Annotated in this window: 42 protein-coding genes and 1 pseudogene (2 of these 43 running past the window's edge); 25 read left to right on the top strand and 18 right to left on the bottom strand. The window is 57.3% G+C overall.

Features of this window, described 5'->3' with window-relative positions:
- The 8 genes from M5G11_RS04025 to M5G11_RS03990 all read left to right on the top strand — a co-directional run.
- A protein-coding gene (locus M5G11_RS04025; protein WP_273909520.1) for a 2Fe-2S iron-sulfur cluster-binding protein crosses the window boundary here: on the top strand, positions 1 to 364 show its final stretch. It extends 695 nt beyond the left edge of the window; the window shows 364 of its 1,059 coding nt (coding positions 696-1,059); the start codon falls outside the window, past its left edge; it ends in the stop codon at positions 362 to 364.
- 32 nt (positions 365 to 396) lie between these two features.
- A complete protein-coding gene (locus tag M5G11_RS04020; RefSeq protein ID WP_273909521.1) occupies positions 397 to 1,611 on the top strand; it encodes an MFS transporter in 1,215 nt (404 codons plus the stop codon).
- 55 nt (positions 1,612 to 1,666) lie between these two features.
- The gene (locus tag M5G11_RS04015) at positions 1,667 to 2,875 is read left to right on the top strand and encodes an iron-containing redox enzyme family protein (protein ID WP_273909522.1); all 1,209 of its coding nucleotides are present in this window, start codon (positions 1,667 to 1,669) and stop codon (positions 2,873 to 2,875) included.
- A 70-nt stretch (positions 2,876 to 2,945) separates the two neighbouring features.
- Positions 2,946 to 4,520 (top strand): AMP-binding protein, encoded by a 1,575-nt coding sequence (locus tag M5G11_RS04010; RefSeq protein ID WP_273909523.1) that lies wholly within the window; start codon positions 2,946 to 2,948, stop codon positions 4,518 to 4,520.
- Positions 4,514 to 6,037 (top strand): anthranilate synthase component I family protein, encoded by a 1,524-nt coding sequence (locus tag M5G11_RS04005; RefSeq protein ID WP_273909524.1) that lies wholly within the window; start codon positions 4,514 to 4,516, stop codon positions 6,035 to 6,037. The genes M5G11_RS04010 and M5G11_RS04005 overlap by 7 nt, the downstream gene beginning before the upstream one ends.
- The gene (locus M5G11_RS04000; protein ID WP_273909525.1) at positions 6,018 to 6,614 is read left to right on the top strand and encodes an anthranilate synthase component II; all 597 of its coding nucleotides are present in this window, start codon (positions 6,018 to 6,020) and stop codon (positions 6,612 to 6,614) included. The genes M5G11_RS04005 and M5G11_RS04000 overlap by 20 nt, the downstream gene beginning before the upstream one ends.
- Before the next feature lie 26 nt (positions 6,615 to 6,640).
- Positions 6,641 to 7,075: an acyl-CoA thioesterase gene (locus tag M5G11_RS03995; protein WP_273909526.1), complete on the top strand. Its 435-nt coding sequence runs from the start codon at positions 6,641 to 6,643 to the stop codon at positions 7,073 to 7,075.
- The gene (locus M5G11_RS03990) at positions 7,072 to 7,467 is read left to right on the top strand and encodes a RidA family protein (RefSeq protein WP_273909527.1); all 396 of its coding nucleotides are present in this window, start codon (positions 7,072 to 7,074) and stop codon (positions 7,465 to 7,467) included. The genes M5G11_RS03995 and M5G11_RS03990 overlap by 4 nt, the downstream gene beginning before the upstream one ends.
- Here the strand turns inward: M5G11_RS03990 and pdxR are convergent.
- The gene (pdxR, locus tag M5G11_RS03985; protein WP_273909528.1) at positions 7,448 to 8,857 is read right to left on the bottom strand and encodes a MocR-like pyridoxine biosynthesis transcription factor PdxR; all 1,410 of its coding nucleotides are present in this window, start codon (positions 8,855 to 8,857) and stop codon (positions 7,448 to 7,450) included. The genes M5G11_RS03990 and pdxR overlap by 20 nt on opposite strands.
- Before the next feature lie 667 nt (positions 8,858 to 9,524).
- Here pdxR and M5G11_RS03980 point away from each other — a divergent pair.
- Both M5G11_RS03980 and M5G11_RS03975 read left to right on the top strand, forming a co-directional pair.
- Entirely contained in the window at positions 9,525 to 11,252 is a 1,728-nt protein-coding gene (locus M5G11_RS03980; protein WP_010562353.1) for an ATP-dependent nuclease, read from the top strand.
- Entirely contained in the window at positions 11,242 to 12,669 is a 1,428-nt protein-coding gene (locus M5G11_RS03975) for a UvrD-helicase domain-containing protein (RefSeq protein ID WP_273909529.1), read from the top strand. The genes M5G11_RS03980 and M5G11_RS03975 overlap by 11 nt, the downstream gene beginning before the upstream one ends.
- Here the strand turns inward: M5G11_RS03975 and M5G11_RS03970 are convergent.
- Complete coding sequence (locus M5G11_RS03970) at positions 12,588 to 12,878, bottom strand: helicase-related protein (RefSeq protein ID WP_258170888.1); 291 nt, start codon at positions 12,876 to 12,878, stop codon at positions 12,588 to 12,590. The two genes, M5G11_RS03975 and M5G11_RS03970, sit on opposite strands and share 82 nt — an antisense overlap.
- Between M5G11_RS03970 and M5G11_RS03965 the strand changes: the two are divergent.
- The 11 genes and pseudogenes from M5G11_RS03965 to M5G11_RS03915 form a co-directional block, all read left to right on the top strand.
- Positions 12,864 to 12,962 (top strand): annotated as a pseudogene (locus tag M5G11_RS03965) (AlpA family transcriptional regulator); the annotation flags it as partial. The gene M5G11_RS03970 and the pseudogene M5G11_RS03965 sit on opposite strands and share 15 nt — an antisense overlap.
- A gap of 337 nt (positions 12,963 to 13,299) precedes the next feature.
- On the top strand, positions 13,300 to 14,247 hold the full coding sequence (locus M5G11_RS03960) for a YagK/YfjJ domain-containing protein (protein ID WP_010562355.1): 948 nt from the start codon (positions 13,300 to 13,302) through the stop codon (positions 14,245 to 14,247).
- Positions 14,248 to 14,408: 161 nt separating this feature from the next.
- Positions 14,409 to 16,334 carry a type I restriction-modification system subunit M gene (locus M5G11_RS03955; protein WP_273909530.1) on the top strand — a complete coding sequence of 642 codons (1,926 nt, stop codon included), beginning with the start codon at positions 14,409 to 14,411 and terminating at the stop codon, positions 16,332 to 16,334.
- Positions 16,331 to 17,665 carry a restriction endonuclease subunit S gene (locus M5G11_RS03950; protein WP_236202538.1) on the top strand — a complete coding sequence of 445 codons (1,335 nt, stop codon included), beginning with the start codon at positions 16,331 to 16,333 and terminating at the stop codon, positions 17,663 to 17,665. Before M5G11_RS03955 ends, M5G11_RS03950 begins: the two co-directional genes overlap by 4 nt.
- Positions 17,662 to 18,609, top strand: a complete 948-nt coding sequence (locus M5G11_RS03945; RefSeq protein WP_010562358.1) for a GIY-YIG nuclease family protein — start codon at positions 17,662 to 17,664, stop codon at positions 18,607 to 18,609. Before M5G11_RS03950 ends, M5G11_RS03945 begins: the two co-directional genes overlap by 4 nt.
- A gap of 70 nt (positions 18,610 to 18,679) precedes the next feature.
- On the top strand, positions 18,680 to 20,146 hold the full coding sequence (locus M5G11_RS03940; protein WP_010562359.1) for an ATP-binding protein: 1,467 nt from the start codon (positions 18,680 to 18,682) through the stop codon (positions 20,144 to 20,146).
- Between the two features lie 229 nt (positions 20,147 to 20,375).
- Positions 20,376 to 23,564: a type I restriction endonuclease subunit R gene (locus M5G11_RS03935; RefSeq protein WP_273909531.1), complete on the top strand. Its 3,189-nt coding sequence runs from the start codon at positions 20,376 to 20,378 to the stop codon at positions 23,562 to 23,564.
- 68 nt (positions 23,565 to 23,632) lie between these two features.
- A complete protein-coding gene (locus M5G11_RS03930; RefSeq protein ID WP_273909532.1) occupies positions 23,633 to 26,932 on the top strand; it encodes an STY4851/ECs_5259 family protein in 3,300 nt (1,099 codons plus the stop codon).
- A gap of 9 nt (positions 26,933 to 26,941) precedes the next feature.
- The gene (locus M5G11_RS03925; protein ID WP_273909533.1) at positions 26,942 to 33,223 is read left to right on the top strand and encodes a DEAD/DEAH box helicase; all 6,282 of its coding nucleotides are present in this window, start codon (positions 26,942 to 26,944) and stop codon (positions 33,221 to 33,223) included.
- Between the two features lie 437 nt (positions 33,224 to 33,660).
- Positions 33,661 to 38,697 (top strand): AAA domain-containing protein, encoded by a 5,037-nt coding sequence (locus M5G11_RS03920; RefSeq protein WP_273909534.1) that lies wholly within the window; start codon positions 33,661 to 33,663, stop codon positions 38,695 to 38,697.
- Positions 38,697 to 40,136, top strand: a complete 1,440-nt coding sequence (locus M5G11_RS03915) for a hypothetical protein (protein ID WP_010562364.1) — start codon at positions 38,697 to 38,699, stop codon at positions 40,134 to 40,136. The genes M5G11_RS03920 and M5G11_RS03915 overlap by 1 nt, the downstream gene beginning before the upstream one ends.
- 372 nt (positions 40,137 to 40,508) lie before the next feature.
- Here the strand turns inward: M5G11_RS03915 and M5G11_RS03910 are convergent, their stop codons facing one another.
- Together M5G11_RS03910 and M5G11_RS03905 are read right to left on the bottom strand one after the other, a co-directional pair.
- A complete protein-coding gene (locus M5G11_RS03910; protein ID WP_273909535.1) occupies positions 40,509 to 41,300 on the bottom strand; it encodes a hypothetical protein in 792 nt (263 codons plus the stop codon).
- A gap of 112 nt (positions 41,301 to 41,412) precedes the next feature.
- Complete coding sequence (locus M5G11_RS03905) at positions 41,413 to 41,766, bottom strand: hypothetical protein (RefSeq protein WP_273909536.1); 354 nt, start codon at positions 41,764 to 41,766, stop codon at positions 41,413 to 41,415.
- A 139-nt stretch (positions 41,767 to 41,905) separates the two neighbouring features.
- On the opposite strand from M5G11_RS03905, the gene M5G11_RS03900 reads away from it, so the two are divergent.
- On the top strand, positions 41,906 to 42,253 hold the full coding sequence (locus tag M5G11_RS03900; protein WP_273909537.1) for a helix-turn-helix domain-containing protein: 348 nt from the start codon (positions 41,906 to 41,908) through the stop codon (positions 42,251 to 42,253).
- Positions 42,254 to 42,626: 373 nt separating this feature from the next.
- On the opposite strand, the gene M5G11_RS03895 is transcribed toward M5G11_RS03900, so the two are convergent.
- From M5G11_RS03895 to M5G11_RS03875, 5 genes are all read right to left on the bottom strand, one after another.
- Positions 42,627 to 42,833, bottom strand: coding sequence for a hypothetical protein (locus M5G11_RS03895; RefSeq protein WP_273909538.1), 207 nt, complete (start codon positions 42,831 to 42,833; stop codon positions 42,627 to 42,629).
- Between the two features lie 42 nt (positions 42,834 to 42,875).
- Positions 42,876 to 43,772, bottom strand: a complete 897-nt coding sequence (locus M5G11_RS03890) for a recombination directionality factor (RefSeq protein ID WP_273909539.1) — start codon at positions 43,770 to 43,772, stop codon at positions 42,876 to 42,878.
- 80 nt (positions 43,773 to 43,852) lie between these two features.
- Positions 43,853 to 44,857 (bottom strand): YqaJ viral recombinase family nuclease, encoded by a 1,005-nt coding sequence (locus M5G11_RS03885; RefSeq protein WP_010562427.1) that lies wholly within the window; start codon positions 44,855 to 44,857, stop codon positions 43,853 to 43,855.
- A gap of 73 nt (positions 44,858 to 44,930) precedes the next feature.
- Entirely contained in the window at positions 44,931 to 45,899 is a 969-nt protein-coding gene (locus tag M5G11_RS03880) for a DUF932 domain-containing protein (protein WP_273909540.1), read from the bottom strand.
- Positions 45,900 to 45,991: 92 nt separating this feature from the next.
- Entirely contained in the window at positions 45,992 to 46,321 is a 330-nt protein-coding gene (locus tag M5G11_RS03875; protein WP_081480315.1) for a hypothetical protein, read from the bottom strand.
- A gap of 476 nt (positions 46,322 to 46,797) precedes the next feature.
- Here M5G11_RS03875 and M5G11_RS03870 point away from each other — a divergent pair, with 476 nt between their 5' ends.
- Positions 46,798 to 47,079, top strand: a complete 282-nt coding sequence (locus M5G11_RS03870) for a helix-turn-helix transcriptional regulator (protein WP_081480316.1) — start codon at positions 46,798 to 46,800, stop codon at positions 47,077 to 47,079.
- The gene (locus M5G11_RS03865) at positions 47,072 to 48,502 is read left to right on the top strand and encodes a YfjI family protein (RefSeq protein WP_081480317.1); all 1,431 of its coding nucleotides are present in this window, start codon (positions 47,072 to 47,074) and stop codon (positions 48,500 to 48,502) included. Before M5G11_RS03870 ends, M5G11_RS03865 begins: the two co-directional genes overlap by 8 nt.
- 106 nt (positions 48,503 to 48,608) lie before the next feature.
- Here the strand turns inward: M5G11_RS03865 and M5G11_RS03860 are convergent, their stop codons facing one another.
- The 3 genes from M5G11_RS03860 to M5G11_RS03850 form a co-directional block, all read right to left on the bottom strand.
- Positions 48,609 to 49,349 (bottom strand): hypothetical protein, encoded by a 741-nt coding sequence (locus M5G11_RS03860; protein WP_130926023.1) that lies wholly within the window; start codon positions 49,347 to 49,349, stop codon positions 48,609 to 48,611.
- 29 nt (positions 49,350 to 49,378) lie between these two features.
- Positions 49,379 to 50,575, bottom strand: a complete 1,197-nt coding sequence (locus tag M5G11_RS03855; protein ID WP_042946344.1) for a tyrosine-type recombinase/integrase — start codon at positions 50,573 to 50,575, stop codon at positions 49,379 to 49,381.
- Between the two features lie 392 nt (positions 50,576 to 50,967).
- Entirely contained in the window at positions 50,968 to 51,678 is a 711-nt protein-coding gene (locus M5G11_RS03850) for a LexA family transcriptional regulator (RefSeq protein WP_273909541.1), read from the bottom strand.
- 575 nt (positions 51,679 to 52,253) lie between these two features.
- On the opposite strand from M5G11_RS03850, the gene M5G11_RS03845 reads away from it, so the two are divergent.
- Positions 52,254 to 52,568, top strand: coding sequence for a hypothetical protein (locus M5G11_RS03845; protein ID WP_273909542.1), 315 nt, complete (start codon positions 52,254 to 52,256; stop codon positions 52,566 to 52,568).
- A 54-nt stretch (positions 52,569 to 52,622) separates the two neighbouring features.
- On the opposite strand, the gene ppa is transcribed toward M5G11_RS03845, so the two are convergent.
- The 6 genes from ppa to M5G11_RS03815 form a co-directional block, all read right to left on the bottom strand.
- The gene (gene ppa / locus M5G11_RS03840) at positions 52,623 to 53,150 is read right to left on the bottom strand and encodes an inorganic diphosphatase (RefSeq protein WP_273909543.1); all 528 of its coding nucleotides are present in this window, start codon (positions 53,148 to 53,150) and stop codon (positions 52,623 to 52,625) included.
- A gap of 91 nt (positions 53,151 to 53,241) precedes the next feature.
- Positions 53,242 to 54,057, bottom strand: coding sequence for a M90 family metallopeptidase (locus tag M5G11_RS03835; RefSeq protein ID WP_273909544.1), 816 nt, complete (start codon positions 54,055 to 54,057; stop codon positions 53,242 to 53,244).
- A 9-nt stretch (positions 54,058 to 54,066) separates the two neighbouring features.
- Positions 54,067 to 54,717 carry a DedA family protein gene (locus tag M5G11_RS03830; RefSeq protein WP_273909545.1) on the bottom strand — a complete coding sequence of 217 codons (651 nt, stop codon included), beginning with the start codon at positions 54,715 to 54,717 and terminating at the stop codon, positions 54,067 to 54,069.
- A gap of 223 nt (positions 54,718 to 54,940) precedes the next feature.
- Positions 54,941 to 55,399 carry a GNAT family N-acetyltransferase gene (locus M5G11_RS03825; protein ID WP_273909546.1) on the bottom strand — a complete coding sequence of 153 codons (459 nt, stop codon included), beginning with the start codon at positions 55,397 to 55,399 and terminating at the stop codon, positions 54,941 to 54,943.
- A gap of 111 nt (positions 55,400 to 55,510) precedes the next feature.
- Positions 55,511 to 56,329: an ethanolamine ammonia-lyase subunit EutC gene (gene eutC / locus M5G11_RS03820; protein ID WP_273909547.1), complete on the bottom strand. Its 819-nt coding sequence runs from the start codon at positions 56,327 to 56,329 to the stop codon at positions 55,511 to 55,513.
- 9 nt (positions 56,330 to 56,338) lie between these two features.
- Positions 56,339 to 57,671 carry the 3' portion of an ethanolamine ammonia-lyase subunit EutB gene (locus tag M5G11_RS03815; RefSeq protein WP_273909548.1) on the bottom strand. It continues 62 nt past the right edge of the window, so the window shows 1,333 of its 1,395 coding nt (coding positions 63-1,395); its start codon lies beyond the right edge, outside the window; its stop codon occupies positions 56,339 to 56,341.

The following is a 57,671-nucleotide window of genomic DNA, read 5'->3' as shown; positions in this document are numbered from 1 at the left end:
TGGCTTGCCCGCCAGCCGCATCCGCCGGGAGCAGTTTGTCGCCGACCCGGCGATTCGCCAGCGCGCCGCGAGCGCAGTGGTCAGCCCGGGGGTCGCGCTTACCGTGCGCCTTGAAGGCGCAACCCGGCGCCTGCGCCTGCCGCCGAGCGACGACAGCCTGCTCGATCGCATGCTCAAGTCGGGGCTGGCCCCGCGTTACTCCTGCAAGTCCGGCGTGTGTGCCACCTGTCGTTGCCGGGTGCTGGAGGGGCAGGTGGACATGCCGTCGCCGCACCCTCTGGATGCCAGCGAAGTCGCCCAGGGCTTCGTGCTCGCGTGCCTGAGCAAAGCCCTGAGCCCCAGCCTGACGCTGGCATTCGATTAAACGTCGCTGTCTATCCTGAGGAACTGCGTTCGATGAACTCCACCACACCGCTGCCACGCCACGTGCTGGCCTTGTATTGCCTGGCGACGGGGTTTTCCGTCGCACCGGTGGTTTATCACCAGTCAATGGCGGCCCTGATTGCGGCGTCCTTCGGCTTGCCGGTGGATGCGCTCTGGAGCCTGTCTTTGGCCACCCAGTGTGGTTATGGCGCAGCGCTTGTGCTGTGCCTGCCATTGGGTGACCTGTACTCGGCGCGCCTGCTGATTCCCGGGGTACTGCTGTTGCTGGGCGTCACGCTGCTGGCGCTTGCCGTCACCCCGGTACTGCCGGTGTTCATTGTGCTGTGCGCTGTGGCCGGGCTGTTGTCGGTGGGCGGTCAACTGCTGATCGCCCAGTGTGCCAAGACCTGCCTGCCGGCCGAGCGGCCGGCGGTGATCGGCAGCCTGCTGTCCTCGCTGTTTGCCGGGTTGCTGTTGGCCCGGGTCCTGGCGGGGTGGGGCGGCGAATTCATCGGCTGGCGCAGGGTGTACCTGAGTGTCGGCGTCCTCACCCTGCTGCTGGGTGTGCTGGTCCGGCCTTACCTGCGCGAAGCACTGCCTGCGGCGCCGATCGGCTACCGGGTGATGCTCCGCCGCCAATATCAGCTGTGGCAGGAACACGCCCAGTTGCGTCGGCTGGCGGTGATCGCGGCGTGCTTCTTTGCCGCCTCCAGTGGCCTCTGGGCCAACCTGGGTTCGCTGGCCCACACCACGTTGCAGTGGAGCGCGGGGCAAACCGGCTTGTTGGCATTCACGGCGCTGGCCGGCCTGGGCTCACCGAAGCTGGCCATCTATCTGCAACGGCAGATGCCCTGGCAGGCGGCGGTGCTGCTGATGGGCGCGGCGCTGGTCAGCGTGTCGCTGGTGGGGGCCGCTGTCGGCGGCGCAGTGCTGATGATCATTGTCTTCCTGGTCACCTGCGACATCGCCGTGCGCTCGGTACAGGCGCTCACCCAGTCGCGGGTGCTGGCCATCGACCCCTCGGCGGCGTCCCGCCTCAACAGCCTGTACATGACGGTGTTCTTCTTCGGCGCGGGCATGGGCTCGTGGCTGGGCGGGGTGGCCGCGCAGCACCTTGGCTGGCTGGGCTTGTACCTCTTCGCCGGCGTCTGCGCGCTGGCTGGCCTCGGCGTGCTGGGCGTCAGCACCCGCCGCGAATCCGGCCGTTCGGTGTTTGCGCAGCCGCGTCGTCCTTTCGATTCACCCTAGCTTCAACACCCTACCCAACGCACATCCGTGCAGTCGATTTTCAAGGAGAAATGACGTGGAAGCTCTCGCCACCCCGAACATGGAACTACAGCCCTTGGTCACCATCAGCCTGATCTGGACCGAGTGGCTGGCCGCGCAGGACCTCGACCAACTGTCGCAGCACCCACTGCTGCTGGCCCTGGAGCGCAACGAGGCCAACCTCGCCACGCTCAAGACATTGCTGGTGCAGCACGGCCACTACTCACGTCATTTCACCCGCTACCTGTGTGCCCTGATGGGCCACCTGCAAGACGCGGACGATGTGCTGGCGCTGATGGAAAACATGCGCGAAGAAATGGGCGTGGACGGGCAGGACTGCATCACCCACGCCGACATGTTCCAGCGCACCTTGCGCGTGCTCGGTGTGTCGCCTGCCGATGAGCCGGCATTGCCGCAAACCGCAGCGATGGTGCGGACCATGCTCGGCCACTGCCAGAACACGGATGCGCTGGTGGGCCTGGCCGCGATGTGCCTGGGGGCCGAGGCCATCGTGCCGCTGATCTATCGCCCGATACTGCAAGCGCTGGAGCACAAGGGCTACGGCGAGGACGCCACCGAGTTCTTCAAGCTGCACATCGAGGAAGATGAAGACCACGCACTGACCATGCTGGCGATCATGGAGCGCCTGACCCAGGGCGATGAACAGCGCCGCGCGTTGGCCATTGACGTCGGCCGTGATGTGATCAATCGCCGCGTCGAGATGTTCGATGCCATCTGGCAGCAATCGCAGGCCCTTGCCACTGCCGAATCATCACGCGGCGACGACTCAGGCCGCTTCAGCTCAGCGGACTTCGGACGCGTCCCCAGCCGTTTGCAGGCGCGCTTGCCAGAGCGGCTCAGCCACAGCCAGGTGATGCAGGCCAGCCACGACGCCAGCGCAACCTTCTGCGCGCAGCGCAAGCACAAGGTGCACATCGTTGACCTGCCCAGCTTCGCCATCAGCATGACGGTGGGGCGGCTGGACGCGGCGGAGTCGACCCGGCTGCACCGGCACAACTACGAGACGCTGATCTACGTCATGCAGGGTGAAGGCTACTCGCGCATCGGCGACCGCCAGGTGCCATGGCGGGCGGGCGATGCGCTGTATGTGCCGGTCTGGGCCGAGCACCAGCACGTCAATACCGGCACAGGGGAATGTGTGTACCTGGCGTGCGAGAACGCGCCGATGTTGCAGAACCTGGGCGGTATCGCCCTGCGCGAAGAACTCGGCCCGATTCACGGCTGAGCCACGGCTTGCCGCTGCCTTGTGCGTGCGGCAGGCACGCCTTCGAAACCACACAAGACCGAGATCAACCATGCTGATTTCTACCGAGCCTACGGCAGCCGCAGACCGCGCCCTTGCTGAGTACCCTGCACGGGTCAACCTGGCCGAACGGCTTGTCGCCAGCCGCCGTGACAGCCAGCGCACAAGCTTTCGCGGGCCGGGCTTCCAGCTGACCTTTCAACAGCTGGACCGCTTGGTCCGCCGCCAGGCAGCAGGCCTGTGCCGGCAGGGTGTCGCTCGCGACGAGCGGATCCTCATTGCCCTGGACGATGGCCCGGAGCTGGCCGTGATGTTCTTCGCGGCCTTGGCCATGGGCGCGTTGCCTGTGGTGCTCAACCCCAGGCTGGATGCCGCCGCCATCGCGCATCTATTGGCAGACGCGCGCCCGGCGTTGTGCATTGTGCAGCCGGCACAGGCTGAGCTGTGGGCAGCGGCCCCAGGCGTAAATACCCTGGACGCCGGGGCCTGCATGGGCTGGCTGGAAGCGTCGCACCCGGACGATCTCTGGTGCGAGTTCACGGAAAAGCCCGCACAGGCGCCGGTGTTGATCCAGTACACCTCCGGCAGTACCGGGCAGCCCAAAGGGGTGATCCACAGCGCCCGGTCATTGCTGGCCTGCTGCGAGGATTTTGCCGTCGGCCAACTCGGGCTCAACGAGCACGACGTGGTGTATTCGGTGCCCAAGGCGTTCTTTGGCTATGGGATGGGCAACAGCCTGTTCTTCCCGCTGTACGTCGGCGCCTGCGCGGTGATGGATGGGGCCTGGCCCTCTGCCGAGCGTGTACGCGCCGTTTTGCGTGAGCATCGCCCCACCGTGCTGTTCGCGGTGCCGGCGGTGTACGGCATGCTCCTGGAAGACGCGGTCGAGCCCCAGGCGCTCAACCTGCGGCTGGCGTTCTCAGCTGGCGCGCCGCTGCCGGCCAATCTCATCCGGCGCTGGCAACAACGCTACCGGCCAAACCTGCATGACGGCATCGGCTCTACCGAGCTTTGCCATATCTTCGCCACCAGCTACCCGGACGCGCTGCAGCCCGGCAAGGTCGGGCGCATGCTGCCTGGCTGGCATGCGCGCATCGTCGACGCTGCGGGCAACGATGTCGCCACGGGGGAGAGTGGCGTGTTGCTGGTCAAGGCACCGAGCATGGCTGTCGGCTATTGGGAGCGGCCGGAGCAACAGGCCGCCCGCTTCAAGGCGGGCTGGTATTGCACCGGCGACCTGTTCAGCCAGGACCCGCAAGGCCTGCTGACCTTCCACGGCCGAGAGGATGACCGCTTCAAGGTGTTCGGTCGCTGGGTGGCCCCGGTGGAAATCGAGAACCTGTTGATCAGCTTGATGCCGGATTTGCGTGATTGCTATCTGGTGGCCGGCTGTACCGATGAGGAGTGCCGCCCGGTGCTGTTCGTTCGCGCGAACGGTGCGGCGGACGACCTGGTGCAACAGGTCGAGACCCTGATGCACGCCCATCTGGAAAGCTACAAACGCCCGGTACACATCGCCGTGCCGAGCGAGATCCCCTTGAACCGCAATGGCAAGCCAGACCGCAAGGCCCTGGCGCGTCTGGCTGATCAATTGCTGCGTGGCGCAGCGGAGGTGCGAGCATGCTGAGCGCGGAGGAATTCTTTGCCTATGGCGAAGCTGGATACACCCACGTCCCGCTGTGGCAGAGCCTGCCCTTGCCGGCAGGTGTCGAGGCCGTTTCGCTGTATCAGGTACTGGCCAACCGTGGGCAGGACTACCTGTTTGAAACCGGCCACTGGCACGAGGGCGTGTTCACCCAGGCCTACTCGGTGATCGGCCTGCCGTGCCGGCAGCGGGTGGAGCTTGATGAGGGGAGCTTGCAACTGTTCCGTGACGGTCAGCTGACCATCCGGATCAACTGCGACGACCCGTTGGCCGAACTGGCCAGCCTGCAAAAGGATTTTCGAATTCCCAGTTGCCCCGGCCTGCCGGTGTTCAGCGGTGGCTTCTTTGGCTACTTCGGTTTTGAAACGACCCGGCTGATCGAGCCGCGTCTGCGCCGGGTGCCGCGCAAGCCTTCGGGGTTCGACCTTCCGGATGTACTGCAACTGATCAGCACCGACCTGGTCGTGCTGGACCATCACGCGCAGCTGGCGTATTGCATCGTGCACGAAAGCCCCAGGGCACTGGGGGATTACCTGCGCGGGCAAGACCGGCTCAATCAGTTGGTCGCCCGCCTGCGCCCGCTGCTGGTTAAAGCGGCGCCTGTCAGCCGCCAAGCCGACGCCATGGCGCCGGTCGCCGAATCGGCATTCCCGCAGCCCGCGTTTCTGCAGGCGGTGGCGCGCATCAAGGAGTACATCGTCGCGGGTGATGTGATGCAGGTGGTGCTGTCGCAGCGCATGAGCCTGCCTTTCGAGGAAGACGCCGTCGCGTTGTACCGTGCCCTCGCGGAACTGGGGCAGACACCCTATCGCTACCTGTTGAACCTGGGCGATTGCCAGGTGGTCGGTGCCTCGCCGGAAATGCTCTTCCGCCAGGACGGCCAATGCGTGACCACCCGGCCCATGGCCGGCACCCGTCGGCGCGGCGGTGTCGCGGCGCAAGACCATCAGCTCAGGGAAGAGCTGCTCGCCGACCCGAAGGAAATCGCCGAGCACATGATGCTTGTCGACCTGTCGCGCAACGACCTGGGACGGCTGGCGAACATTGGCAGCGTGCAGGTGACCCAGTTGCTCAACGTGGAGTTCTTCTCCCACGTCATGCACATCGTCTCCACCGTTACCGGGCAGACGCCTGAGCACATCAGCGGCTTGCAGCTGCTCAAGAGCCTGTTCCCTGCGGGCACCTTGAGTGGTGCGTCGAAGGTGCGTGCGCTCGAGATCATCGCCGAGCTGGAGCCCCATTCTCGCGGCGTGTATGGCGGTGCCATCGGCTACCTGGACTGGAACGGCCGCGCGGACCTGGCCATCGCCATTCGCACCGCGCTGCTGCGTGATGCAACGCTGTACGTGCAGGCTGGCGCCGGCGTGGTGCAGGACTCGGTGGCCGAGCGCGAGTGGCAGGAGACCATCGAAAAAAGCCAGATGATCCGGGTGGCTGCCGGCCGCTACAAAACTGCCGTACAGCCGCAGGAGGTGGCGTATGCACTTAGTGATCGATAACTACGATTCGTTCACCTACAACATCGTGCAGTACCTGGGCATGCTCGGTGCCGAGGTCCAGGTGCAGCGCAACGATGAAATCACCCTGGCGCAGATCGAGGCGCTGGCGCCTGAGTCGCTGATCATCTCGCCCGGCCCTTGCTCCCCCGCCGAGGCGGGTATTTCCCTGAGTGCCATTCGCCATTTTGCCGGGCGCTTGCCCATCCTGGGCATCTGCCTGGGGCACCAGAGCATTACCGCCGCGTTCGGCGGCGAAGTGCGCAGGGCCAGGGAGGTGCTGCATGGCAAGGTCTCGCGTATTCGTCACGACGGCCGCGACCTGTTCAACGGCCTGCCGGATGGCTTGCAGGTAGCGCGTTACCACTCGTTGGTGGCGGGTGATTTGCCCAGCCCGCTGCTGGCCACTGCGCATGCCTTGGATGAGCACGGGGAGCCTGGGGAAATCATGGCCTTGCGGCACGCCACGTTGCCGATCTATGGCGTGCAGTTCCATCCCGAGTCGTTGATGACGCCACAAGGCCTGGCGATGTTGGGCAACTACCTGCAGTTGGTCGAACGGGGCCGCGCAGCGGCCTGACCCTGGACAGATACAAGGAGCACAGCGTGCACAACCCGCATTTCAGCAAGACTTACCCGGTGCGTTTTCAGCACTGCGACCCGGCAGGCATTGTCTACTTCCCGCAGTACCTGGTGATGACCAACTGGTTGGTCGAGGACTGGTTCACCGAAGGTTTGGGCATTGATTTTTCAGACATGATCGGCAGGCGCCAACTGGGCTTGCCGATGGTCAAGTTGACTTGTGAATTCACCGCGCCTTCGCGCCACGGCGACCAACTGACGCTGGCGCTGCGTATAGCGCGGCTGGGCGAGCGGTCGCTGACGGTGGACATTGAAGGGCACGTCGACGGCCTCCTGCGCATGCGCAGCCAGCAGATCATGGTGCAGACGTCATTGCTGGACGGCCGCTCCACCGCGATGCCGGCCGATGTTCGCAGCGCGTTGCAGGGCCTGCTGGATAAAACCGGAGCGCCAGCATGAACATACTGCAACCCAGCGGTTGGGAGCGCCCGCGTGGCTACGCCAACGGCATCGCAGCGCGTGGCGCGCTGGTGTTTACCTCCGGGCAGTTTGGCTGGGACAGCCACAGCCAGCTGGTCAGCGAGCGGTATGCCGAGCAGGCGATCCAGGCCATTCGCAATATTGTTGCGGTCTTGGCTGAAGCGGGCGCCAAGCCTGAGCATCTGGTGCGCCTGACCTGGTACGTGAGTGATCGGCAGGCGTACTTCGAGCAGGCCCGCGAAGTAGGGCAGGCCTACAAGGCGTTGGTCGGCCATTATCCGCCGATGAGTGCGTTCGAGGTGCGCAGCCTGATGGTGGAGGGCGCCAAGGTGCAGATCGAGGCGACGGCGGTTATTCCTGACCTGGCTTAGCGTCCAGGCTTAGCCGCAGCCGGTGGGCGAGGCTTGCGGCCTGTTCGCTGGTCGCGATGTTCGCGAAGCCTAGCAGCAGCCCGGCGCCGCAGTCGTGTTCGAGGCTGCGCGCCGACAGTGCGGCGATGCCGAAATGCTGGTCGCGGGCGCGTTGCGCCAACAGCTGGTCGTCCTCATCCGGGCTAAGCCGGGCCAACAGGTGCAGGCCTGTGGCGGGGGCCTTGAAGGTGAGGCGGCTGCCGAATTCGGCGAGCAGGCTGTTGATCACCATCTCCCGGCGCTGCACGTAGACGGCGCGCATTTTGCGCAGGTGCCGCGCGAAGTAGCCGCCTTGCATGAACGCGGCGATCACACCTTGGCTGAGCATGGGGCAGCCATCGTTGAGTTTGTAGCAGGACTCATTGAACAGCGGCACCAGGCTTTTCGGCACCACCAGATAGCCTAGGCGCAGTGATGGGCTGAGCACTTTGCTGAACGTGCCGAGGTAGAGCACGTTGTCGTGCGTGGCCAAGCTGGACAGGGCCGGTTGTGGGCGCCCGTCGTAGCAGTACTCGCTGTCATAGTCATCTTCGATGATGTAGGCCTTGTTGTGGTTGGCCCATTCCAGTAGTTCAAGACGTCGCTTGAGAGAGAGCGACACGCCCAGCGGGCTTTGATGCGCGGGCGTGACCAGCGCAAAGCGTGCGTGCGGGGCGCGGGCTTTGCCGTCTTCTACGCGAATGCCTTGCTCGTCGACGCGCACGGGTACGAGGCTGGCGCCGAGTTGGTTCAGCAGGTGGCGAGCGGGTGGGAAGCAGGGGTCTTCTATCCACACTTGGTCCTGGTGTTGAAACATTGTGCGGCCTACCAGGTTCAGGGCGCCTTGGTAGCCGGCGGTGATGAACACCTGCTCGGGCGAGCAGTCGACGCCCCGCGAGAGTTGCAGGTACGCCGAAATGCTTTCGCGCAGCGGGGCGTAGCCTGCTGGCGCGGGGTAGCTGAGCATTTTGCTTTGCAGCCGCATCTGGCGGGAGCTGAGGGTTGACCACAGTTTTTGCGGGAACAGGTCGAGCGCCGGCAGGCCCAGTTGGTAGGGCAGGAGCGGGCTTTGCGTTGATTGATCGTGGGGGGTGTGGGTTTTGTGGGGGGGCGTTTTGCTGGGGGGGTGTTTTTTGAGGTGTTTGGTGATTTTTGCCGTGCTTGAAACGAAGGTCCCGGCTTGCCCACGGGCCTCCAGGTAGCCATCGCTGATCAACATGCCATAGGCGATTTCTACGGTGTTTTTGGAAAACCGTAGCTCGCTTGCCAGCGACCGGATAGAAGGCACCCGCTGGCCGCTGCGCAGCGTCTCCTGGGAGATGGAGCGCACTATTCGGGAGTAGACCTGACGATAGAGGCTTTGTCGTTCCATGATTTGCCGAGGTTGGGGTGGGTGGGGTTTGTACGGGGTTTTCTATGGATATTGCATACAATGTTGTGCGCTATTTGTACTTTGTTTTTGTGTTGGTATGCAATGTGGAAGAGTGGTTCTGAACCCTAGTACGGGTTGTATCACGCGAGGCGGGAGCGTTAAAAATGCGTTGGCTTGGATTTTCGCGAGAACCAAAAGGCTGGCTAGTGGGTGGCTTTTTATGTTTGTTAAGTTATTAATTTGTATAGTATTTTTATTTTTTATTTTGTTTGTCCCCTCATCTGTCCCCCCATGCCTGCGACGCGTGACATTGAATGCTCAAGCTTTGGCTCGTGGTCGCAAACGGACATAGGCTTCTCTCGGTCAGATGAGCCTGGATGCAGCTTCAATGATCTCTGCCATACGCTTTAGGCAAAAATCGGCCAAGAGCACCGTTCAAGGGTAGTTGCTTAAACGGCTGCTTGGGTTTTTTCAAGTTCCAGCCCAGGATGATAGTGGTGGTCAAAAAAACAGTCACCACTTGATTGAAGTACCCTGCACCTTGATGAAGAGGCGGCATACTATCGACTATGGCTATGGCTATGGCTATGGCTATGGCTATGGCTATGGCTCTGGCTCTGGCTCTGTCGCTAGAGCACTGACCGCCGTTAACCTTTGAGGAGTCACTGTGGCACGCATTCGCCGACTGAAAATCAGCAACTTCAGGTCTATCCAAGCGCTGGATTGGGTGCCTTCCCCCGGCATTAACTGCCTCATAGGCCCTGGCGACAGCGGAAAATCCACCATCCTCGACGCGATTGACCTCTGCCTTGGCGCTCGCCGAAGCAGCTCATTCGGCGATATGGATTTCTTCGCTCTGAACGTCGAAGTGCCCATCACCATCAGCGTGACGCTTGGCGATCTCCCTACATCGCTGATGGACATTGACCTGTACGGCGACTTCCTGCGTGGATTCAATCCCGAAACGGGAGCGGTCGAAGATGAACCGCGGGTGGGTATTGAGACTGTCATCACATTGCTTCTGCAGGTTGGTGCCGATTTGGAGCCTTCTTGGACGCTTTTCTCTGAGCGCGCGGAACTGCAGCAGCTTGAGCGCACCCTTCCCTGGAAAGAGCGAGCGGCAATAGCTCCCGCCCGCATTGGTAGCTTTGCGAGTTCGAACCTGTCATGGAGTCGTGGTTCGGTGCTCAATCGACTTACTGATGAACGAGCGGAGCTTGGTGCCGAACTAGCGCGCGCCGCCAGGCAGGCAAGAGCGAACTTTGGCAATCAAGCGGCCTCACATCTAATCCAGACGCTTGAGGTCGTGCAGCAGACAGCGCAGCATCTCGGCGTTTCGGTCGGGGCGATGCCACTGGCACTCCTTGATGCACACTCTGTGTCGATTGGCGAGGGGGCCATCGCGTTGCACAGCGAGACAGGCATTCCGCTACGCTCCCTTGGTACGGGTTCGTCACGCCTGCTAGTGGCTGGGCTTCAGAGGGCTGCGGCCAGCGCCGCGCCAATTGCTCTAGTCGATGAGGTGGAATATGGACTCGAACCTCATCGGCTAATGCGTTTCCTAGATTCTCTCGGCGCGAAGGACGCTGTAGCTCCGCTGCAGGTCTTCATGACGACGCATTCGCCGGTCGCGCTTCGCGAGCTGTCCGGCAGCCAGCTGTTCGTTGTTCGATCAGGGCCTGAACGCCACAGCGTTATGACGGCAGGGGGAGCCAATGAAGTACAGAGCACTCTTCGGACCGACCCGGAGGCGTTCCTCGCCAAATCCATCATCGTCTGCGAGGGGGCTAGTGAGGTAGGTTTCGCGCGTGGCCTTGACCAATGGTGGGTCAGCCTTGGGGCCACCTCGTTTCTGGCTCATGGAGGTGCTTACGTGAACGCTGGCGGGGGAAGTCCTGATAATAGCCTTATCCGCGGAACCGCACTTCGGAACCTAGGCTATCGCGTGTTGGTTTTTGTGGACGCCGACAAGCCGTCTACCGCAGGACTTGCGGAAGCATTCTTGGCCGCAGGTGGGCAAATTCTTACCTGGCGTCCGGGTCTTACTTTGGAGGATGAGATCTTCCGCCATCTCAGTGACCAAGCACTTGATGCCCTTCTGGCGAAAGCCGAAGCGATAGTGGGTGTCGAACTGATGAACGAGCATATTCAGACTAGGTCCCAAGGGCGCGTGACGCTGAACGACATCCAGGGTGAAAGACTCGTGGATGGCTACTCACCCGCGAAGCGAGAGCTACTGGGTACCGCATCCCGTATCCGCAACAGCGGGTGGTTCAAGTCGTTGACAACCTACCAGGAAGTCGCGAGGGACATCGTTGGCCCGTCTCTGCAGACGGCCGAAGCGGGCTTCATGGCCGTCACGAACCAGCTCTGGACGTTCACAAGTGCCCCTTGAAATCGACATCTTCGCCATCGAGCGTGGCTCAATAACAGCCCCCGCAGGTTGTGGGAAGACGCAGCTGATTGCTGACACGCTCATCGCGCATACGCAGAGCAAGCCCATCCTTGTCCTAACGCACACGAACGCTGGTGTTGCGGCTTTGCGCGCACGCCTGAGACGTGCAGGCGTTCCTAGCTCCGCGTATCGGGTCTCCACCATCGACGGGTTCTCGATGCGTCTCATCGCCAGGTTCCCGGCGCGAAGCGGCCACAACCCGCAAATCTTGGAGCTCCATCAGCCCAACGCGGACTACCCTGCAATTCGAGAGGCCGCCGGGCAGTTGTTGCACGCTGGCCACCTTGCCCAGCCTCTCCGTGCCAGCTACGCACGGTTGCTTGTCGACGAGTACCAAGACTGCAATGTCGTCCAGCATGCCATCGTGTCAGGTTTGGCCCAGGTGCTTCCGACCTGCGTGCTTGGTGACCCCATGCAAGCCATCTTCGGTTTCCGTGGCAATCGACTGGTGCATTGGGCGAACGAAGTTCAGCCCCAATTCCCGGCGGCGGGTGAACTGAGGATTCCGTGGCGCTGGCGACTGGCCGGTGCTGAAAACCTTGGGCAGTGGTTACTCGCCATCCGGCAACAACTTCAGGCTGGCCAGCCGGTGGACCTACGCACGGCTCCGGCAGAAGTACGTTGGGCTCAGCTGAACGCTGGAACCGAAGTCCAGCAGCGCCTAGTGGCCGCGAGAACTGAGGCCCCCAACGCTCAGGGCAGCGTCCTCATCATCGGGGACGCTATGAACGTGCAAGGCCGCCATCAGCTCACGAGCCAGACACCAGGGGCCATGGCCGTCGAAGCTGTCGACCTACGAGATCTAGTCAACTTCGCAAGGCAGTTCGACCTGCAAGGCGTCAATCCTCTGGCTCAGCTCGCCGAATTCGCTTCAAGCGTGATGACCGGGGTTGGTGCCGCAAACCTACGAACGCGTGTCGAGTCTCTTCGTGGAGGACGGGCCCGAACGCCTCCGACCCCGGCTGAGGCCGAGGCCGTTGCATTCGTCGCGGAGCCAACGCTTGACAGAGCGCATCGTGTGCTCAATGCCCTCGCTGACCAGCCTGACTCACGCGTGTTCCGACCAGAAGTCCTGCACTGCTGTCGCTCTGCCATGCAAGCAGTGGCAGGAGGGGCATCCGACTTTCTGACTGCAGCGATTCAAGCTCGCGAACGCAATCGACATCTTGGTCGACCGATTGCACGACGTTCGGTTGGCAGCACTTTACTTCTCAAGGGCCTGGAGGCGGACGTCTCGGTGGTTCTGTATCCTGAGTTGATGACAGCCCAAAACCTTTATGTCGCCCTCACACGGGGCGCAAGGCAAGTAGTTGTGTGCTCTCCCACGGCCATACTCACGCCGGTGCGAAACGGCTGAGTTGTCTCGTGATCAGGGCGTAATTGGCAGGAGACTGGTATGCGTTGCTTAAGCTTGGTCGGGTTCCATGGATGGTCAACGTTGATTAGCACGCCCAGCGTCTGCAGGTGCAGTCCCTCACAGGCTGCATCGGTGGCGACCATTAGCCGAAGCTTACGATCTGGCACGATGCGCTTGAGGGTTTCACGGTCGATGAACGCGAGGTGCACGACTGGATACTGGCAAGAATTGAAGAGCGCGGCCTAGCAGAGAGCTCTTCAGCCCGATCTGGTCGTCTGAATGTGGCCAGCTAAAAATTAATCACTGCGCCATGACCGGCCTGTAGCTGGTCATGGCGTTTATGCCGCTTTGGGAAAGCCTGTCTTCTCAGCTAACTCCCCCAAAAGGTGGTTTGGAAAATCTCTTGGTAGGCTTGGGAATGTTGCTCCTCATCTCCCCGTCTGGCCGTGAGGAGCCATCTGAGACGGTGCTGCTTCTAGTTATATAGTTATTAACTATCGATACATAAAATTCAATAGGCAGTATGATCCAGCTACACAGCACCTACTGCTCAGACTAGCGATACGTCTTCGGTTAAAAAGTACACAGAGCACGTACCTGATATGCGAACAACCAATCAGGTACACCACCATGACCAAGCGCAACACCTACACCTACCTTTCCCAGTCCGACATCGCCATTCAGATTGAACGACTCGTCCAGGCCATCGAGCAGCATGACAGCCCAGCCTTTCGGTTCAGGCAAACCCGCACAGGTTATGAGCGAGTTGAGGAGACCAGACTCTCCAGATACTTCACTCACATCCGGCAGATGATGGATCTGTTCGATGACCGAGTTGAATACCGCTACAGCGAGCACCTGCGAGCGTTTTGGGAAGCATGCCAGGACATTGGACTGGAGCGTCATCCTGATGGTCCTGTCTGCTTGAATGAAAGGGGTACGGCTTGGCTCGACCACCACCACAGCATGAACGTCTTGGTTGCTCGGATCCGTCAGTTGACTCGTGAGCGATGGTATCTCCGCAGGAAGGATGACCTCCGCCTCCAGGCTAAGAAGCAGGAGGGAAGCGTCACCGATTACGTTGATGCTGTGCTTGATCGTTACTCTCGCACCACAATAGTCAGGGTCAATCTGTACTACCTCTCGGAAGCGCAGGCAAGGTTACGTGTCGAGCATGTATTCGACGACCTGGATCGGCTGATTGCTGAGCGTGAGCGCAATCCGATCTTCGACCTTGAGACTGGTTACATCTGCAGTGTTGAACAGGGTGAAGACCGGGGATACCACATCCATGCGGCTTTCTTCTTCAACGGTAATGAAGTGCGCGGAGACATCTATAAAGCCAAGCAGATTGGTGAGCTGTGGGAGCGGATTACGCGGGGGCAGGGCTACTTCAATAGCTGCAATCACGACAAGGAAAAGTACGGAGACAAGTGTGGTATCGGCATGATCCTGCGGAGCGATCGAACGATTCGGCGCAATGTTCATAAAACGGTGCGTTACCTGGTCAAGGACGCTCAGCAATTACGGTTGAAGCCGCTCCGTGGCAAGTGCCTGCGCAAAGGATTGCGACGGTAGCTATCTACCTGAAATCTTTACAAGTCGCAGCCCTCGTGCTGGTTCTCAGCTCCCTGACCGGTTAAGGTTCTGCCATCAGCAACACCACCACCGCAAGGAGGCTCCGGGGCGATCATCGCCTGACAAACCTCCCTGCGTTCACCCGTTTAAAGGATTCCTGCGTGAACCAGCAACAGCAAAATCTCGCCGATTTCATCTGGAACGTGGCCGATGTGCTACGTGGCGATTTCAGGCAGTCCGAGTTCGGTCGCATCATCCTGCCTTTTACTGTGCTGCGTCGTCTGGAGTGCGTGCTGGAACCTACCCGCGACAAGGTGCGCAGCCAGTTTCTGGCAATGCACGCCAGCGGCGTGGATATGGATTTGATTCTGCCTACCACCGCCGGGGCTACCTTCTATAACGTCTCGCAGTTTGCTTTGGAAAGCGTCGGCTCCACCAGCACCCGCGCCAATCTGGAAAATTACATCGCCAAATTTTCGGCCAATGCCCATCAGGTATTTCAGCACTTCAATTTTGCTGATTGGCTTAGCCGACTGGAAACCGCCAACCTGCTGTACCTATTGACGCAGAAGTTCGCTAGCATCGATTTGCATCCCAGCGTTATCAGCAACCACGAAATGGGTCTGGTGTTCGAGCATCTGATCCGAAAGTTCGCTGAGTCCGCCAACGACACCGCCGGAGAGTTCTTCACCCCGCGTGACGTGGTGCGTCTTGCAACTACGTTGATCTTCGCACCCGACCATCAGGCGCTGAATGGCGAAGGCGTGGTGCGCACCGTGTATGACTGCGCTGCTGGTACGGGCGGCTTCCTCTCCTCAGCCATCGAGCAGGTGGCTGAGTGGAACCCCAATGCCCGCCTGGTGCCTTACGCTCAGGAATTGAACCCGGAAACCTACGCCATCTCGGTGGCGGACAAGTTGATTCAGGGTTATGACACCAAGAACATCAAGCTAGGTAACACCCTTTCCAGCGACCTGTTGCCCCATGAGCAGTTCGACTACTGCCTGGCTAACCCGCCGTTCGGCGTGAAGTGGGAGAAGGTGCAGAAGCAGGTGCAGGACGAGCAGGCCAGTCTTGGTTTCGCCGGGCGCTTCGGTGCCGGCCTGCCACGAGTGGGCGATGGCTCACTGCTGTTCCTTATGCACCTACTGTCCAAGCGCAAGCCGGCAGAGCAGGGTGGCACACGGATCGGTATCGTCTTGTCCGGCTCTCCGCTGTTCAATGGCGGTGCGGGCTCCGGCGAATCGGAGATCCGTCGCTGGATTCTGGAGAATGACTGGCTGGAGGCGATCATCGCCCTGCCCAACGACCTGTTCTACAACACAGGCATCGGCACCTATATCTGGGTGCTGTCCAACCATAAGGAAGCCGCGCGCAAAGGCCAGGTGCAACTGATCGACGCCACCGCCATGCACGCGCCCATGCGTAAAAGCCTGGGCAGCAAGCGTAAGTTTCTCGCTGAGGAGCAGATCGCAGAAATTGCCAAGCTGCATGAGGCCGGTAAGAACGGTTCGAACAGCAAGGTGTTTGCCACCACCGACTTCGGCTACCGGCGCATCACCGTCGAGCGCCCGCTGCGCCTGCGCTTCTCGGTCACGCCGGACAAGCTCGCCGCTTACCAGGCCACCAAGGGTGCCGATCAGGTTGAAGAGTTCGCTAACGTTTCCGGCAGCTTCGATAACTTGCCGGCCTTCCTCAACGCCGCTGGCATCAAGAAACTCAGCAAAGGCGCGCTGAAAGCCGCATTGGCCTGCTTCGGCGAGCGTGCTGCCGAAGCCCAACCGGTACTGGACGACAAAGGCAATATGCAGGCGGACAGCGACCTACGCGAGTTCGAGAACGTGCCGCTCAACCAGTCCATCGACGAATACTTCGCCCGTGAAGTGCTGCCGCACGTGTCGGATGCCTGGATCGATACCGGCAAGCTTGATGCGAAGGACGGCCAGGTCGGCATCGTCGGCTACGAGATCAACTTCAACCGCTACTTCTACGTCTACCAGCCACCGCGTGCGCTGGCTGAGATCGATGCCGACTTGAAGGCAGTGGAGACGGAGATTGCCGCGCTGCTGGGTGAGGTGACGGCGTGAGTCATTACAAGCCGTACCCGGTGTACAAGGATTCCGGGGTGGAGTGGTTGGGGCAGGTGCCGGGGCATTGGGCTGTCTCGCCACTCAAGTACGTCGTGACTTTCCGTAGCGGAGGCACTCCCAGCAAAGACAAGCAGGAATTTTGGGATGGCGATATCCCTTGGGCCTCGGCCAAAGACCTCAAAAAGGAACAGCTTGAGGACACGCAAGATCATCTGACAGAGCTGGCGGTTACATCTGGTGCTGCATCTCTGGTTCCTGCAGGAAGCGTTTTGGTTGTGGTCAGGGGAATGATTCTGGCGCGGATATTTCCGGTGGCTGAAGCCATGGTGCCGATGGCAATCAATCAAGATTTGAAGGCTCTGCATGCGTCGTCGAAGCTGGATGGGAGATTTCTGGCTCATTTGCTCAGAGGCTTGGCAGATGAGTCGCTGTGCCGTCTTGAGGAGGCCGGGCATGGAACAAAGGCTCTCCGTATGGAGGCATGGACATCCATGCAGCTCACAATTCCACCCAGCGAGGAGCAATGCGCAATTCTTTCCCACCTCGATCGCGAAACCGTCCGCATCGACGCGTTGGTGGAGAAGAAAGCCCGCTTTATCGAACTGCTGCGCGAAAAGCGCCAGGCGCTGATCACCCATGCCGTCACGAAGGGTCTCGATCCGAATGTGAAGATGAAAGACTCCGGCGTAGAGTGGCTGGGAGAGGTGCCTGAGCATTGGGCCGTCTGCAAGCTGAGTTTCCGATACTCAGTTGAGCTAGGGAAAATGCTCGACGAGAAAAAGCTCACCAAGACTAGCCTGGTTCCTTACCTTAGAAATCAGGATGTGCAATGGGGGGCCATCAATATCCAAAATCTTCCTGAAATGGATATTCATCCGGCGGAGATTGAACGTTATACCGTCATGGATGGGGATTTGATGGTCTGCGAAGGTGGGGATGTAGGGCGTGCAGCTATCTGGAGGGGTGAAAGCTCTGTTTTCGGCTACCAGAAAGCTCTACATCGTTTGCGTCCGCGCTTACAAAACACGGATACGGCAGAATTTTTCTTCTTTTCACTTCTTACCGCAAAAAAGCGCGGGGTTTTTGAGGAATCGGATTCCAAGGCAACTATTGCGCATCTGCCAGCTGAGAAGTTTCGCCAATACCGGTTTGCTTTTCCGCCAAAGCGTGAGCAGCGAGAAATTGCAGATCATGTTCGCATTGAGTCCGATAGCCTTGATGTTTTGCTAACTAAAACCGCGCGCAGCATTGCTCTACTCAAAGAACGCCGCTCCGCCCTAATCACGGCCGCCGTCACCGGCCAAATCGACCTGCGGGAGGCCACATGAACCCAGGCCGCAGCATCCGTTTGTTTCTGGTGGACGGTACGCCCAATGGACTTCTTACTGCCGAGATCATGAACTGGACCGGCCATGTTCTCACCGGCCCGCGCAGCAAGCTGGCCGAGCTGGTGCAGCGTCCCGAGTGCGGGCGAACCGGCGTGTATTTTCTGGTCGGCCCCGACCCGGATAACAATCTGCGCTCCAAGGTGTATATCGGCGAGTCGGATGACGTGGCCAAGCGCCTCAAACAGCACAACCGCCCGGAGGCCTCCGAGGGTACGGCGGGCGGCAAAGACTTCTGGGAAAAGGTTTGTCTGGTCACCAGCAAGGACCAGAACTTGACCAAGACCCATGTGAAGTATCTGGAAAGCCTGCTGATCAGCATCGCTAACCAAGTCGGCCGCTGCGAGCTGCTTAATGGCACTGCGCATGATTATGGCAGTCTGCCGGAGTCCGACCGCGCTGATATGGCCTTCTTCCTAGAGCAGATCCGTACCGTGCTGCCGGTGCTGGGCTTCGACTTTCTGCGTGAGCTGACCAAGCCTTCCGCTGCCGTCAGTACCAGCCCGGCCATTCCAGTCAGCCACTCGCCGCGCTTCAATCTGGAGGTGCCGCGTTACAGCATCAGCGCGCAAGGGCAGGAAATCGACGGCGAGTTCTTTGTGCTCAAGGGCTCTAAGGCCCGCGCCGAGTGGGTGGGTACCGAGCGTGGCTACCAGGGATTATTCAAGCAACTGGTCGGCGAAGGCGTCATGGTCGCACAAGGCAGCAATAACCTGGTGTTTAGCGACGACTATGCCTTCAGCAGCCCCAGCGCTGCCGCCGCCGTGGTGTGTGGCCGTTCCGCCAATGGGCGCACCTCCTGGGTGGTTGAGGGCACGGGGCAAACCTACGCAGCCTGGCAGGATCAGCAGTTAAACAGCGTTACCCCCGAACCGGAGGCAGAATGAGCAAGCCAGACACTTTTCTGTGCAGCTCAGCGAGTCAGTTGTCGGGCACCCATAATTTTAGGAGGGCGTCATGACCTTGGAACGTAATGCCGATTACCTGATCAGCTTGGTCAGGGAGCTGTGTAAGCTCCCGGCCGAAACCCCGTGGCTGGAGTTCAAACACAACAACGCCGATCCACAGGAAATTGGTGAGTACCTAGCTGCTTTATCCAATGCGGCAGCTCTGGACGGCAAGAGCAATGCCTATCTGGTCTGGGGTGTGAGTGACAAGACCCATGAGATTGTCGGTACTACTTTCAAACCGCACAGCGCGAAGAAAGGTAACGAGGAGCTCGAAAGCTGGCTGCTGCGACTGCTGAGTCCTCGGCTGCATTTTCGTTTTCATGCCTTCGAAGTCGACGGCAAACCTTTGGTTTTGTTGGAAATCCCCAGCGCACACAGTAAGCCGACGACCTTTGAGGGGCGTGAGCTAATCCGGATTGGCTCGAACAAGAAACCGTTGAAAGACTTCCCTGAACAAGAGCGTGCGCTCTGGCGAGTATTCGACCGAACCCCCTTCGAGGAGCTGTCGGCGGCAAGCAATCTGGATGCTTCTGAGGCTTTGGCCTTACTTGATTACCCTGCTTATTTCCAATTGCTGGGGCTTCCACTGCCTACGGATCAGAGCGGTATTCTCAGCCGTCTGCAAGAAGATGGCATGCTGCGTTGTGATGCGGCCAAGCGCTGGGAGATCACCAACCTCGGCGCGATTTTGTTTGCCCGTGAGTTGCAGAAATTCAAAGGGCTAGCGCGCAAGGCGGTGCGGCTGATTGTTTATGAAGGCAAGGGGCGTCTGAAAACCGTACGTGAGCAGCAGGGGCACAAGGGCTATGCCAGCGGTTTCGAGGGGTTGATTGATTTTCTCAGTGCACTGCTACCTCGAAATGAGGTAATTGGAAAGGCCCTGCGCAAGGATGTGCCGATGTACCCGGACTTGGCAGTGCGTGAGCTGATTGCCAATGCCCTGATCCATCAGGATTTCTCTGTGTCGGGTGCAGGCCCTATGGTGGAGATTTTTGATGACCGCCTTGAGATCACCAATCCCGGTGAGCCTTTGGTCGATGTTGATCGTTTTCTCGATAGTCCGCCTCGCTCACGCAATGAGGCGCTGGCCTCTTTTATGCGACGCGTCGGCATCTGTGAAGAACGGGGTAGCGGCGTGGACAAGGTGGTTTCCGATACGGAACTCTATCAATTACCACCGCCGCGCTGGGAGCGCCCTGATGGCTCTCTACGGGTCGTACTGTTCGCTCACCGAGCACTCAAGGACATGGACAAGCAGGAGCGGGTATATGCCTGCTATCTGCATGCTTGCCTGCGTTATGTGCTGCGTGACCCGATGACTAATACGACGCTGCGTGAACGCTTTGGAATCGATGCCAAAAACAGTGCGATGGCATCGCGGATTATTCGGGACGCAAAAGAGGTACAGGTTATCAAGCCCTATGAAGAGGGACAGTCCAACAAAAACTCACGCTATCTGCCCTACTGGGCTTGAGTGGCGTTGTATTTGACGGGTATTTGATTCGTCGTCTGTTGGGCGGCATATTTTCAAGGCTAAAGCCTCTAAATCATTACGCTTGCGGCGTTAGCCTGATGTTTTTTGTATTTGATGGGTATTTGACTGGTGGCTCAGCTTGTCGGCACCGAGCATTAGACGAACTCAAGACCAACTTTAGACAAACTGCCTCTCTCAGATAGGGGCGGGCCAGACGAAGGATCGCCCCATGAGCCACATCCACCACGAATGCGAACTCGAACGCCATATCGTCGAGCAACTGGCTGCTGCTGGTTGGTTGGTCGGCAAGTCCGCCGACTATGACGCGGCGCGGGCGCTGTTCCCTGATGATGTGCTCGGTTGGCTGGAGGAAAGCCAGCCGCAGGCCATGGCCAAGTTGCATGCCATGAACGGTACTGGCACTCGCGATGTGGTGCTGGATCGGCTGGTTAAACAACTGGAAAACAAGGTCGATGGCGGAACGGTGAATGTGCTGCGTTACGGCTTCGCCGTGGCCGGTGGCGGCACCTTAGCCATGAGCCAGGGGTTACCGGAGGATGATCGCAACGAGACGGTGATTCAGCGCTATGCGAGCAACCGCCTGCGCGTGGTACCGCAGCTGCGTTTCTCGTTGGACAAGACCGACGAGATCGACCTGGCCTTCTTTATCAATGGTATTCCCGTGGCTACGGTGGAGCTTAAGACCGACTTCACCCAGTCGGTGCAGGCTGCCATGCAGCAGTACCGGATGGACCGCAAGCCGGAGCGCAAGAGTGGCGGGTTTGAACCGCTGCTGACCTTCAAGCGTGGTGCAGTGGTGCACTTCGCCATGAGCGACAGCGATATCCGCATGACCACCAAACTGGCCGGGGATTCGACTTTCTTTCTGCCGTTTAACCGGGGAAACGATGGCGCGGCGGGTAATCCACCCGGCGACAATGACAGCTACCCGGTGAGCTACCTTTGGAAGCGGGTGCTGCAGAAGGATAATTGGCTGCACATCTTCCATCGCTACGTGCTTCAGGAGCGCAAGGAAGCCCAGGATTTGAACGGCAAGACCTACTTCAAGGAAGGTTTGATTTTCCCGCGCTTCCATCAGTGGGAAGGCGTAACCAAGATGATCGACGCGGTGCGCATCGAGGGTGCCGGGCAGCCTTATCTGATCCAACACAGCGCTGGCTCGGGCAAGACCAATACCATTGCCTGGACGGCGCATTCGTTGATCCGCGTGCGTCGCCCGGATGGCGAGCCGTATTTCCATAGCGTGATCGTGGTCACTGACCGCCAGGTGCTGGATCAGCAGTTGCAGGATGCCATCCAGCAGATCGAGCACCAGGCAGGGGTGGTGTGCGCCATCGACCGTCAGCAATCCAGCCTCCCCAAGAGCCAGCAGTTGGCCAAGGCAATGCTAGACGGCGTGCCGATCATCGTCTGTACCCTGCAGACTTTTCCCTATGCACAGAAGGCCATTCTAGGTGAAACCAGCCTGCGTGACCGTCGTTTCGCCATCATTATCGACGAGGCGCACAGCTCCACTGGCGGCAGTACCGCCGATGACCTGCGCTATGTGCTGACCGGGCAGAGTGAGGACGAGTGGGACAAACTGAGCAAAGAGGAGCGTTTATCGGTATGGCAGTCATCGCGTAGCCGACCGGGCAATGCCAGCTACTTTGCCTTTACCGCCACGCCCAAGCATTCGACTCTAAGTTTGTTTGGCCGCCCGCGAAATGCGGCGCAGCCGGTGAACCAGGAAAATCCTCCGGCACCGTTTCACCTTTACACCATGCAGCAGGCCATCGAGGAAGGCTTTATCCTTGATGTGCTGAAGAACTACACCGGCTATAACGTGGCGTTCAAAATCGGCAGCGAGTTTGTCGACGACAAACGTGTGGACGAGAAGAGTGCCCGGCGCAAGCTGGCCAAGTGGCTGTCACTGAATCCGGTGAACGTGGGGCAGAAGGTCGAGCTGATCGTCGAGCACTTCCGCAAGAACGTTGCACACTTGCTCGGTGGTCAGGCCAAGGCCATGGTGGTGACCAGCTCGCGTGCCGCTGCGGTGAAGTACCACTTGGCGCTGCTGGACTACTGCCAGCGCAAGGGCTACGACAACGTGCAGGCGATGGTGGCGTTCTCCGGTGAGGTGCCCAATAGCGATGTGCAGGAAACCGGCCTGCCTGCGGATCACCAGTTCAGCGAGACCAACTTAAACCCCGGCCTCAATGGCCGCGATATGCGAAAGGTGTTCGACACCCCGGATTACCGGGTGATGATCGTTGCCAACAAGTACCAGACCGGCTTCGACCAACCCAAGCTGGTGGCAATGTACCTGGACAAAAAAATCTCGGGTGTGGAGGCAGTGCAGACGCTGTCGCGGTTGAATCGAACCTTCCCCGGCAAGGACAAGACCTACGTCATCGACTTTGCTAACGAGGCAGAAGAGATCCTGGCAGCGTTCAAGACCTTCTACCGTGATGCTCAAGTGGCAGATATTCAGGACCCGAACATTGTCTACGACATCAAGCAGCGCTTGGATGGCATGTTCATCTATGAAGCCGCTGAGGTCGAGGCGTTTGGCGAAGCCATCGTGAATCGCAATGTCACTCACCAGAAGCTTTATTCGCTGACTCAATCAGCCACCGACCGTTTCAACGGCAAGCTAAAGACCCTCAACGATGGCATCGACCAGTGGGAAAAGGCCTGGGAGGCCGCTCACGACAACGGTGACGAAAAGGGGATGGAGTACTCCGACGTACAACGGGCGGAGTACTGCATGGGTCGTGATGAATTGATGATCTTCAGCGAGAGCCTGACCAAGTTCGTCCGCACCTATGAGTACATTGCTCAACTGGTGGAGTTCGGCGACCCTGCGCTGGAAGCTTTCGCCAGCTACGCTCGGCTGCTGCGTAAACGCTTGAAGGGCGTCAGCGCCGAACAGGTGGATCTGGATGATCTCAAACTCAGCCACTACAAGATCAAAAAAGGAGAGGGGCTGGCAGGGCTTTCAGCCGTGGGTGAGGCACCTGAGCTATATGGCATCACCGATAACGGCTTGCGCGACGCCCGCGACCGGGAGAAAAAATACCTCACCGAGCTGATCGAAAAGCTCAATAACGCTTTCGGCAAAGACATCACCGATACAGATCAAGTGGCATTCGCGGTGCATGTGTCCGAAAAGCTGCGTGGCGATACCGTGGTCATGGCTCAGGTGCAGAACAACACCATGGACCAGGCGATGAAGGCTGACCTGCCGAGCAAAGCCATCCAGGCCATTGCCAGTGCAATGAGCAGTCACACTAGCATGGCGACCAAGCTGCTGAGCGACGAATCCACGCGAGATGTGTTCCTGACGGTCGTGTATGAGCTGCTGAAGAAGGATGCGGGAATAGAGTTGTTGAGCTCGACTAGAACGAGCATTTAACCAAAAAAGTTATGGCAGGACCTGGCATGCAGTCTGCGTAGAGCCAGAGAACATAAAAGGAGTTTTCGATGGAATTGAACGCACCTGCCACCACTGCTGCTAAGGCATGGCTAAGTGAACTCCTGTTCATCCGGACTATGTTTAAAGGTCCTGACGGTAAGCCACTCTACAGCTATCACGTTACTGAGTCTGAGTATCGGTCACTAATTGAAATGTTGAGCAGCTACTTTAGAAGAGGCTCAGTACAAAACTACTCAACTCACCTGGCTGCTTGCTTTTGCCTGTTTGTCAGTGAGCAGTATCGGCGCGACTACAACAGCTCATGGTCATGGTCGGGGCCGGAAACATTACTTGGGATCTCCTTGTCCCCGCAGCAGCATGCCAGCCTGACAAGTAGCGGGCTGGCGTACTGGAGTAGACCGATACGCTTTCGTGAGAATAGTCGCGACTGGCTCGGCTCTCTATTTGCCGAAGGCGGCCTTCCTTGGCCACTGGTGCAAAGTGAGTCGCACGGATTTGGACGGGCTGTGCGCAGGGGGATCAAGCACTTCTATCGCACTGAAGGTAACCGCAGAACAACAGCGGATTTGATGGCGGACTTCGAAAATGAGCTACCGCTCATCTTCCGCAACTTGGAAACGCGACGGCTGCTGGCGGGCATCGTTGATCAGCTCATGTATCTGGTCGAGCACTACCCCTTGAAGGATCAACAGGATCCAGCCAACTACCTAGATAAGGTCGCACCAGGCTGGACGGATGCCTTCCCAATTCCGCTGGATGAAAGCAACTCCCGCACGCTGCTCAATGATTGGCTACGCGATGCAGGACAGAAACGTCAGGAGCGCAAGGAGGCCTTAGAGAAGGCCAGGGTCTTCACTTGCGAGCATTTTCTGTATGGCACATTGCCTCAGTGGTTGATCCGCACCGAATTGATCCTGCCTCAGGAGGCAACATTCGTAGTCGATCCGACGAGTCTGGGCAGTACCCGCCTTGAGTTGGCTTATTACGAAGGTGAAAGGCTCTTGGCCAGAGGTCCCGCCGTTTACGGCCAGCTCACTGAACAAGGCTTCAAGGTCCGCTTCTCCAACCCTCAGGTCACACTCGAACGTCGCAGACTTGACGAGCCGCTGAGCCTTCGGTTGCTGGATAACGGGCGAATGGTTCATTGCCAGTTCTTCGATGGTAGTGCCCTCGACTACCACGACATACCCTTGATTTTCGAGAATCGCTCCGAACGCTGGCAACTGGTCGCTTCGTCCAGTTGCTCGCTGTCATCCGGATTGGTTCGACTCCGAGTCCCCCCGGGCTTTGCCACCAATTGCGAAGGTGGCGCTGCAAATTTTCTGCTCGAGGATCAGGAGAACGGCCTCTGGCTGGAGGCAAACGTCAACCTATCTCTGGTAAGGGGGGATGACCACTATCAGGTCGAGCTGAATCAGGCAGACAACGATGACGCTAAACCAACTCTCACGGGTATATTTGCACTTTACGAAAGCTCTCCTGCGATGGTCTACCTTGGCTGGCCCAACCTAGAACTGCCTGAAGGCTACCCTCATGCCAGAGAGGACTTGCTTGAGTTCGTCAATGGCGAGCTACTGGACCGTCAACGTAGCAGCCGTTGTGGCTCAGCTCGTTATACCTTACGCACCCGCTCGGGCAAGACACTATTGCAGCGCCGTTTCGGTGTCCTACCCAGAGATTTCAATCTTTCGCTATTCCCGGGAGTACGAGAACAGCCTGCACGTCTCCAGATCAAAGGGGTTGCACAACTAGATTTACACGTCGTCAGCAATGCTCTGGTAGTGGAACGGGACGAAAATTCACTTTACATGCGCCACCAAGGTGAGGCCCCCCCTTCGACCTTTGTTCTCGAATTAGGCCAAGGACTGCCGTCTCTCCAGCTTCACCTGCCCTATCCTTACCAGGGGGCACGCCTGCTGGATCAATATGGCAATCCGTCGCGAGCCAGGGAGTTGATATTGGCCGATCTGATGGGCCATCGCATTTCACTGACCTCAGGTCTTACCCAGGGACAGAACTTCCATATGCAGCTGGAGCTGATATGCGCGGAACAGCCGCATCCGCAGCGGACATACAGCATCCGGGTTGGCTCAGCACCTGTAATGCTCAACCTGTTCAGCTACTTAGGCGACATGCAGAACATGTTGGGGGCAGTGGATGAACAGGATGCCTACATCAGATTTTCTCTGGAAACCGAACAACCGCTGCTGAAGCTCGATATACGCCGCTATGGTGGCCAGCTGCAGTGGGAGGGACGGCATGCCTTCTACGTGAGTGGCGTTTCTAATACCTCCGTACTGGATGGCGTGCAGGCTGAAGCCATGCTCCTATCCGACCCCAAGCGTACCCCGTTGCAATTGACCGAGAGGACCAGCGAAGCCGTTGGCATCGGCAGCTTTGAGATACCGCAAGCCATGCAGCCCCGTGGACCGTGGCTGATCTACCCGGCAGAATCCTCAAGCATTCGCTTTCGCCCGGCTTTATACGTGGTACCTGTCAATGGCTTGGATACCGCCGCTGAAATATGCTCACTGCACCGTGCTGCAGAGGTTTTTCACCCTGAGCACAATCCGCATGCCATCGACCAACAGATTGCAGCCATGGCGTACGATTTCAACCACAGCGGCTGGCAGTACTTGGCTGACTTGAAGCAGAACTACCGCCACCTGCCACTCTCTTCCTTCGAAACCTGGAAGGCTCTTTCGCGCAATCAAGAGGCGTTGAGTTTCTCGGTGTTTCGCCTTGAGATGGATGAGTCGTTCTGCGCACGCATCCGCGATGAACTCTCCGTCATCTGGGAAACCATCCCGCTTCCACTGTGGGCACAGGCCTATCGACTGTTCCAAGACTATATGCGACTGACCGGACTTCCTGACGCACTGGTCAATACTCTCGTCTCGAAGCGCGCCGAGGCACTGCGTTGCATCGTTTCCGGCTTCGATTACCTTGGGGACTACCTAAGCACTGGCAATTGCAGCTCATTAAAGAAGCTACCTCTGGAGCAGGTTCTGCCGGCTTGGTATCAGGGCCTAAGGCACCTGCATGAAGCCAATCGGAACTGGCCTACCTTGCTGGGCAGCGAACTTTCCAGCTGGATTGACAGGCAGTTGCTGCCGCCTCTGGTGAAAGCTCTTTCGCTGGCGGAGTTCACCGATGCAGTGGCCTATCTACCGATCTTCATGGCTTTTGTCACCGCTGGACGGGCCAAAATCACCGACTTGCCAGCAACGCCGGCCTATTTGAAATTTGCTATCCGTCTGGTTGCCGACTTCGACCGCCAAGGCTGGTTCATACCGGTACATGCCTTGGTGGTGTCCTATTTACTCGCCTCGCAGAACGAGGCATAAGGAGTTGCAATGCATTTTTTTAGGGATTTGATTCAGCAAAGCCTTGAACGTACCCGCGAGGCGACGCTGGGTGTTCTGGGCATCAATCATCCGGGCCTTCGTCAGCATCTGAGTCAAAGTATGGTGAACGAGCTTGGGGCTGACGGTTGTTTCCTGGCCCCACCAGTGTTCGAGCACACTTTTGGCTGGAAGGAGTCCAAGCTGCGCCTGCAGGATCTGCAGGATGAGCAGCTACTGTCATCCTGCCTGCTTGATACATTGGAGAATGCGCCGGCTTACCAGTTCCCGAGAACTGCACATCCCTACGTTCACCAAGTGCAGGCTTGGCGTACCCTGCGCGACGAAAAACCGCGCTCGGCCGTCATCACTACCGGCACCGGCTCGGGCAAGACCGAATGTTTCATGGTGCCGATCCTAGAAGATCTGGTTCGCGAGCATGAGTGCAGTGCGGCAGCCCTGGTGGGCGTCCGCGCTCTATTCCTCTACCCACTCAATGCCCTGATCAACTCCCAGCAGGAGCGCCTTGACGCCTGGACTCGCAAGTACAGCGATAACATCCGCTTCTGCCTTTACAACGGCAAGACCGAAGAGCGCGCCGACAAAGTCCGCAAGGAACAGCAACAGAAGCCCAATCAGATCCTGTCGCGGGAACTGCTACGCAGGGAGCCCGCTCCCATCCTGATGACCAACGCCACTATGCTGGAGTACATGCTGGTACGCCAGGTCGACAGCCCGATTCTGGAGATCTCGAAGCAGCAACAGTCACTACGCTGGATCGTCCTCGACGAGGCTCATACCTACGTGGGTTCCCAAGCAGCCGAACTGTCCCTATTGCTTCGCCGGGTAGTCCAGGCTTTTGGAATGCAGTCCGAGCAAATTCGTTTCATCGCTACCTCGGCCACTATAGCTGGCGCTGATGCCGAAGAGCGACTGAAACACTATCTGGCAAACCTTGCAGGTGTTGCACTTGATCAGGTTGAGGTCATAGGCGGCTCGCGCGTTTGGCCAGATCTTGCGTTCGACTCGCCAGGCGAAGACATCGCCCTTACGACCATCTGCGATATCGAGCCGGACGCCGAAGTATCTCCTACGCGCTTTGAGGCATTGTGCCAGAGCAACATTGCTCGGCGCCTGCGTCACGTCGTGATCACCGCTCTCACGCCACTTGACCTTAACGACCTGATAGCTGAGGTTGCTGGGCATTTGCAGGGAGGCACCCGGCTCGAACAGCAGCGGGAGGTGCTCGACTGGCTCGACACCATGACCGGTACTCACCCGGATAAAAGCCAGCCTCCGTTTCTCAAGCTTCGGGTTCACCTGTTCCAGCGCATGCTTCATGGCCTCTGGGCTTGTGTCGACCCACAGTGCAGAGCGAAATCCAGTCATCTGCAGGACTGGTTGTTCGGTAACGTATATGTGAACCAGCGAGCACGCTGCGAGTGCCATGCCCCGGTGTATGAGTTGGGTTTCTGTGATGACTGCAAGACACCTCACCTTCTGGCCGAGGATCGCAACGGTGAGTTGCACCAGCCTAGTCCCTATGCGGGTGACGAGTTCGCTCTCAACCACGAACAGGGCGGCGAGGACTCACCTGCCGAAGTGGCAAGAATCGACGCCGGCAGTAAGGGGCTGATCATTGCTGGGATGCAGGCAGCACACGACCCCTATTTCTCGTACAACTTGGACCTCGAAAGTCAGAAGTTGGGTGGCGTGAACGCTACCCGCAATATCGGCATCGTGTTGGTAGAGGAGGCAAACTCCTGCTGCAGCAATTGCGATCACTCATCATTTGGCACCAACGATTTTATACGCAAGGCATACCTCGGTGCGCCCTTCTATGTTGCCAACGCCGTACCGACGGTTCTGGAATTCTGCCCCGATCCTGACAAGGAAGATTGCAATGGCCGTTCCCCCGAGGAACTGCCGGGGCGCGGACGCAAGCTGATCACCTTCACTGACAGCCGCCAGGGCACGGCGCGAATGGCAGTCAGAATGCAGCAGGAGGCAGAGCGTTCACGGCTACGGGGGCTGGTGTTCGAAAGTCTGCGAAATGAGCAAGCCAAGGTCGACGCAGCTCCCAAAGACACTCCTAGCGGCAGTCCTGCAGAAATGCTCGTTCTAGCAGACAGCCTGGAAAAACAGGGCTTGGCCGGTACGGCGGCAGATCTGCGTAAAAAAGCTGAGCTTTTGCAGAGCGGCGCCTCTCTGGTAAGCCCGGCCAGAGTTATTCCCTGGCAGCAGATGGCCCAAACCATTGCAGCAGCGAAGGATATTGACCAATTCATTTTGCGCTACAACCGCTATGCCAATCCGGCGTTATTTGATGGCTATGAAGGCGGTCTGACTATGGCGCGTTTACTGCTGGCGCGCGAATACGCCCGGCGGCCCAAGAATCAAAACAGTACAGAAACGCTGGGGCTAGTCAAGGTTGGCTACCAGGGGTTGAACAAGGTTTCGGCGCCTCCGCCGCTGTGGGTCGATACTCGGGCCACTCTCGCAGAAGGCGATGCTAATGATCCCAGAAGCTCTCTGACACCGGAAGACTGGCGCGATTTCCTGAAAGTGGCCCTCGATTTCTACGTCCGGGAAAACACGTTCATCCCAATGGAAACCAAAATGCGTCGCTGGATGGGCAGCCGCTTCAGCCCAAAGGCGCTCTATTCGCCTAAGAGGGAGGACGTGCAGGAAAGCAACACCATCAGAAAATGGCCACAGATCAAGCCTGGGACGCCGAATCGTCTGATCAAGCTGCTCGAGCTGGCAACCGGCCTTGATCGCAACCTGAGTGCGGATGCCGACAAGATCAACAGCTGGCTAGAGGCGGCATGGACGGCACTAGTCAGTGCAGGCATTCTGGAGGCCTCCGATACTGGCCATCGTCTGCGCCTGGAAACTCTTACCTTCTCGCTGCCTACCGAGGGCTGGGTCTGCCCGCTGACTCGGCGTATCTTCGACACCACCTTCCGTGGTCTGACGCCCTATCTGCCGCAAAAAATACAGAGCCAGGATTACCGTTGCCAAAAGATCCAGCTACCAGCTTTTAGTAGTCTCAAGGACGATGGCAGCCCATTGCGCAAGCAAATGCAGATCCGTCAATTGGTCGCAAAAGATCCAATAATTGCCCAGTTACGTCAGGAGTCACTGTGGACTGATATCAGCGACCGTACAGTCGAGGGTGGTTTTTACTATCGGACAGCTGAACACTCGGCCCAACAGTCGGCAAAACGGCTGGATAACTATGTTGAGGAGTTCAAGCGTGGCGACATCAACGCGCTGAATTGCTCCACCACCATGGAGATGGGGGTGGATATCGGCGGCATTTCCGCCGTGGTGATGAATAACCTACCGCCACATCCAGCCAACTATCTGCAGCGCGCCGGCCGGGCCGGACGACGCAAGGAAGCGCGGGCTATTGCCTATACGCTTTGCAAGGCCGACCCACATAATCAGCGAGCCTTCGCCAATCCTAAGTGGCCGTTCGTAACCGCCATTCCGGCCCCAATCATTACGCTCAGCTCAGCGCGTATTGTGCAGCGGCATGTCAACTCTATGTTGCTGGCGTTATTCCTGCGCATGCACAGCAGCAATGATGGCGATCGTACCAAGCTTACCCTGCACTGGTTTTTCGCCCCGGACGACTCGCCCTGCCAACACTTCAAGGCCTGGCTAACGGCGAGCGCCGAGGAATATGGTAGTCCGGTGAAGCAACTGGTGCGTGGCACCTGTTTGGAGGGCCGCTCGCTCAGCTCAATCACTGGTGGAGCCCGACTGGCGTTGCACGATCTCGAGGAACGCTGGTTAGGTGAGTATCGTAATATTAATCAGAAGCTTCAGGCCGCCAGCGACGGGCCTTACAAGAAGGCACTGGCACTGGAAAAACAGCGCCACGAGAATGAGTACCTGCTTCGCTATCTGGCGTCCTCTGCATTCCTGCCTGGATATGGCTTTCCTACGGATGTAGTGAGCCTCAAAACTTACAATGTCGAAGACTTCTTGCATCAACATAGAAAAGAGGATGCTAGTCGCGAAGACAGCATCTTCGACAACAAGGAAATGCCATCACGCAGCTTGAATATCGCAATTCGTGAATATGCTCCCGGCGCACAGGTAGTGATCGATGGACGCGTCTATCGTTCCGCCGGTGTCAGCCTGCAGTGGCATGCTGATGGACAGGTCAACGAGGCACAAAAGTTCGATATCGCCTGGCGCTGCTCGGAGTGCGGTAGCACTGGGGTGATCGAAAACGCCTATGCAAACGACGCAGGGCTGTGCTGCTCGCATTGCACGACGCCGATTCCATCCAGCGAGCGCCGCATGGTGCTTCGTCCGGGCGGCTTCGTAACCGACTTTTACGAGGAAACCACCAACGACGTCACTTCGCAAAAGTTCATCCGCGTCGAGCGACCGCGCATCCAGCTGATTGGAGAAAGCATTGCGCTGCCTGATGAACGCTGCGGCTTTGTGCGCTTTGGTCATGAAGGCAGTGTTTTCCATCACTCATCCGGCGAACATGAAAAAGGTTATGCCGTCTGCATGACCTGTGGACGTGCCGAGTCCATCCTCGCCTCGGGCGAAGTGCCTAAGGATTTGCAGCCCGATAAAGCCCACCGCCCGGTTGGCGGAGTTGCCGGCAGCCGCAAGGAGAGAGATTGTTCGGGCGAAGCGGTCAAGGCTGGTCTGCATCTTGGTTATCAGATTCGCACCGATGTATTGGAAATATTCCTCAGGAACCCACTCACTGGAGAATGGCTACTTGACTCAATCAAGGGGCGTCTGATCGCCGCGACTATCGGCGTCGCCATGCGCGATGTGATCGCCGACCGACTCGGTATTGCCAGCGGAGAGATGGGTTTCAGCTATCGTTTGGATCGCGACAGAGACAGCAGGCAAGGGCGCTCCGTCATCCAGTTGTTCGATGAAGTCAGCGGTGGTGCCGGTTTCGTTCTGGCCGGCCTGAGCGATCTCGCTCTGCTACTGAATAAGGCGCTGGAGCGCCTGCGCTGCCCAGTCGACTGCGAGAATGTCTGCTCGCATTGCCTAGCCAGCCAAGATAGCCGTGTCGAGCGCGAGGAACTGGACCGCAAACTGGCGCTGCAATGGCTGAGTGAGTCTCAACTGGTTGAACACCTTGGGCTTCCAGATGTATTCGTAAACATCCATGGCGCTCGCCACTGCTCCGTTGGCCCGCTGCGTGAGCTGAGTTTCGCCGTTAGTTCGTTGGATCGCCGTGATCAAACAGGATCGATCCTAGTGTGTCTACACGGCGACCATGTGAACTGGGATCTCGACCATCCACGTTTTAGGGAGCAGGTGCTTACCTGGGCAATCGCCGAGCGGCTCAAAGTCAGGATCGGCATTACCGATTCCGCTTTGTTGAGTGCCGAGCAAAAGGAAACCCTAGCATTGCTTGCACGTTTGGGCGTTGAGCTACTCGAGCTGGATGCTACAAATCTGCAAGCTCCCCACCTGATTGCCCAGTTGTCATCTCAAGCAGGCGTCAGAAGCCTGTATAGCAGCATGAACAGTGTTGGAGTTCCCGGGGGCGATTGGCTACAAGGTCATTCTGATGTGGTCTGGGTCACCAGCAGACTGATGGCAGCAGTGCCAGGAAATACCATCGACAGCAGTGGCTGGAACCAACGCAAGCAGGGAGCGCGCATTGTTGAAATCACCTCGCAGCTCGATGGCCCAGTCAACACTCTGAGAAGACGCCTAACTACCCTGATCGACGCCCAGATGCCGGAGCTGGCCACCCTGATTACCAATGATCAGGCAGTGTCCATCAGCTACTCGGATCGCTACCTGAAGTCGCCGTGGTCTCTGATGCTGCTAAGCGGCTTCCTGGAACTGTTCCGTAGTGATTATCTGCAATCGTTATCAGTACAAACTCTGGCGCCGAGCGGTAACCAGCCAAGTTATCTGCTCAGCCATGATTGGATGCGGGCGGATAATCAGCAGGCCATTCTCGAGCTCTGGCTCAAGAGCCAGTTTGATATCGTCCCGAACATCAACATCAACATCAACATCAACATCAACATCATGAGCAGCCCCCGTGACTTGCTTCACTGCCGGGTTATCACGGTGAGCTGGGCGTCGGGTAGGGTCAGCAAGATTTTGCTGGATCAGGGTATGGGCTACTGGAGAGGCCGCATGCCATATAGGGATCAAATGAATTTCGACTTCGGTACCTCACACCACGAACAGGCCAGGCAGATGATTGAAAAATATTCAAATGCGCATATGCATCAGGGGGGAGAGTGGCCGACTTATATCAGTTGCGTCATTGATTGATTGTTACTAAATATCTGCGCGGTCGGAATTGTGGGTAATTGCATGGACTTGACCACCCTTTTGCATTCGACTTGACCAGTGCGCATGATCTCCTTACTGGCTGGAATCGACCCAAAGCAAACGGTGGCGAAAGGCAAAAGTCAGCCAAGAGCAGACGGCCCTAGGGATGGTCAGTTGCCGGATCTAGCGATCGCTTAGCCCGTCAGTGGGGAGTGAAGGGATCGTGGCGCAGTTAGCCGTTGACATCGTCAAGACGCCGAGCTTTGAGCGCGGGTTAAGTTGAAGTGAGTCGCAAGAAAGCGAAGACTGTAGGTTGGGCGGATCCCAAAAAAACGGATCCCAAATCGCTAAATCACCCGATCTTACATTTCAGTGCGCCGCCATTTCCATTAACGTATGGCAGATTGACTCCATCATAAAAACGTTTCGGGGATTGCATGGACGTACGCTATTGGGAAGGAGGTCTCCTTTCTTTTGAGATCGACGCTATCGACAAGATGGCCAAAGCATTTGGGCCCAAAGAGCTTCCTCCGGAACCGGTGGCAGGCTCTACGAAAGGGAAGTCGTTTGACGTTCTGAAACAATTGAAGAAGCCTGAGGCAGGCCATGGCGTATGGCCTTGGCGCGGCTACGCAGGTTTTCGTTTCGCGAACTCGCGGGGGGCAGACGGGGAGTTCGACCTCGTCATCGTTACCCACAGCCTCGTTCTTGTTGTCGAACTTAAGCACTGGCGCGGTGAGATCACCAACCACGGCGGTAAATGGCACCAGGACGGGAAGGAAACAGAAGTATCCCCGGTAGACAAAACCCGTAGGAAAACATATGAGTTGAGGAAACGAATCAAGGGTCTCAAGTCTCGGCTGCCTGGCGGGAAAGAGCCTTGGATCGACTTCTGCGTTGTGCTCACCGGAAAATGCACTTTGAATCTTCCCGAGGTCGAGATGCAGCACGTCATGGTGCTGGACGACTTTCTGGAAATGGCCGATCCTAAGCGGTTTAAAGACCGATTCAACGCGCGCTCGAATATCGGCTTGAACGAGCATTTCGGCTTCTTCGACGGCATCATCAATGAAGGAACGGTAAAGCCCAAAGAGCTTGTTGTCGACGACTACCGTGCGCAGTCGCAAGCGGTATTCACGCACCCAACAGACGTCTACCGAGAGTACGACGCGGTCAATATCCACAACAAGGATGACCGTGCGATGGTCCGTCTATGGGACTTTTCGAAGCTCGATGACACCCGTGCTCGAACGGCTGAAGGACGATACCGAATCCTCTCGCGCGAGAGGGATGTAATGGTCCACCTGCGTCGGCGAGATCAGGAATTGATGAATCGCTGCGCTCGCCCGAAGCGTAATACCAGCCCCGACAGTGTCACCGAGCAATATGCCGAGTTGCTTGAAATGCCCGACGGGCATTACCGTCTAAACGAGTTCATAAACCGTTTTGTAGAGCGGATGACTGCGCATGAGCGCGTCCAGCTTTTTAAAATCCTTCTGGCTCAATTTGCTGGGCTGCATGGATTCAAAATTGCTCACCGTGATCTGGGTGACCACAGCGTGTGGTTCTCTCCATCGTCATCGATCGCTCTTTCCAACTTCATCAGCGCCTACTATCAGCCTGTAGGTACTCTCGGCGATTTGCGTACTTTGCTGAGCATCGGTGCTATCGCGCTCCCTGAAGACCAGAACACCGCGATGGAAGGCAGCACGCCATTTCGTCGTGATGTCTTCGCGCTCGGGCTGATGGGTTGGCATCTGCTTCAGGCCAGACCAATGCCTCTGAAGCTCGACGTCGCCTACGTTGCGGGTGTTCAAGCTCAGGTTGAGTCATCAGAAGACTGGCCTGCCAAGGTGCTCGTACAAGCGTTGCAGAATGATCCGAAGGAGCGATTCGATCACGCCAGCGCATTTCAGCAGGCATTGAGCGACTCCACACCGGATAACTCCGCAAGCTTTGAATTTGATAACCGGCGACTTGACGTTTTCTCTACCGATCTACGACTGAGCTCCGCGTACAGGGAGGACGACGAGCCTATCACCGACACGGCTGAGAAACTGATCTACCGATCGGGCCCCTTGGTCGTGAAATCGTGGCCGTCAATCAACGCCCGGGATCCCAAGGACGGTCAAGGGCCGATGTTGATGGCTTTCTTCGAAGTCCTGGAGCAACTGAAGGGCAGCGGTTTTACCTTTTTGCCAAAAATTGAACACTTTGGTTACGATCGCAGCGGCAACCCATTCCTGGCTCAGGAGCATATCGACGGTGAGCACTGGGATGAGCTGAAGGGGTTGTCGGTTGAGACCCGTATCGTCGTCGCCCATGGGCTAATCGACGCAGTTGATGGTTTGCATGGCCAGCAATTGAGTCACGGCGATCTGCATCCACACAACGTTAAAGTAAATGTCGGTTCGGCCCCTGAAAACACCCAGGTCTACCTGCTCGACTGTCCAGATTTCTCGGCTTCAGGTACATCACCGGTCAACACCCGCTACAGCCCCGTATTGGAAAACTGCACACCAGCAGAGCGAGACAACTTCGCTGTGATGCGAATGGTGTTTGAGCTCCTGGACATGGACTGGGACGCGCCGTCGCAGAAGGATATTCCCGTCCTGAGAGCAGCCGTTGCGCACGAAATGGATACAGAATCGGGCTTTCTTTCTTTGGACCGTTTTAAGGACGCTTTGGAGGCCGCTTTCACACCTGCAAAAACGATCGAAACCGTCTCTGTCGTTCTACGCAACAGAAGTGGCGAGGCATTTGAGATCCTGCCGGACAACGGGAAAGTATTTGTTGTCGTGAAGCCCTACCAAAGAGCCCCCACCAAAGCCCTTGAGGTGACGTTCGCGGGTGTCGGAGGGCAATTGACGGCTGAGTTCGATCCTGCTTCCAGGCATTTTGTAAATGCGTTCAAAGCCAATCAGGAGATGCGCGTTCCGGCTTATCTGGCGCGTCAGGCAAACCACCACATAGAGGCTCGGTTCAGCGTCTCGGGCGGTACCAGCGTCAATGTCTATGAGCTGACCAAGCTTCTGGCCAAAGACGAGGCATTTCTAAGCTTAGCCGCACAGGTGCATGACGCCGAAGTGCGTAAGCAAGCGGCGATTGAGGACGGTGAAAGTGTTGCGGACTCGATTACCGGTGAGGACGAGGACAACGGGCTTGCCATAGATGAGGCGCAGCTAGAAGCTGTAAAGTTGCGCAGTTTCCCTGTCAGTCAAATATGGAAAACCATCACCTCCACCGAGCTTGAGGCCCAGCCTTCTTTCCGTGTTTCCGAAGAGCCGCACTTTCACAAGGATGGCGTAGGCCTTTTGATTCCCTACTCTATGGATGCAAAGGCCCTTGAGGGGTTTGAAGCGGGAGACAACATCCGGCTGATCCTCCGGGACGGGGAGAAGGACATTGATATCGGTGAGATCAACCTGGGCATGAGCGTGCGTGATGCAGTCTATGTCCCTGCCTCCAGTCGTTCAAAACGCGTACAGGCAGGCTCCCAGTTGTTCATCCAAAGTCAGCAGAACAAGACATCAATGACGCGTCGTCGTGGTGCGATGGAGCGGATCCTGAACCGGCAGTCAGTGCTGCCTGATTTGATGGATTACTTCGACGAGAAATGCAAGCTGGCACCAAGGGGGTATGCTGAAGAGCCTACCGTTTCGGACTTTGCAGTGTACGAACGCACCACAGCGAGTGGTACGGTCATCGGGCTGAACGAAGCCCAGCGCGCCGCGTTCACGCAGCTCATCACTACAGGGCCAGTAGGCCTTTTGCAGGGACCTCCAGGGACAGGTAAAACTGAGTTCATCGCGGCCTTCATCCATTACCTGATCAGCAAGGTCGGAGTGCGAAACATCCTTCTTGTCAGCCAGTCTCATGAGGCTGTGAATACTGCAGCAGAACGGATCCGCGCGCACTGCCGTCGACTGAACACCGAGCTCAACGTTGTACGCTTCAGCAACCGCGACCAGGTTGTTTCTGAGGAGCTCCTGGACGTTTATTCTCGCAACATTGTCGACCGTCAGAGAAATGGGTTTAGCGCTGAGCTGAAGGAACGCGTGGGTTCCATGGCTTCGTCGTTGGGTTTGGGCAAAGCTTTCGTCCAGACGATGGTGGATGTGAATCAGCGAGTGTTCCACTTGGTTCGGTCGTTGAAAAAGCTGGACGAGGAAATTCAGCGTGCACAAAAGGGCAACGGGGCAGATCGAAGGGCGTTGCAGACGCTGAAGTCCTCTCTGATGGGCGAGCTGAATCTGAATGCCACCTTGTTTCTTGGCGAACTGGTTGAGGGCGAAAGCACTCCCCAAGAATTACTGGAGCGCGTCTATGACCATGTCCAAACCGTTCATGGAGTTAGGCCCCCAGAGTTTAAACACTGCCTTGACCTGATTCAGCTTTCTCAGGAGTACGTTGAGCGTCTGTCGAGCAACAGGGCCAATTATGATGAGTTCCTGATGCGGTCCAGGACATTGGTTTGCGGAACGTGCGTGGGTATTGGGCTGCAACATCTCAAGCTTTCAGAAACCCACTTCGACTGGGTCATCATCGACGAAGCTGCTCGATCGGCGCCGAGTGAATTGGCGATCGCCATGCAGGTGGGCTCTCGGGTCCTGCTAGTCGGCGACCACAACCAGCTGCGCCCTACGTATGAGGAAGAACATAAGGCAGCCATTGCCCGTTCCCTGGGTGTCACCACGAGCTCAGCCGAATTCCAGCAGGTCATGCGAAGCGACTTCGAGCGAGTGTTCCAATCCCCGTATGGTCGTGCCACACGGGCGACGCTCAATACGCAGTATCGAATGCTCCCAGCGATTGGCGATCTAGTTAACGAGATCTTCTACGACATTGACCTTGAGAACGGCTACAGACCAAGTCCTGCCTATTTTTCGCAAAACGTGCCCGAGTGCCTGTCACATGTGGTCACTTGGGTCGACACCAGCGAGTTAGGCAAAAAAGCCTACGACAGCGGCACGCTGAGCCTGTCCAACAGTGCTGAAGCGGACGCGATCATCCGACTGCTGGAAGAAATCGCAGAGGACACCGAATTTTGTGCGGGCATGGCTAAGGAGATGGCCGAATCGCAAGAGCCCCCAATCGGGGTCATCTGCATGTATCTCGACCAGAGGAAACTGGTGAGAAAGAGGTTTGCCGAGAAAAACTGGTCGGAGGAGTTCCGCAAGCTCGTAAAAATCGAGACCGTCGACAGTTATCAGGGTAAAGAAAACAACATAATCATCGTCTCACTGACCCGGGCCAAAGCGGATCAATCACCTGGCTTTCTGGCGACCCCGAATCGTATCAACGTCGCGATGTCACGCGCGATGGAGCGGTTGGTCATCGTAGGCAGTTTGAAAATGTGGAGCGGTAGGAACGCGAGGCTTCCATTAGGTCACGTAGCCAGCTTTATCCAGACGAAACAGGACACGATCAACTATTGCATCAAACCAGTGACGCCGGCCAGGAGGGTTGTCTGATGGAGCTTAACCCAGTTGTTCTATTCGAGCTGGACGTCGTGGTCCCTGCGCAACAGTTCCGTATCGAGTACACCCTTGTGGACAAAGGGGGGTTACCGGTTGTACCGGAATTTCTTCTGCGACTGCTCAAGATTTCAGCGCTGCTGCCAGCTGAAATCGGCAATTATTTTGGGTTTACAGCTCAAGAGCTGAGTTTTGCAATCACACCTTTTTTACAAACGGGCGAGCTTAAAACGCGCCCGGATGGACGAATAGAGTTGACGGATAAGGGCCGTAGCTTGTTCGCAGGCAACCATGAGTCACCGATTGTGAAACGCAAGGAAGAGCGCGAGCAGATGTTCGTGTTTGATCTCCTAACGTTTACATGCCTGGGGAAAAGTCTAGGGGATGCAGATTCTAAAAGGTGCCTGGAATTGCAGGCACCCAGCGATACGCTCTCTGAGTCAGGTACGAAGGCCGTCGGTGCCTTCATGCGGCAAATCTACGACATTCATCGGGCTGGACACCTGGGTGGGCAGTCGCAGGATGCTGGGCCGCCGGAGCTCTACAAAGTTGCGGGTGTGCAAAAAGTAAGAGACGGTTGGGAGAAAATAGAAGAGCGCGTCAGCCTTGATGCCGACTCTCGGCTGGTACGCTTTGTCGCGAAGGAAGGGCTGCGGGAAAACGAGATCTACATGCGTCAGCGTACGGAGCAGTTGAGCCGAATGCTGGGCAGAGAAAACCTCGATCAGGTTCTGCAGCTCGCCGACATCCTGGGCGATTCGGACGCCTACGACTTCGTGTCTTCAAATGGTCTGGACCTTTCTGCCCTGTACTACAGCGCGAGTGCCGTTGCACAGGTTAGAGAGTCTTCCGGGCTGCGACTTTTTGGATCGCTACAGCTGCAGCAAAACTGGGACAGAGTTTTTTCCGTGCTGCGCAAACATCAGAAAGCAGTTCAGAGTGAATCCCACGCTGCTCCGATCAGCCTGTCCTGGATGGCTCCGGCTTCACATGAGCTCTGGGGACGCTCGGCCAGGCATGAGCAGATGTGCAGTGCATTTTCTGATTTATCAAAAACAAAAAGCAAGGGAGGCGCGAATGATGGAAAACTTGTATTCGACGCCAAAATGCTTATCCCGGTTTCTGCCAGTGACGATTGGCCGGCGATCAAGCGCGCAAAAGCAGATTGCAATAAGGCTAGACTGCTGCTTTGTGGCTTTGTTGAGTCAGAGCAACTGGCGCCGCTTGAGGCAATCGTCATTCACGGCAAATGCGCGGTCGTGGTTTACCATTTAATTTTGCCGGCGTTGTCCCCAGTGCCGATACCCTTTGGTTTCATCACCGAGGATCCCGCCAAGATCCTTAATGTTGAAAACCTCATCAACCGCACGATGGGCGAGTACGTCACAGGTAATACACCGCGTTTCCTCGGCAGCTTCGAACCACCTGCGACCTGAGCGCTACGAACGTAGAGACACTGGCAGTAGTGGAGGGTAGAGGCGTCGATCTTTCGACCCGTGGGTCGGCTGCTTTTGCGTACACCAGATGATTGCGAACATTTTGTTAGCCCCCTCGCCGCGATGGCTTGGGGTCGGCGCTCAGGACTTGGGGATGGATGTGCATCATTGATGGCACACCCCAGGTAGTGCCCACCCCCGTAGCGCTGCTGTAGTCCTCCAATAACTCGCTAAGCGGGTGGTCAAGTCGAACGCAAATGCCTGGTCAAGTGGTGTGCAATTTCCCAAATTGCGGTCTTGCACGAAAAAATAAGAATCAATAGGGGGCATACGCCCCCCATTTTTTCGCCTGTCCAGCGGTACTCAGGATTGTTATTGCAACAGATAGCCCATCGGTTGCTCATCTTTATCGAAGCAGAGGATGGCCTCGCAGTGACCTCCTAGCTGGTCGGCATTCGATTCGCTAATGTCCGGCAACCATTTGCCCAGTTCGGCAATAGAGACTTTCTTGTTGTTGATATAGCAATCATCATCCATACGCGGATTGCACCAGGCGGTTTTGACTTCTGGCCATTCGGATTGGGCCGAGGTGGCAGGTGACTGTAGCACCGCAGCTTGGGCACCCCCTTTCTGTGCTTGCCAGGCTGCGTAGCCGCCTTCATAGCGCCCGTCGAGTGTGGTGACGAGTTGCTCGTCAGGAACGCCAATATCCAGGTAGAACTGGTACAGGATAGAACCGGCTTCGGCGTACGAAACCTGACGAGAGGTATCGATACGGTAGGCCACCGGCTTGCCGTCGGTGCTGGTGCCGATGCGATACCAGATCGATAGTGTGAACAAAACATCCTGGTTCCATTCACCCATCATGGCATTGCTTATCCGGCACTTGCCGCGCACGCACTGACCACTTATCTGGTTGACATAGCGCACGTCCTGTTGGCGCTGGGCATCCCAGATGAGAACGTCGCGGGCGGTCTCCAGCCACGTGCATTTCAGCATTGGCTGACCATTGAAGGCTTTCTTCGTAATACACGGGATAGCTTCGGGGAGGCCATTGGTTGAGGTCTCGTCTGGGAAGGCGATAGCGCCCCATGCGTAATGGTCCACGACGGCGTTGGCGTTGGCGCAAAAAATGAGCAGCAGGATGCTGAGTATCCGTTTCATGGGTTCACTCCAGTTTGTTGCTTCTATGCGGAATTAACGACTGATGACGGGGCAAACGAATCCAGTAGAACAACAGGGTTCTTGCTGTCGGTAGTTGTGGGAATGAGTGGGGTTATTTCTTGTAGATGACCTTGAGCCGCTGATTCACGTAGTCCTTGAGGATTTCGTAATCAGGGTTGTAGGTAACTAGTCCGTGGCCCACGCTTGCGACGGCTCCGAGCGCTACCACGGCCAGTGTTGCAGGTGTGGATAGGATGGTGAATGCAGCACCGATTGCACCGCCTTGGACCACTGCACTTTTGACGTCGCTTACAACTCGACACTTCAACCCCAGTCTTTCAATCTTGGTTTCAACCAGTTTGATACCAGCCATGAAATTGCCCCTGAGACCATGGATCTCGAAGGATGCTTTGCTTTTTACGAGGCCTTCAATTTGCGCTTCATTCAGTCCGGTTACGACGATCATAGTTTTTCTGAGCTCCCTGCAAGAGGTGGGTGATTAGATAAAAAGTCGAATATCAACCTTTTGGGGCGAGTCTCGGTTTGAGAGGTCCTTCATGTCAATAGGTTGATCGCCAACTATCCAGGTTGAACTGGAGGGCGGCATGTCAAAAACCGAATCGAAGCAACTGGCGGAGCTGGTGGGCCAAGCAATTGCTCGCCAGCGTGTCCGTTGCAAGCTGAGTCAGGAGCAGGTGGCCGAGAGGCTTGGGATTGGCAGCGAGGCGGTGTCGCGCATCGAGCGCGGGATCGTGATGCCCAACATTGAGCGATTGGTGGAATTAGCGGGCATTTTCGGCTGTGAGACAGCCGACTTGCTGACTGAGGGAAGTTCACGTCCGGAAGATCAGTCGCGTCGACTTTACGATCTGCTGTCGACCCTGGACATGAGCGACCGTATGCTCGTCATGGGCATGGTGGAAGGGCTTGTTGAGCGTCTCGGTCGTGGCTGAGCAGCGGTTTCACGGCGGCGGAGGAACTGGCTCCGCTGGCTCTTCGTCGAATCGCGCGCCGCAACACAAGCATAAGCAATCGAACCCCGCGAACTGATACTTTCCGACATCGTCAGCGACTCGCAGTGCTGATGGGTAGGTTGGAGCGGTAGCGGCCAGCCCGTTCAGGAGTGAGTTGTATCCAGGACGACCTTGAGCGTTTTCATGCGTGTTCTGAGATCCCCGTAATGCTCCATCGGCCAGGCCGATCAGTAGGGTGATGCCCCTTGCGGCCTCCAGGGTGAGTACGGCTTTCGAGTCGCAGATCAAACATTGTCTGATCATCGTTCATTCTCCTGATGAGTGAGTACGGCAATGTGGTGTCTGGCCACCGTTACGTGGCAGTGTTTTTGGTGGGTTTGTTCTGGATGGATGCGCTCAACACCTTAAGCAGGCGATTCAGAATCCAGCACGCCAGCAGTACGGCGATCAGCAGTGGCGGGAAACGCAACATCAACATAATGCTTACGACCAACGTGCCGGCTGCCGCCAACGCGCCAACGAACGCAAACAGGCAAAGCAGAAATCTCATTAGTGTCATTTCGGATCTCCAAAGTCTTCCTGAAGTCAGACTGGGGTTTGGTCATTGGGTTTGAGTGGCGAGCGCTTCGAGCTTGCCGGCCAGTGAGTTGGAGTTGGTTTGTGGTGCTTTGCATTGCTCCGTGGTAACGGTTGCATCCGGGCTTGAAAAGAACTCTTCAATCACAGCACCGCTGTCTTCCTCGCTGTCCTCAAAAGCGCCGTTGCTAAAGCCTCGTCGAGCCGCCTCATCCAGCGCTACCTGATCAAATCCCGCTGATTGCCGTTGGGTCTCAAGTTCGTTGGCAGACTGCAGCATCTCTGCGATGTTCATGCCGCCGCGCACGGTCAGGTCGACGTAGAAAATCGGTGTGCCATGGCTCTGTCGTGTCGACTTGCCACGCAGACGCAATTCCAGCGGTAGGCAGGCCAACCGGTTACCCGAGATGGCCTGGAAGTAATGCAGCCGAGCGGCCAGGGTGCGGATGCTGTTGAAACCAGTAGTGCGGAACACGAAACTGCCTAGCGGATCGTCATCACCGATCAGCACATTCAACCTGCCATAGGGCTTGCAAGCTCCGCCTTTGGCTAATGAACAAGCATCCGGCGAGGGGCAGGGGAGTGATTGCATACCGTCCTGCGTGACACGTTTACAGGCCTCGCCATTGCCGACACACAGCGGTCGTCCAGACTGGCGATCGAACAGGGTGTAGTCGGCACGGAAGTTCAGATCTGGTTCGTTGAACAGCAGGCGCACCGGGATGCTGCGCAGCTTGTCTTCCTTGCTCTGGCGTAGTTCGTCATTGAGTGGGTGTAGTAGCCAGCCGTCCCGGCTTTGCACCTGGGACGTGATGGTGAATTGATCATCTTTCTCCGGCAGGCGTTTACCGTTTTTCTCGATGACTTTGCCGATGGAGATGCGTCCGAGCGCAGGGGGTGTCAGGGCTAAGCCTTTCAACATGATGGTTCTCCTGGAAATGAAAAAAGGCCGGCCACGCAGCGCGAACTGCATGGACTGGCCAAGGGGAGGTAATAGCGGAGTCAGTTGATCAGGAAGCGGCGACTGCCTTCCTTGGTTTTGGTGTAGCGAACTTGTAGGTAGGGTTTCTCTTGCAATAGGCGTTGGACATCGAGTACGGCACTGTCCTTGGATTTTTTCCAGCTGATGTAACCGCTGGAAAACTCCGCTCGGGTGGCCTCGCCCATGGCCTGCAGTAGTATCTGCTTGAGCTGGGCCTCGCGCGTTTCCTTCTCGCCAATGGACTGGCGAACGGCCTTAAGTTCCAGGTAGGCCTCTGCTAAACCGGCGCGACTGCTGAAGTCGACGGTCTGGCCGTTGTCTTCTGGGTACAAGCAGCGCAAAGCTGCTTCAGCCGATGCGCTACCGTCGGCCGGTGGCGGGGTATCGGTTTCCACGTAGGTCCAGAACTTGCGCTCCAGTTCGATCAGGCGAGCGATCATTTGCTCGTCACGCTCGATGCGATGAATCTCCAGGTGCTGACCGCCCAGCAGTACCGCCACATCCGCGGCTTGCTTGCCAGTGACGGCGAGCTGGTGCATCACTTGAAGTTGGACATACTCGGGCACGCCTTCCTTCCAGAGACGTGCCCCGTTTATGCCGGCGGTCTTGCATTCGAGGATCTGCACGTCGTCTCCGCCAATTACCTCGCGGTCGATGTTGGCCAGCATCCAGGGCAGTTCGGGGTTCGGATGCTGCAGCACGGCGTTAATCCGCCGCACTTTTTTACCGGTGCGCTTGCTGTAGTGCCAAGCGACGATGGGTTCCAGCACATTGCCCCAATAGGCTGGACTCTCTTCATCATGAGGATCTATTTTCGGTAGCGTGGCATCGCGACCAGTCTTTTCAAGCCACAGCTCCAACTGCGACTTGTACGGGTTGAGCCCAACCGCAGCGCCTGCGTCGGAACTACCGATGCCTTGTTTACGCACTTCAAGCCAGTCCTCGCGCGGCAGTTCCTTGGTGCTGACCAGGCGAAGGGCAGGGCGGAGCTTCGGGGTACTACTATTCAATGAGGTTGCTTTCATCGTGTTCACCTTGCAGGCATAAATACGCCCGACCAGCACAAGGCTGACCGGGCGTGGCGATTGACGAGAAGGGTTAAGCTGCGAGACGCAGCGCTGCATCCAGGGCGCGTTGCTTGATTTGCGAACCCTGACCAAACCACGCTGAGTCCATGCGGTACTCATTGCTACGTGCGCGGCGCTCGTGATCGACGTACTCGGTCACCGCATTGAGCAAGCCCCAGGCGGTTCCGCGTGCCGATTCGAGCTGGCTGCCCCGACCACGGCCTTCATACAGCTCTTGCACCTTTCGTAGGGCGCGTTCGTTGGGTAGTTGCTCTGGTAGTTGATTGCTCGGATTTACCTCACACAACACCGACATGAAATATCCAAGAGCCTCATGCCACTGGACCTTGCGTTCAGCGAGATGGCGCATGCGATACATGAACTCGTCCCAGCCGGAGACGGCTATGCCGAGTTGCTTCTTCACTGCCTTCGGATCGAAGCGGGTATTGTGCGGCACCTTGATTGCACGAGATGAGCCGTCCAGGGCTATCGTCAGGGTGTTGTTGCAGACCACGCGCACGGTGGTGGGTGTTGCCGTGGTGGCCAGGGTGCCGTCGCAGGACGTGGCCAGCAGCAGGTAGCCGTTGACCTGATCGTTTCCTTTCAGGGCAGCGCCTTGTCCGGTGCGCGCAAGTGCCCAGAACTTGCGCCCGCCTTTGAGTACCCCCGCAGTCTCCAGCTCGTAGCCGGAGACCTCGGTGAGGTCACGATAAAACTCCAGCACCTCACGCGGCTGCACGGTGTGGTAACGCTGGGAGACCACCGACAGCGGTGCTTTAGTATCGGAGCGGTAGAGCACCTTCTGCTCCGGAAAAGAATGTATAGCGCCGATGTGGCCGACGGCACCCGATTTGAAGTGTACGGGGCTTTCTTGGATCGCCCAGTCCATCCCAGCTTCGCGTTGCCAAACTTCGATGGGTTGCTTCTGAGTGAGCTGATTGCCCAGGCCATGCCAGGGAGTTTCGCCAGCGTAGGCCATAGTTTCGACGAGATGAGCCATTGTTTTAATTCCTTTAGGTGCAAGCCGGCATAAAGCGCCACGCAGAGCGCAGCACCGTCCGGACGAAATAAATAGAGGGGAGGTTGACTTGGTTAGGTCGGGAGGTTGAAGTGGTGGCCACATAGCAAGCAGAGGTTGTGGGCCAGGACGTGGCGATCGAGCGACTCACCCAGTTGGGCGCCGAGAGCACAGCCGGCGACACCACCGGCCAACCCGCCGAGGATGGCACCCGATACCGAACCGAGGGTGATACCTACAGGGCCGGCGATGGCGCCAATAAGCGCGCCTGCTTGGCCTCCAGCAAGCGCAGCACTAACGCCGCGCACAGCACCACCCACGGTGCCGATGGCCGCGCCGACTTTCATGGCGTGATGAAAAGAAGCGACTTTGGGGGAATGACAGCGAGGGCACTGCAATGACATGGGGCGAACCTCCTTGGGGGTGATGTCACTGCGATTATGTGTGGCTGAATTCTTTTCGAATTGAAGTGCTCAGGTTAGACCAAGCATCGGCATACGAATTGAAGCCTTAGAGCGCGCGACGCCCCATCTCTCCAAGCTATCTACTCTAAATAGCGGCTATTTTGGCTATCCGTAGCCAAAATAGCCGCTATTTTACCAATGTATGCGCCAAACTCACGATTTCTAAAAATCGTTATTACGATAAGTCAAGATGTGTGCTTGGAAATTTCTCGCTGACTTCCGGTCACTGCATCCTCGCCCAGGAATCATCCACGTGGAGCCTTTTGCGGTAGGTTGTGGGTCTATTTAAGTTGTTTTCGTAAAAGTCAATATTGGCGCTAACAATTTTATTAGATTTTATAAGCGCGGGCGGTTCGGTTGTGAGCGCGGCCTAATAACATTTCCCCTGTGTATTCAGAGCGTAACGAGAGGGTGAAATGGAAAGGGAAGATGAAAGAACAGCGATTGCTACGTCTGATGCGAGGGAGGCGGTACTGCGAATTAAGCAGGTAATTGGTCGTTTGGGAGTGGCGCGCTCTACGATATATGATTGGATGAATCCCAGGTCTCCAAGGCATGATCAGGAATTTCCTTTGCCAATAAGACTTTCGAGTGTAACTGGCAGGGGGGCAATTGGTTGGTTGGAGTCTGATATATGCCGATGGATTGAATCGAGGCTTTCAGTTGTCCCAGGGGGCGGAGGGGGGCGAAATGTTTGAGTCAAAGGGTAAAGGCCTTCCCCCAATTAATAGCAAGTTTCCAGCAAGTTTGCAGTTTCCCCTCCTTAATTCAGCAATTGACGAGGTTGAAAGAAATATACAGTCTCCAAGGCCGTTAATATTTTTTGGGGCTTTGACTGCTATCTCAGTAGCGGCTCAGGGGAGGTTTGATGTGCGCAAGCCTATTGGGCAGTGTGTACCGCTGTCATTATTGATGCTGGCGATAGCTAGTTCAGGTGAGCGTAAGTCGTCTTCAGAAAACGTTTTCTTAGAGCCTGTTCGTGAGTTTCAAAAAACACAAGATGTTGTGTGGAGGGCGCAGCTAGGAGAGTGGGAAGTGAGGGATAAGATTTGGCTCGCTAAAAACAAAGAGCTGTTAAAGCGAGTTGAAAAGGCATCAAGTAGAGGTGAGTGTACTGAGCTAGTTGAGCAAGAGTTAATAGCGAATGCTTTGGTTCGTCCGGTTAGACCAAGGCAGTGCAAAATGATTTATGAGGACTCAACTTCGGAGGCGCTGTTTTGCGGGCTTTATCAAAACATTCCAACGGCAGGTATTATTTCAAGTGAAGGTGGTTTGAAGGGGCGGGCGTTTAACGATTTATCTAAGCAGAACGCAATGTGGAGCGGTGATCCAGTGGTGGTGGATCGTAAAACGGCGGAAAGCTATGAGCTTCATGGGGCTAGATTGACTGTTTCATTTATGACGCAGCCTAGCGCTTTTAAGTCGTATATTGATTCCCATGGTGAGAAGTCTCGTGGGTCTGGGCTGTGGGCGCGCTTTTTGGTGTGTTTTCCTGAGTCAACTCAGGGGACAAGGGTTTTGAGCGGTGCAACAATTTCATGGGATCATATTAACAATTATGCAGGTCGATTAAAGGAATTACTTTCTTATAATTTAGGGCTTTTGCATTCCCCTAATCAAAAACGTAAGATAATTTCATTTGCTCCTGCGGCTTGCGAGAGATGGCTTCAGGTGTTTAATGATATCGAGTCAGAGATCAGGGAAGGTGGCAGATTTTATGCCGCGGGGGATCATGCCTCAAAATTGGCGGATAATATTGCACGGGTAGCGGCGTTGTTACATGTCTTTGAGGGGTTTGATAGTGATATATCGATTGAGACGTTGAATTTCGCAATCGACTTTTGTCTTTGGTGTTCCGATGAGTTTTATCGGTTATTTGTCCCTCCGAGGGAAATAGATTTAGATGTTTATGAATTGCGCGCGTGGTTTGACAAATATCGTGAGGATGGCTTTGAAAATGTGAGGAAGAATAGTATTCTTCAGTATGGGCCGCGAAGATTGAGAAGTAAGATACGTCTTGATGCAGCGCTGGACGAGCTTATTTCTCTAGGCGAAATTTCTTATTCTGAACAAGGAAGTACGTTGGTGGTGGATTTTTCAAGGAGGGGGTACTTATTTTAGCTAGTGGTCTTTTCTCTTCTGCCGAGAAAGCTTTGAGACTGTATTTTTCAAATAAAATTTATAAGGCCAGGGTCGTAGTACTCTGGCTTTTTTATATGCCCCTAATTTAGCGTCGCTTTTTACGTAGTGCCTTGTATGTTTCCTGATTGCAGGTGTTGTGAATGAGCTCTTCGGTTATGAAGTTCTTTAGGTCTTTAATCGTTTCTTGTGCTTGGATTTCTGAGAGGTAACTTTGAAATTTCATGCTGGTATAAATTGCTTCAATGGTTTCAGATTCGGTGCCCCATCCATTTTTCGGTGGGTTTTTCAGCAGTAGAGAGAAGTGATCTCTTATTTTTGATATTTTTGATTCCTTCCGGTTTCCGCCTTCAGTTGCGCGTTCGCGCCTAAACTTTTCTTCGTCAATATGATTCTTGTAACCATCAAGGAATCCTAGTAAGTAGGATGCATGCGATATATAGATAAATGCTTTCTCTGTATTATTTTGTTCTACTTGTAGTTTTGCGCTTAGATAATAAACTTTTGCGTAGAAAAAATACAATTTAATTTTGCTTCTTTTTTCTTCGTCGTATGTGTTTGTCCAGCAGCTTAGAATGTCCTTCCATGTGATTTTTGGGGTTTCTAAAAACCTTGATATGCTCTGGTCTATGTGGCTGTTTAATTCCTTTGGCCAGTTTTTTTTCAGGGTCGCTCTGAGTATTAGGTGTGTGTGATTTAGTAAGTTGTTTAGTTTTTCTTCTTTTGCCTCTATTGGGTGAGGGAGAAGATTTTTACTTTTTTTCTTTAAAGGTTTATTTTTCGAATATAGAGAATTTAGAAGTTCGGTGAGAGTTTTATTGTCTTTCATTGTGTGGAGGCTCATTTATGAATTGTAGGCTATGGTAAGGATAAAAAAACAGCCCAGTCCGCCATTAGAGCACGGCGTTTTTCTAGAAAGTCTGAACGCGAGTAAGCCCCTTCTGTTTGATCCCTCTCATCGTGAGCCAGCGCCATTTCACAGACTTCACGTGGGTAGTGTGTGCATTCGCCAGCCCAATCACGAAATGAAGATCGAAAGCCATGGCGAGTGATGTGCTCGTACCCCATGTCGTGCAGGAGGGTTCTGATAGCATTTGCATGCATCACCCCTGTCTTGCCTTGGCCTGGGAACAGAAAGGGACTTCCTTCGTCTCGCAGAATACTCTTCACAAGCTTTACCACTTCTTCGGCAAGCGGGATTACGAAAGCTACTCGCATCTTCATTCGCTCATCTGGCAGTGACCAAGTGCATGCTTCCAAATCAAACTCATCCCAACGAGCGAACCTAATCATGTGGGCGCGTGCGCTGGTCATGATCAGCAGTTGAGCGGCCCAAGACGGAGGTGTGGCGTTTACCCTAAGCTTTACCATCAGTTCCGGCACTTCCTGCCAGCGCATTGCTTCGAAGTGCTCACGCTTCCGAGCCTTCCTCTTTTCAGAGCGGCTCAACAGATTGTCTAAGTGCCCGCGCCAGCGAGCAGGGTTCTCACCTTGTCGCAGGTTACGTGCCTTGGCTGCGTCCAGGACTTGTTCTATTTGTCCACGTACCTCGTCAGCCGTTCTGGTCTTGGTGGCCCAGATGGGTTGCAATATCTTAAGTACTTCGGGAGTACCTATGTCTTCGGCTGAAAGCTTGCCTATGTGATCAAACGCATACAGCTCCAGCTTCCGCAGCCACCCTTTACGCCACTTTTCCGACCACGCCGCGCCGTGAGCATCACGGTATTGCTTTGCGAGCGTCTCGAATTTTAGTTGCTTGGCTTCACTTGCACGCTGGGCTTCCCGTTGAGCGGCGCGCTCTATATCTCTGGCTATCAGGGGATCAATGCCATCACTTAGTTGGCTGCGTTTAGCGCTGGCGTCTTGTCTGGCTTTCTTGAGACTCACCTCAGGGAATGAGCCTAGGCCCATCTCTCTGCGACGGCCCGCCAGCTGGAAGCGAAGCAGCCAGGATTTACGCCCGGTAGATTTGACGACCAAGCGAAGCCCATCACCATCTTCATAGGTGCCGGGTTCGGTCAGATTTTCGACTTGTTTCGGATTCAGTTTACCCATTGGATTTCCCCTGTCGCCCGTTTTGTCCCCCCACCTGTCCCCCCACTTCATCGTCGGATGAGGTCGAATGGCTTTGAACGCCATCGGACAGGGGAATGCTTGAAACTCCCGGAATAGCTACGCTATCAGTAAGATTCTTGGATGGGGTAGGATTATTTCGGACAATTAAAAAGCCGGCTTGTGGCCGGCTTCTCGGGGACAGTCTTGGCTTACTTTTGGTAGGCCGCAACCGCCTTCAAATCGTTGTCCGACGCTTGCGGTCGGTTGGGTCGAGGGCTGTGTGAGGCCTCGCCGGGCCCGCTGGCGTGCTGAAAGCACCCGGGGCTAAATGTGGGCCGTAGCATACTGGGAATGGCTCGCAATGCCCAGCAAAAAATCACCCGCGCAGCCCTTTAGCCCGGCCGCTCCTGGCGCAATTGCGACCACCAGAACACCCACCCGACGATTTCCAACCCCTGATTACGCGCCTGGCTAACGCTATACGTCTCACACGGGAATTCATCACTGTCATGGCTGTGCAAACGCAACGCACCATTCGGTCGCTGGCTCAAGCTGTGAATGCGCAAGCGGCCATTGTGCAACACCGCATACACCTCGCCGTCGATCACCCGGGTAAAACTGCGGTCCACCGCCACCGTACTGCCAAACGGCAGCAACGGCGCCATGTTGTAGTCCGGCATGCACAAGCACAGCGCCTGCTGGCCACTCACGCCCAAGCTATCAAGGGCCTGGCGAGGAATGCGCAGGTGGCGCTGCGGGATAGGCTCGAAGATTTTCGCCTGGGCACGGTAGAAGGGCAGGTAGACGTCGTCCTCCCGGTGCGCCGCCAGCAAGCTGTGGTCCGGCAGTTCAGCCACGGGCTGGTCGCTGGAACGGCTCAGCCGGGGCAGGGGCGTGTGGTGCTTGGGGCCCTCGCCGCTGCGCAGCCATTTGCTGCGCACGCACAACAGTTCGGCAATCTCATCCAGGCGCGCCATCGGCACACCCCGATGGAACCAGTTGTTCACATGCTGCGGGCTTACCTTGCGCTGCGCGGCAAAGTCCGAAGCGGTCAGGTTGCACTCACGCAGGAGCACTCTTAAACGATCACCAGATGTCTTCATGGTGAACAAGTCTAGAAGGCCAGACAGTGGGTTTAAATAAACGATGCGTTCAGATTTTTGAGGATGAAATGAGGGGTTTGAGGGAGATTGCCTAGGATGGTGTAGGAAAGTTTTCTGGTGGCTGTGATTTTTGCCTGGGATATCCAGGTTGCAGGGTTTGCTGCCGCTGCGCGGCAGATCGCCGGCAAGGCCAGCTCCCACAAAAATCAGCGGCATGCCTGGCTGAATGGGTCAGCCACAAGACCTCTGTGGGAGCCGGCCTTGCCGGCGATGAGGCCAGTGCATTCCCATATTTGGTCCTGCGACAATTCCTACGCATTCTTCTGAATAGTCGAGATTGCCGGCGGGAAGCCTTGCCACTAGGCTCAGTCAGTCACTGAAACATTCAGTGATCGGGTTTGGCGACCCGGTTAAACTAGCAACGCACCATAACCTCATCTGTTATGGCGGCTGTGCGTGGGAGGGCTTAGGCCCTGCCGGGTTCGCTAGTTTACCGGTTCGCCAACCCGCGCCCAGCTGCCACCTATTTGTTTGGCGACGAACAGATGGCGGCCTCACTAAACTAGAGATCCGCCATGAAAAAACTCGTCCCCGACCCCCCTCCGCTCCACGACTGCTACACCACCCCGAAATCCATCGGGCACTGCAACGAGCACGACAACCTTTTCTGCGTCGCTCCCGGCATCCACGCCGAAGACGCGCTCGTGCACATCGCGCTGCTGCTGGACTGCGCCTTCACCACCTGCACCCAAGCCATCGAGTTCGGCGAAGGCTCCGCCCGCAGCTTCAGCCAATGCACCCAGCAGTCCGTAGAACTGGCCAAAGGCCTGGTCTCATCGCTGATCGAAGGGGTCGGCCGGTATGCGCCGGCGTCGCCGCATAGCCAGTAACCCGCGGCCACAAAAAAGCCCCGCCAAGGCGGGGCTTTTTCACAGCAAATCGACTCAGCCCTTGTAGGCAGCAACCGACTTGGTGATCTCGGTACGAGCGGCTTCAGCGTCGCCCCAACCTTCGATCTTGACCCACTTGCCTTTCTCGAGATCCTTGTAGTTCTCGAAGAAGTGCTTGATCTGCTCCAGCAGCAGCGCCGGCAGGTCGGTGTATTCCTTCACGTCCACATACAGCTGCGACAGCTTGTCGTGTGGTACCGCGATGACTTTAGCGTCGCCGCCACCGTCGTCGGTCATGTGCAGGATGCCAACCGGGCGAGCACGGATCACCGAACCTGGCGCCACTGGGTAAGGCGTCACCACCAGCACGTCCAGCGGATCACCATCATCAGCCAGGGTGTTCGGGATGAAGCCGTAGTTGGCCGGGTAGAACATCGGGGTAGCCATGAAACGGTCCACGAACAGGCAGTCGCTGTCCTTGTCGATCTCGTACTTGATCGGCGCGTGGTTGGCTGGAATCTCGATGGCGACGTAGATGTCGTTCGGCAGGTCTTTGCCAGCCGGAATCTTGCTGTAGCTCATTGGGCAGTGCCCCCATGTTTGGCCAAAAATTGGCCGCGATTATAGGCATATTCCGCACCGCTTGCCACGCCCACCCGGATGCCCGGCAAGCTCACTCGGCCGCATCGCGGTAATGCGGGTGGTTATGCTGCAATTCAGTCAGGCGGGCCAACGGGTCCTGGCGGTAAAAAGCACTCAACTGCGCGTAAACCGCAGGGTACGCCGCCGACAACACATCCGGCGCCGTGAAGAAGTATTCACTGGTCACCGCAAAGAACTCCGCCGGGTTCTCCGCCGCGTACGGGTCAATGGCCGTCTCGGCATCCGGGTTGCGGTCCAGCTGCCGGTTGAGGTCGTCATAGGCGTGCTGCATCACCTTGGCCCAGTCACTCACGCGCATGTCGTGGTGCAGCGGCGGCAGGCCGTTGGCATCGCCATTGAGCATGTCCAGCTTGTGCGCCAGCTCGTGGATCACCAGGTTGTAACCCTCCCAGCCACCGCTGCCCAGCACGCCCGGCCAGGCCAGAATCACCGGGCCCTGCAACCAGGCCTCACCGCTGTGCTCACCGTCCCACTCATGTTCCACGCCACTGGAGTCGCGATGGCGCTGCGGGCTGACGAAGTCGTCGGGGTACAGGATGATTTCATGGAAGCCCTGATACCAGTTCAACTCCCCCAGGTGCAGCAACGGCAGCTGCGCCTGGGCGGCGAGGAACAAGCGCTGCTCGACGTCCAGTTCAACCCCGGGCAGGGTGGTCAGGTGCTTGGCATCGAGGAACAACACACAGGCCTCACGCAGCCAGTGGTCGTCCTCTTCGCGGATGCCATCGAGTATCGGCAAACGCTCGCGAATCCGCTGCCACAGCAGCGGATCAATCGGGTTTCTCGCCAGGGTTCGGCGGCGGCGCCAGGCGCTCAGGCTCCACATGGGCGCGGCTTAGTGGGCCTTGGCGGCTTTACGCCCCATGCGGCTGCGCACCAGGCCAATGATCATCGGCACCAGCGACAGCAGGATGATCGCGACGATCATGATCGACAGGTTGCTCTTGATGAACGGCACGTTGCCGAAGTAGTAACCCAGGGTCACCAGGCCACCCACCCAGAGGATGGTGCCGGCCACGCTGAAGCCCAGGAAGCGCGGGTAATGCATCTTGGCAATGCCGGCGACGAACGGGGCAAAGGTGCGCAGAATCGGCAGGAAGCGCGCCAGGGTCACGGTCTTGCCGCCATGGCGCTCGTAGAAATCGTGGGTCTGCTGCAGGTAGTCGCGACGGAAAATCTTCGAGTTGGGGTTGGCGAACAATCGCTCACCCGCTGTTCGCCCGACCACATAGTTGGTGCTGTCCCCCAGGATCGCCGCCACCATCAGCAGGCCGCCGAGCAGCACTGGGTCCATGCCACCGCCCGCCGCCACGGCGCCGGCAATGAACAGCAAGGAATCACCCGGCAGGAAGGGCATCACCACCAACCCGGTCTCGCAGAAGATCACCAGGAACAGGATCGCGTAGATCCACGTGCCGTAGTTGGCCACCAGCAGGTCGAGGTAGGTGTCGAGATGCAGAATTAGGTCCAGCGGGTTGAAATCCATGTACGGCACCTGTGTTCAGAACCCGACGCTACGGGCTGGCAAGGACTGGCAGTGCGAATGCGTTGGGTCGCTACCCGGGGGAAGGGTAAAATTTCACACAAATTGAGGGCGGCATTATACGGCCAGAAGCCCGTTATGCCTGCGCAGTTTGTAGCGGCGGATGTCGCGAACATGTGACACGAGGTACCGGCGGTCGCGCAAGGCGACCACCGGTCAGCGGCGATCAGTCGGAATTGATCGGCAGGATGTAGCTCTTGAACTCGGTGTCTTCGTGAAAACCGATGGACTCATAGGTCTTCATGGCCACTTCGTTGTCGCTGCTGGTGGACACGCGCATACGTACGGCGTTGGTCTCCTTGGCCATTCGCTTGGCTTCACGCATCAGGTGGTCGGCCACCAGCATGCGCCGGGAGTCCTCGGCAACGTAGATGTCGTTGAGAATCCACACACGCTTGAGCGAAAGCGAAGAAAAACTCGGGTACAGCTGGCAAAAACCCAGCAATTTGCCGTCGTCATCGTCCGGCAGCGCCAGGTAGATCACCGACTCGCCGCGCTCCAGGCGTTTGTGCAAAAACGAGCGGGAAGAGTCCGGATAAGGCAGCTGCCCGTAGTACTCACGGTATTTGACGAACAGCGGAGCGAGCAGATCCAGATGCTCCAGGGTTGCTTTGATGATTCGCATAAGCAGGCCTCGGGGTCCATGGGAGTTCGGCGGCGAATCTCGGGCAGCCGTTGCCCCAGATGCTGCCTAAAGCGCAGTAAAAGCGCAATCGGCGTAAAACTAGCCGCTCTATCACGGGGTGTTCAGCAGGAAGTTTCCATTTTTTGGGGCGTCCGTGTCTGATTCCAGGGTCTGAATCTGGGCCTCATCCTTCAGGTTGACCCCCGAAAGTTGCCGCCGGCAGGCCTCGCGCATCAGGTACAGCAGGCGATGGGCAGCCATCCCGTAGCTCAGGCCTTCCAGGCGCACATTGGAGATGCAGTTGCGGTAGGCATCGGTCAGGCCGACCTTGGGGTTGTAGGTGAAATACAGCCCCAGGCTGTCCGGCGAGCTCAGGCCCGGGCGCTCACCGATCAAGATCACGGTCATCTTCGCCCCCAGCAGCTCGCCGATTTCATCGGCCACCGCCACGCGGCCCTGTTCCACCAGCACCACTGGCGCGGTCGACCAGCCTTCGGCGGCCACTTGCTCGCCAAGCCGGTCGAGAAACGGCAGGGTGTGCCGATGCACCGCCAGCGCCGACAGCCCGTCGGCGACGATGATGGCCAGGTCGATGCCACCGGGGTTGGCCTGGGCGTGTTCGCGCAGGTGCTGGGCCGAGTCTTCATGCAGGCGCCGGCCGAGGTCCGGGCGTTGCAGGTAGCTGTGGCGGTCGCTGGCGGCACTGTGCAGCAAGAGGCTGGCCTGCCCGCGTGCGCTCAACTGCTCGCGCAGGCCGGCATGGTCGAACGGCAGGTGCACCGCATCGCGGGCCTGGGCGTGGGCGAACTGGAAGTCCAGTTGCGCGCTGGTCGGCAGGCTGGTGCCGGTGCGGCCCAGGGCAATCCGCGCCGGGGTCAGGCGGCGCAGCTCCAGCCAGGGGTTGTCGCGGCTTGGGGTGTGCTTGTCCATGTCTGCTCCTTATCCCAGTTGCGCCAGGGCGTGACGGAAGGCCGGTGGCAGGTTGTCGCCGAACTGCACCCGGCCATCGGCCTGGGTGAAGATGCCCATGCGCGCCAGCCAGCCCTCGAACTCCGGTGCCGGCTTCAGGCCCAGGGTCTGGCGGGCATACAGGGCGTCGTGGAACGAGGTGGTCTGGTAGTTGAGCATGATGTCGTCAGAGCCCGGGATACCCATGATGAAGTTGATCCCGGCCACCCCCAGCAGGGTCAGGAGCATGTCCATGTCGTCCTGGTCGGCCTCGGCATGGTTGGTGTAGCAGATGTCGCAGCCCATTGGCACACCCAGCAACTTGCCGCAGAAGTGGTCTTCCAGGCCGGCGCGGATGATCTGTTTGCCGTTATAGAGGTATTCCGGGCCGATGAAGCCGACCACGGTGTTCACCAAAAAGGGTTTGAAGTGGCGGGCCACGGCATAGGCGCGGGTTTCGCAGGTTTGCTGGTCGACGCCGTGGTGGGCGTTGGCCGACAGCGCGCTGCCCTGGCCGGTCTCGAAATACATCAGGTTCTGCCCGAGGGTGCCGCGCTTGAGGCTCAGCCCGGCTTCGTAGCCTTCCTGCAATACGTTCAGGTTGATGCCGAAGCTGGCGTTGGCCGCCTCGGTGCCGGCAATCGACTGGAACACCAGGTCCAGCGGCACGCCACGGTTGATCGCCTCGATCGAGGTGGTCACGTGGGTCAGCACGCAGGCTTGGGTCGGGATGTCGTAGCGCTGGATGATCGCGTCGAGCATTTCCAGCAGCGCGCAGATCGAGGCGATGCTGTCGGTGGCCGGGTTGATGCCGATCATGGCGTCGCCGTTGCCGTAGAGCAGGCCATCGAGGATGCTCGCGGCGATCCCGGCGGGCTCGTCGGTGGGGTGGTTGGGTTGCAGGCGGGTCGACAGGCGCCCGCGCAGGCCCATGGTGCCGCGAAACCGCGTGACAACGCGGATCTTCTGCGCGACCAGCACCAGGTCCTGCACGCGCATGATCTTCGAGACGGCGGCGGCCATTTCCGGGGTCAGGCCCGGCGCCAGGGCGCGCAGGCTGCTTTCGTCGGCTGCGTCGCTGAGCAGCCAGTCGCGCAGCCCGCCCACGGTGAGGTGGCTGACCACGGCAAAGGCCTGTTTGTCGTGGGTGTCGATGATCAGCCGGGTGACTTCGTCGTCTTCGTAGGGGATCAACGCTTCAGTCAAAAAATGCGTGAGTGGAATGTCGGCCAAGGCCATTTGCGCGGCCACGCGCTCACCGTCGTTGCTGGCGGCGACGCCGGCCAGAAAATCCCCGGAACGTGCCGGGCTGGCCTTGGCCATC

It is taken from the genome of Pseudomonas fontis, from assembly GCF_028656955.1.
Lineage (GTDB): Bacteria > Pseudomonadota > Gammaproteobacteria > Pseudomonadales > Pseudomonadaceae > Aquipseudomonas > Aquipseudomonas fontis.
Note: the sequence above shows the minus strand (reverse complement) of the source record. Positions and strands in the feature narration are given on the sequence as shown.

Excerpts from the sequence above, each read along its gene's own strand:
- M5G11_RS04020 (WP_273909521.1), top strand. The coding sequence starts at position 397 with ATGAACTCCACCACACCGCTGCCACGCCACGTGCTGGCCTTGTATTGC.
- M5G11_RS04010 (WP_273909523.1), top strand. The coding sequence starts at position 2,946 with ATGCTGATTTCTACCGAGCCTACGGCAGCCGCAGACCGCGCCCTTGCT.
- M5G11_RS04005 (WP_273909524.1), top strand. The coding sequence starts at position 4,514 with ATGCTGAGCGCGGAGGAATTCTTTGCCTATGGCGAAGCTGGATACACC.
- M5G11_RS04000 (WP_273909525.1), top strand. The coding sequence starts at position 6,018 with ATGCACTTAGTGATCGATAACTACGATTCGTTCACCTACAACATCGTG.
- M5G11_RS03990 (WP_273909527.1), top strand. The coding sequence starts at position 7,072 with ATGAACATACTGCAACCCAGCGGTTGGGAGCGCCCGCGTGGCTACGCC.
- pdxR (WP_273909528.1), bottom strand. The coding sequence starts at position 8,857 with ATGGAACGACAAAGCCTCTATCGTCAGGTCTACTCCCGAATAGTGCGC.
- M5G11_RS03960 (WP_010562355.1), top strand. The coding sequence starts at position 13,300 with ATGACCAAGCGCAACACCTACACCTACCTTTCCCAGTCCGACATCGCC.
- M5G11_RS03945 (WP_010562358.1), top strand. The coding sequence starts at position 17,662 with ATGAACCCAGGCCGCAGCATCCGTTTGTTTCTGGTGGACGGTACGCCC.
- M5G11_RS03940 (WP_010562359.1), top strand. The coding sequence starts at position 18,680 with ATGACCTTGGAACGTAATGCCGATTACCTGATCAGCTTGGTCAGGGAG.
- M5G11_RS03935 (WP_273909531.1), top strand. The coding sequence starts at position 20,376 with ATGAGCCACATCCACCACGAATGCGAACTCGAACGCCATATCGTCGAG.
- M5G11_RS03930 (WP_273909532.1), top strand. The coding sequence starts at position 23,633 with ATGGAATTGAACGCACCTGCCACCACTGCTGCTAAGGCATGGCTAAGT.
- M5G11_RS03925 (WP_273909533.1), top strand. The coding sequence starts at position 26,942 with ATGCATTTTTTTAGGGATTTGATTCAGCAAAGCCTTGAACGTACCCGC.
- M5G11_RS03920 (WP_273909534.1), top strand. The coding sequence starts at position 33,661 with ATGGACGTACGCTATTGGGAAGGAGGTCTCCTTTCTTTTGAGATCGAC.
- M5G11_RS03915 (WP_010562364.1), top strand. The coding sequence starts at position 38,697 with ATGGAGCTTAACCCAGTTGTTCTATTCGAGCTGGACGTCGTGGTCCCT.
- M5G11_RS03910 (WP_273909535.1), bottom strand. The coding sequence starts at position 41,300 with ATGAAACGGATACTCAGCATCCTGCTGCTCATTTTTTGCGCCAACGCC.
- M5G11_RS03905 (WP_273909536.1), bottom strand. The coding sequence starts at position 41,766 with ATGATCGTCGTAACCGGACTGAATGAAGCGCAAATTGAAGGCCTCGTA.
- M5G11_RS03900 (WP_273909537.1), top strand. The coding sequence starts at position 41,906 with ATGTCAAAAACCGAATCGAAGCAACTGGCGGAGCTGGTGGGCCAAGCA.
- M5G11_RS03895 (WP_273909538.1), bottom strand. The coding sequence starts at position 42,833 with ATGACACTAATGAGATTTCTGCTTTGCCTGTTTGCGTTCGTTGGCGCG.
- M5G11_RS03890 (WP_273909539.1), bottom strand. The coding sequence starts at position 43,772 with ATGTTGAAAGGCTTAGCCCTGACACCCCCTGCGCTCGGACGCATCTCC.
- M5G11_RS03885 (WP_010562427.1), bottom strand. The coding sequence starts at position 44,857 with ATGAAAGCAACCTCATTGAATAGTAGTACCCCGAAGCTCCGCCCTGCC.
- M5G11_RS03880 (WP_273909540.1), bottom strand. The coding sequence starts at position 45,899 with ATGGCTCATCTCGTCGAAACTATGGCCTACGCTGGCGAAACTCCCTGG.
- M5G11_RS03875 (WP_081480315.1), bottom strand. The coding sequence starts at position 46,321 with ATGTCATTGCAGTGCCCTCGCTGTCATTCCCCCAAAGTCGCTTCTTTT.
- M5G11_RS03870 (WP_081480316.1), top strand. The coding sequence starts at position 46,798 with ATGGAAAGGGAAGATGAAAGAACAGCGATTGCTACGTCTGATGCGAGG.
- M5G11_RS03865 (WP_081480317.1), top strand. The coding sequence starts at position 47,072 with ATGTTTGAGTCAAAGGGTAAAGGCCTTCCCCCAATTAATAGCAAGTTT.
- M5G11_RS03860 (WP_130926023.1), bottom strand. The coding sequence starts at position 49,349 with ATGAAAGACAATAAAACTCTCACCGAACTTCTAAATTCTCTATATTCG.
- M5G11_RS03855 (WP_042946344.1), bottom strand. The coding sequence starts at position 50,575 with ATGGGTAAACTGAATCCGAAACAAGTCGAAAATCTGACCGAACCCGGC.
- M5G11_RS03850 (WP_273909541.1), bottom strand. The coding sequence starts at position 51,678 with ATGAAGACATCTGGTGATCGTTTAAGAGTGCTCCTGCGTGAGTGCAAC.
- M5G11_RS03845 (WP_273909542.1), top strand. The coding sequence starts at position 52,254 with ATGAAAAAACTCGTCCCCGACCCCCCTCCGCTCCACGACTGCTACACC.
- ppa (WP_273909543.1), bottom strand. The coding sequence starts at position 53,150 with ATGAGCTACAGCAAGATTCCGGCTGGCAAAGACCTGCCGAACGACATC.
- M5G11_RS03835 (WP_273909544.1), bottom strand. The coding sequence starts at position 54,057 with ATGTGGAGCCTGAGCGCCTGGCGCCGCCGCCGAACCCTGGCGAGAAAC.
- M5G11_RS03830 (WP_273909545.1), bottom strand. The coding sequence starts at position 54,717 with ATGGATTTCAACCCGCTGGACCTAATTCTGCATCTCGACACCTACCTC.
- M5G11_RS03825 (WP_273909546.1), bottom strand. The coding sequence starts at position 55,399 with ATGCGAATCATCAAAGCAACCCTGGAGCATCTGGATCTGCTCGCTCCG.
- eutC (WP_273909547.1), bottom strand. The coding sequence starts at position 56,329 with ATGGACAAGCACACCCCAAGCCGCGACAACCCCTGGCTGGAGCTGCGC.